This is a genomic window from uncultured Halopseudomonas sp., from assembly GCF_963977355.1.
Taxonomy (GTDB): domain Bacteria; phylum Pseudomonadota; class Gammaproteobacteria; order Pseudomonadales; family Pseudomonadaceae; genus Halopseudomonas.
In genome coordinates this window covers 1-57671 of sequence record NZ_CAXBOV010000016.1, presented here as the reverse complement: position 1 = coordinate 57671, position 57671 = coordinate 1, and the positions used below count along the sequence as shown (strand labels likewise).

The 57671-nt window shown below is 55.9% G+C and carries 51 protein-coding genes, 1 tRNA gene and 1 other RNA gene (1 of these 53 running past the window's edge); 13 read left to right on the top strand and 40 right to left on the bottom strand.

What is annotated here, in order from left to right:
- Positions 1–1149, bottom strand: partial view of an acetyl-CoA C-acetyltransferase gene (locus tag AAC076_RS10560; protein ID WP_339845331.1) — the 5' portion only. 57 nt of this gene lie to the left of the window's left edge; only the first 1149 of its 1206 coding nucleotides appear in the window; the start codon lies at positions 1147–1149; the stop codon falls past the left edge of the window.
- A 533-nt stretch (positions 1150–1682) separates the two neighbouring features.
- Between AAC076_RS10560 and mnmC the strand changes: the two genes are divergently transcribed.
- Positions 1683–3668 (top strand): bifunctional tRNA (5-methylaminomethyl-2-thiouridine)(34)-methyltransferase MnmD/FAD-dependent 5-carboxymethylaminomethyl-2-thiouridine(34) oxidoreductase MnmC, encoded by a 1986-nt coding sequence (gene mnmC / locus AAC076_RS10555; protein ID WP_339845328.1) that lies wholly within the window; start codon positions 1683–1685, stop codon positions 3666–3668.
- Positions 3669–3797: 129 nt separating this feature from the next.
- Positions 3798–6584, top strand: a complete 2787-nt coding sequence (locus AAC076_RS10550; protein ID WP_339845325.1) for a 7TM diverse intracellular signaling domain-containing protein — start codon at positions 3798–3800, stop codon at positions 6582–6584.
- Here the strand turns inward: AAC076_RS10550 and AAC076_RS10545 are convergent.
- Positions 6562–7320 carry a sulfite exporter TauE/SafE family protein gene (locus tag AAC076_RS10545; RefSeq protein ID WP_339845322.1) on the bottom strand — a complete coding sequence of 253 codons (759 nt, stop codon included), beginning with the start codon at positions 7318–7320 and terminating at the stop codon, positions 6562–6564. The two genes, AAC076_RS10550 and AAC076_RS10545, sit on opposite strands and share 23 nt — an antisense overlap.
- A 72-nt stretch (positions 7321–7392) precedes the next feature.
- On the opposite strand from AAC076_RS10545, the gene AAC076_RS10540 reads away from it, so the two are divergent.
- Positions 7393–7632: a YheU family protein gene (locus AAC076_RS10540; RefSeq protein ID WP_339845320.1), complete on the top strand. Its 240-nt coding sequence runs from the start codon at positions 7393–7395 to the stop codon at positions 7630–7632.
- Here the strand turns inward: AAC076_RS10540 and AAC076_RS10535 are convergent.
- Both AAC076_RS10535 and AAC076_RS10530 read right to left on the bottom strand, forming a co-directional pair.
- Positions 7629–8924, bottom strand: a complete 1296-nt coding sequence (locus AAC076_RS10535; protein WP_339845318.1) for a serine hydrolase — start codon at positions 8922–8924, stop codon at positions 7629–7631. The two genes, AAC076_RS10540 and AAC076_RS10535, sit on opposite strands and share 4 nt — an antisense overlap.
- Positions 8925–9065: 141 nt before the next feature.
- On the bottom strand, positions 9066–9800 hold the full coding sequence (locus tag AAC076_RS10530) for an ABC transporter substrate-binding protein (protein WP_339845316.1): 735 nt from the start codon (positions 9798–9800) through the stop codon (positions 9066–9068).
- Positions 9801–9999: 199 nt separating this feature from the next.
- On the opposite strand from AAC076_RS10530, the gene AAC076_RS10525 reads away from it, so the two are divergent.
- Both AAC076_RS10525 and AAC076_RS10520 read left to right on the top strand, forming a co-directional pair.
- Positions 10000–10278: a hypothetical protein gene (locus AAC076_RS10525; protein ID WP_339845314.1), complete on the top strand. Its 279-nt coding sequence runs from the start codon at positions 10000–10002 to the stop codon at positions 10276–10278.
- Positions 10279–10466: 188 nt separating this feature from the next.
- Entirely contained in the window at positions 10467–11336 is an 870-nt protein-coding gene (locus tag AAC076_RS10520; protein WP_339845312.1) for a pirin family protein, read from the top strand.
- A 23-nt stretch (positions 11337–11359) separates the two neighbouring features.
- Here the strand turns inward: AAC076_RS10520 and recR are convergent, their stop codons facing one another.
- From recR to AAC076_RS10480, 8 genes are all read right to left on the bottom strand, one after another.
- A complete protein-coding gene (gene recR, locus AAC076_RS10515; protein ID WP_339845308.1) occupies positions 11360–11959 on the bottom strand; it encodes a recombination mediator RecR in 600 nt (199 codons plus the stop codon).
- Between the two features lie 30 nt (positions 11960–11989).
- Positions 11990–12316, bottom strand: a complete 327-nt coding sequence (locus AAC076_RS10510) for a YbaB/EbfC family nucleoid-associated protein (RefSeq protein WP_339845306.1) — start codon at positions 12314–12316, stop codon at positions 11990–11992.
- 14 nt (positions 12317–12330) lie between these two features.
- Positions 12331–14427 carry a DNA polymerase III subunit gamma/tau gene (gene dnaX, locus AAC076_RS10505; protein ID WP_339845303.1) on the bottom strand — a complete coding sequence of 699 codons (2097 nt, stop codon included), beginning with the start codon at positions 14425–14427 and terminating at the stop codon, positions 12331–12333.
- 134 nt (positions 14428–14561) lie between these two features.
- Positions 14562–14658, bottom strand: an RNA gene (gene ffs / locus AAC076_RS10500) — signal recognition particle sRNA small type.
- A gap of 118 nt (positions 14659–14776) precedes the next feature.
- Positions 14777–16420, bottom strand: coding sequence for a methyl-accepting chemotaxis protein (locus AAC076_RS10495; protein ID WP_339845300.1), 1644 nt, complete (start codon positions 16418–16420; stop codon positions 14777–14779).
- A 311-nt stretch (positions 16421–16731) separates the two neighbouring features.
- Positions 16732–17010 carry a hypothetical protein gene (locus AAC076_RS10490; protein WP_339845299.1) on the bottom strand — a complete coding sequence of 93 codons (279 nt, stop codon included), beginning with the start codon at positions 17008–17010 and terminating at the stop codon, positions 16732–16734.
- 317 nt (positions 17011–17327) lie between these two features.
- Positions 17328–17624: a hypothetical protein gene (locus AAC076_RS10485; protein ID WP_339845298.1), complete on the bottom strand. Its 297-nt coding sequence runs from the start codon at positions 17622–17624 to the stop codon at positions 17328–17330.
- A 92-nt stretch (positions 17625–17716) separates the two neighbouring features.
- A complete protein-coding gene (locus AAC076_RS10480) occupies positions 17717–18370 on the bottom strand; it encodes a thiopurine S-methyltransferase (protein WP_339845295.1) in 654 nt (217 codons plus the stop codon).
- 110 nt (positions 18371–18480) lie between these two features.
- Between AAC076_RS10480 and AAC076_RS10475 the strand changes: the two genes are divergently transcribed.
- Positions 18481–20226 carry a potassium/proton antiporter gene (locus AAC076_RS10475; protein ID WP_339845292.1) on the top strand — a complete coding sequence of 582 codons (1746 nt, stop codon included), beginning with the start codon at positions 18481–18483 and terminating at the stop codon, positions 20224–20226.
- A gap of 15 nt (positions 20227–20241) precedes the next feature.
- Here AAC076_RS10475 and flgL read toward each other — a convergent pair whose 3' ends face one another.
- The 13 genes from flgL to AAC076_RS10410 all read right to left on the bottom strand — a co-directional run bounded on the left by flgL (position 20242) and on the right by AAC076_RS10410 (position 33253).
- Complete coding sequence (gene flgL, locus AAC076_RS10470) at positions 20242–21504, bottom strand: flagellar hook-associated protein FlgL (protein WP_339845290.1); 1263 nt, start codon at positions 21502–21504, stop codon at positions 20242–20244.
- Between the two features lie 13 nt (positions 21505–21517).
- Entirely contained in the window at positions 21518–23497 is a 1980-nt protein-coding gene (flgK, locus tag AAC076_RS10465; protein WP_339845288.1) for a flagellar hook-associated protein FlgK, read from the bottom strand.
- Between the two features lie 2 nt (positions 23498–23499).
- Positions 23500–24654 carry a flagellar assembly peptidoglycan hydrolase FlgJ gene (gene flgJ / locus AAC076_RS10460; RefSeq protein WP_339845285.1) on the bottom strand — a complete coding sequence of 385 codons (1155 nt, stop codon included), beginning with the start codon at positions 24652–24654 and terminating at the stop codon, positions 23500–23502.
- A gap of 14 nt (positions 24655–24668) precedes the next feature.
- Positions 24669–25769 carry a flagellar basal body P-ring protein FlgI gene (locus AAC076_RS10455; RefSeq protein WP_339845283.1) on the bottom strand — a complete coding sequence of 367 codons (1101 nt, stop codon included), beginning with the start codon at positions 25767–25769 and terminating at the stop codon, positions 24669–24671.
- An 11-nt stretch (positions 25770–25780) separates the two neighbouring features.
- Positions 25781–26458: a flagellar basal body L-ring protein FlgH gene (gene flgH / locus AAC076_RS10450; protein ID WP_339845281.1), complete on the bottom strand. Its 678-nt coding sequence runs from the start codon at positions 26456–26458 to the stop codon at positions 25781–25783.
- 14 nt (positions 26459–26472) lie between these two features.
- Entirely contained in the window at positions 26473–27258 is a 786-nt protein-coding gene (gene flgG, locus AAC076_RS10445; RefSeq protein WP_150277453.1) for a flagellar basal-body rod protein FlgG, read from the bottom strand.
- Positions 27259–27305: 47 nt separating this feature from the next.
- Positions 27306–28046 (bottom strand): flagellar basal-body rod protein FlgF, encoded by a 741-nt coding sequence (flgF, locus tag AAC076_RS10440; protein ID WP_339845272.1) that lies wholly within the window; start codon positions 28044–28046, stop codon positions 27306–27308.
- 200 nt (positions 28047–28246) lie between these two features.
- Entirely contained in the window at positions 28247–29602 is a 1356-nt protein-coding gene (gene flgE / locus AAC076_RS10435) for a flagellar hook protein FlgE (RefSeq protein ID WP_339845270.1), read from the bottom strand.
- A gap of 35 nt (positions 29603–29637) precedes the next feature.
- Entirely contained in the window at positions 29638–30324 is a 687-nt protein-coding gene (gene flgD, locus AAC076_RS10430; RefSeq protein WP_339845268.1) for a flagellar hook assembly protein FlgD, read from the bottom strand.
- A 16-nt stretch (positions 30325–30340) separates the two neighbouring features.
- Positions 30341–30784 carry a flagellar basal body rod protein FlgC gene (gene flgC, locus AAC076_RS10425; protein ID WP_339845267.1) on the bottom strand — a complete coding sequence of 148 codons (444 nt, stop codon included), beginning with the start codon at positions 30782–30784 and terminating at the stop codon, positions 30341–30343.
- A gap of 3 nt (positions 30785–30787) precedes the next feature.
- Positions 30788–31192, bottom strand: a complete 405-nt coding sequence (flgB, locus tag AAC076_RS10420; protein WP_339845264.1) for a flagellar basal body rod protein FlgB — start codon at positions 31190–31192, stop codon at positions 30788–30790.
- 261 nt (positions 31193–31453) lie between these two features.
- On the bottom strand, positions 31454–32281 hold the full coding sequence (locus AAC076_RS10415) for a protein-glutamate O-methyltransferase CheR (protein WP_339845263.1): 828 nt from the start codon (positions 32279–32281) through the stop codon (positions 31454–31456).
- 45 nt (positions 32282–32326) lie between these two features.
- Complete coding sequence (locus AAC076_RS10410; protein WP_339845261.1) at positions 32327–33253, bottom strand: chemotaxis protein CheV; 927 nt, start codon at positions 33251–33253, stop codon at positions 32327–32329.
- A gap of 118 nt (positions 33254–33371) precedes the next feature.
- Between AAC076_RS10410 and flgA the strand changes: the two genes are divergently transcribed.
- The 4 genes from flgA to AAC076_RS10390 all read left to right on the top strand — a co-directional run bounded on the left by flgA (position 33372) and on the right by AAC076_RS10390 (position 35870).
- A complete protein-coding gene (flgA, locus tag AAC076_RS10405; RefSeq protein WP_339845259.1) occupies positions 33372–34082 on the top strand; it encodes a flagellar basal body P-ring formation chaperone FlgA in 711 nt (236 codons plus the stop codon).
- A gap of 143 nt (positions 34083–34225) precedes the next feature.
- Positions 34226–34537, top strand: coding sequence for a flagellar biosynthesis anti-sigma factor FlgM (gene flgM / locus AAC076_RS10400; protein ID WP_339845258.1), 312 nt, complete (start codon positions 34226–34228; stop codon positions 34535–34537).
- 56 nt (positions 34538–34593) lie between these two features.
- A complete protein-coding gene (locus AAC076_RS10395) occupies positions 34594–35055 on the top strand; it encodes a flagellar protein FlgN (RefSeq protein WP_339845257.1) in 462 nt (153 codons plus the stop codon).
- Between the two features lie 65 nt (positions 35056–35120).
- Positions 35121–35870 carry a flagellar regulator YcgR PilZN domain-containing protein gene (locus AAC076_RS10390; RefSeq protein WP_339845254.1) on the top strand — a complete coding sequence of 250 codons (750 nt, stop codon included), beginning with the start codon at positions 35121–35123 and terminating at the stop codon, positions 35868–35870.
- 9 nt (positions 35871–35879) lie between these two features.
- Here AAC076_RS10390 and AAC076_RS10385 read toward each other — a convergent pair whose 3' ends face one another.
- Entirely contained in the window at positions 35880–37199 is a 1320-nt protein-coding gene (locus AAC076_RS10385) for an MFS transporter (protein ID WP_339845251.1), read from the bottom strand.
- A gap of 321 nt (positions 37200–37520) precedes the next feature.
- Between AAC076_RS10385 and AAC076_RS10380 the strand changes: the two genes are divergently transcribed.
- Complete coding sequence (locus tag AAC076_RS10380) at positions 37521–38249, top strand: ROK family protein (protein WP_339845248.1); 729 nt, start codon at positions 37521–37523, stop codon at positions 38247–38249.
- A 69-nt stretch (positions 38250–38318) separates the two neighbouring features.
- Positions 38319–39164, top strand: a complete 846-nt coding sequence (locus AAC076_RS10375; RefSeq protein WP_339845246.1) for an inositol monophosphatase family protein — start codon at positions 38319–38321, stop codon at positions 39162–39164.
- On the opposite strand, the gene AAC076_RS10370 is transcribed toward AAC076_RS10375, so the two are convergent.
- The 10 genes from AAC076_RS10370 to AAC076_RS10325 form a co-directional block, all read right to left on the bottom strand.
- Complete coding sequence (locus tag AAC076_RS10370; RefSeq protein ID WP_339845243.1) at positions 39155–40663, bottom strand: efflux transporter outer membrane subunit; 1509 nt, start codon at positions 40661–40663, stop codon at positions 39155–39157. The two genes, AAC076_RS10375 and AAC076_RS10370, sit on opposite strands and share 10 nt — an antisense overlap.
- Positions 40656–43832, bottom strand: coding sequence for a multidrug efflux RND transporter permease subunit (locus tag AAC076_RS10365; RefSeq protein WP_339845241.1), 3177 nt, complete (start codon positions 43830–43832; stop codon positions 40656–40658). Before AAC076_RS10365 ends, AAC076_RS10370 begins: the two co-directional genes overlap by 8 nt.
- Positions 43829–44986: an efflux RND transporter periplasmic adaptor subunit gene (locus AAC076_RS10360; protein WP_339845238.1), complete on the bottom strand. Its 1158-nt coding sequence runs from the start codon at positions 44984–44986 to the stop codon at positions 43829–43831. The genes AAC076_RS10365 and AAC076_RS10360 overlap by 4 nt, the downstream gene beginning before the upstream one ends.
- A 90-nt stretch (positions 44987–45076) precedes the next feature.
- Positions 45077–45664, bottom strand: coding sequence for a VTT domain-containing protein (locus AAC076_RS10355; RefSeq protein WP_339845235.1), 588 nt, complete (start codon positions 45662–45664; stop codon positions 45077–45079).
- A gap of 106 nt (positions 45665–45770) precedes the next feature.
- Positions 45771–46820, bottom strand: a complete 1050-nt coding sequence (locus AAC076_RS10350) for a diguanylate cyclase (RefSeq protein ID WP_339845232.1) — start codon at positions 46818–46820, stop codon at positions 45771–45773.
- Positions 46821–47046: 226 nt separating this feature from the next.
- Positions 47047–47811 (bottom strand): amino acid ABC transporter ATP-binding protein, encoded by a 765-nt coding sequence (locus tag AAC076_RS10345; RefSeq protein WP_339845230.1) that lies wholly within the window; start codon positions 47809–47811, stop codon positions 47047–47049.
- Between the two features lie 10 nt (positions 47812–47821).
- Positions 47822–48916: an amino acid ABC transporter permease gene (locus AAC076_RS10340; protein ID WP_339845227.1), complete on the bottom strand. Its 1095-nt coding sequence runs from the start codon at positions 48914–48916 to the stop codon at positions 47822–47824.
- A 9-nt stretch (positions 48917–48925) separates the two neighbouring features.
- The gene (locus AAC076_RS10335) at positions 48926–50110 is read right to left on the bottom strand and encodes an amino acid ABC transporter permease (protein WP_339845225.1); all 1185 of its coding nucleotides are present in this window, start codon (positions 50108–50110) and stop codon (positions 48926–48928) included.
- 96 nt (positions 50111–50206) lie between these two features.
- Positions 50207–51235, bottom strand: a complete 1029-nt coding sequence (locus AAC076_RS10330; protein WP_339845223.1) for an amino acid ABC transporter substrate-binding protein — start codon at positions 51233–51235, stop codon at positions 50207–50209.
- Between the two features lie 510 nt (positions 51236–51745).
- Positions 51746–51822, bottom strand: a tRNA-Arg gene (locus AAC076_RS10325).
- Between the two features lie 338 nt (positions 51823–52160).
- Between AAC076_RS10325 and AAC076_RS10320 the strand changes: the two genes are divergently transcribed.
- Positions 52161–52484, top strand: coding sequence for an Arc family DNA-binding protein (locus AAC076_RS10320; RefSeq protein ID WP_339845221.1), 324 nt, complete (start codon positions 52161–52163; stop codon positions 52482–52484).
- A gap of 118 nt (positions 52485–52602) precedes the next feature.
- On the opposite strand, the gene AAC076_RS10315 is transcribed toward AAC076_RS10320, so the two are convergent.
- From AAC076_RS10315 to mgtE, 4 genes are all read right to left on the bottom strand, one after another.
- Complete coding sequence (locus tag AAC076_RS10315; RefSeq protein ID WP_339845218.1) at positions 52603–53739, bottom strand: sodium ion-translocating decarboxylase subunit beta; 1137 nt, start codon at positions 53737–53739, stop codon at positions 52603–52605.
- Positions 53740–53749: 10 nt separating this feature from the next.
- Complete coding sequence (gene oadA / locus AAC076_RS10310) at positions 53750–55531, bottom strand: sodium-extruding oxaloacetate decarboxylase subunit alpha (RefSeq protein WP_339845215.1); 1782 nt, start codon at positions 55529–55531, stop codon at positions 53750–53752.
- A gap of 51 nt (positions 55532–55582) precedes the next feature.
- Positions 55583–55837, bottom strand: coding sequence for an OadG family protein (locus tag AAC076_RS10305; RefSeq protein ID WP_339845212.1), 255 nt, complete (start codon positions 55835–55837; stop codon positions 55583–55585).
- Positions 55838–56018: 181 nt separating this feature from the next.
- Positions 56019–57458 carry a magnesium transporter gene (gene mgtE, locus AAC076_RS10300; protein WP_339845209.1) on the bottom strand — a complete coding sequence of 480 codons (1440 nt, stop codon included), beginning with the start codon at positions 57456–57458 and terminating at the stop codon, positions 56019–56021.
- Between the last annotated feature and the right edge of the window lie 213 nt (positions 57459–57671).

The window sequence follows — 57671 nt, the reverse complement described above, 5'->3', positions numbered from 1 at the left end:
CAGGCCGTAGCGCAATGTACGACGCTCGAGCTCGTCGAGGAGCGTTGCCAGGATGATGCAGCCTGTTGCGCCCAGCGGATGCCCCATCGCAATGCTGCCGCCGTTCACGTTGATCTTCTCCTCAGGCACCTGCATCTCACGCATGAATCGCATTACCACGGAGGCAAAGGCTTCGTTGACCTCGAACAGATCGATGTCATCTACGTTCATTCCCGCGCGCGCCAGTACCTTGCGGGTGGCGGGAGCCGGGCCCGTCAGCATGATGGTGGGATCGGTACTGGTAACCGCTGTGGCGACAATGCGCCCGCGCGGCTTGAGTCCCAAGGCCTCTCCCTTGGCCTGGGTACCGATGAGCATGGCAACGGCGCCATCGACAATGCCGGAGCTATTACCCGGAGTGTGTACATGATTGATGCGCTCGACCTGAGGATAGCGTTGCAGAGCTGAAGCATCGAAGCCCATCTGGCCCATCGCTGCGAAACTGGGCTTCAGGGCGCCCAGGCCGGCGAGCGTGCTGTCGGCTCGAATGAACTCATCGTTATCCAACAAAAGAATTCCGTTCTGATCCTTCACCGGCACCAGTGTGCGAACAAAGGCGCCTTCGGTTCTGGCACGGGCTGCTTTTTGCTGAGAGCGCAAAGCGAAGGCATCAACATCCTCACGACTGAAGCCCTCAAGGGTGGCAATAAGATCAGCGCCAATGCCCTGGGGCACAAAACGCGTGTGCATGTTGGTTTCCGGATCCATGGCCCAGGCGCCGCCATCCGAGCCCATGGGGACCCGTGACATGGACTCTACCCCGCCGGCCACGACCAGATCCTCGAATCCGGAGCGGACCTTCATCGCCGCGAGATTGACTGCCTCCAGACCCGAAGCACAAAAACGGTTGATCTGTACCCCGGCAACACAGTCGTCCCAGTCTGCGAGCAGCGCCGCCGTCTTGGCGATGTCAGCACCCTGATCGCCCACCGGCGTCACACAACCCAATACGATATCGTCGACCTGACTGGTGTCCAGGTCATTGCGCTGCTGCAGGGAACGCAATAATCCCGCCATCAGGCTGGTAGGCTTGACGCTATACAAGGAGCCATCCTTTCTGCCCTTACCGCGGGGCGTGCGCACCGCATCAAAAATCATTGCCTCAGTCATTTTGTAGTCTCCATTGTCGGCATGATGTCTACCCTACCCTGCCGACATAGCGGAACAATGACCAAAACGCTCAATTGCCCTGACCAAAGCTCGCGCGCAAAAACATGTCAGTTTGATGGCGTATCCATTCCAGTTCGCGAATTGCGCTGTAACGCATGTAGCCAATTGGTCTAATGCCCTATTGCCGGAGCATCTATCATCAAGTCACAATAGCGTTGCAGACATATGAGCGACGCAAGCAACGACGCAGGATCAGCTCGTACCTGCATACAACAATAATAATGGCGACTATTAGAAGGCGCTTGCGATGAAAAAGCCGATCAGGGCCCGCTTTTCAGCAGTTGGATTGGTATTTGTAGCTACATGGCTACTTCTGATTCTGCCCAATATCAATTGGGGCGGGGCTGCCTGAGACTTCAGGCATAAAACCGAAGGTCAAACTCTGATGTGCGAGCCATGCTCCGCGGCGATGCATCGTGGCAGTCTAGTTCGCGGTACAATGCGCAAGCATCGCTTGTGCCATTGGAGACCATGTGAACCTGCCCCCCCTGCTTGCCGATCTGACTTGGACTGAAGACGGCCGTCCAGTTTCTTTGCTTCACGGCGATATCTATCCCTCAGCCAATCGCGACCTGGAAAAAAGCCGCCAGCTGTATCTGGTGCACAACCAGCTGGAGACGCGCTGGCGGGAACTCAAGCCAGGAGACAGCTTCTGCATTGGCGCGACGGGTTTTGCTACTGGCCTGAATTTTCTCTGCGCCTGGCAGCTCTGGAATCGTGCGGCGCCGGCAGGTGCTCACCTGCATTTCATCAGCACTGAACAATCGCCCTTTTCGGCTAGCAACTTGCGTCGCGCGCAGGCCGCCTGGCCCGAGCTGGCGCCCTTATCTGAACAGCTTTTGGAGCAATACAGCTCGCCGACACCGGGCTGGCACCGCTATGTACTGGATGGTGGCAATGTCACCCTCACACTGCTCATTGGGGACGCGGCGGATACGCTGAAGCATCTCGATGCATCCGTGGATGCCTGGTTTCTGGATGGAGTAGCGCCGCAACTCGATCCGGCCATGTGGCAGCCCGCGTTATACCCTCAGTTGGCCCGTTTGGCACACCTGGGAACAACACTGACTGCGTCGACCAATGCAGAAACCGTATCAACAGAACTTGTACGGGCAGGATTCGCGGTAGAGCAGCTGCAACATGAACAGCAAGACAGCAAAACGCTTGCCGGCAAGATAGACCGTCTAGCGTCAAGGGAATGGAGCCCGCCCTGGTTCAAATCGCCGGCGGTGGACTTCTCGCAGCAGCGCGAAGCGATGGTCATTGGGGCAGGGCTGGCCGGTTGCAGCACCGCTCATGCCCTGGCACAACGGGGCTGGAAGGTTACCGTCATAGAGCGCCATGCCGGCGAAGCCCGCGAAGCTTCAGGCAACCCCCAGGGGATCCTGTACTGCAAACTCTCGCCACATCAGACAGCCCTGTCCCGCTTCGTACAGAGCAGCTATGGCTACAGCGTGCGCCTTCTCCAGCAGCTACTTGCAGAAAATGGCAGTGACTGGTCAGCCTGCGGTGTACTGCAGCTGAGCGACAATGAAAAGGAATCAGCCCGGCTTTGCGCCCTTGCTCAGCAGGGCTATCCGCCCGAGTTTCTGCACGGAGTAACGCCAGACCAGGCAAGCGATATTGCCGGCGTAAGGATTGGCGCCGGGGGCTTGTTTTTTTCCCAGGGAGGCTGGGTAAACCCCCCGGCCCTTTGCCGCGCTTTGCTGCAACATCCGGGTATTACTCTTGTTACCCATCAGGAAGCACTGGACCTGCGCTACAGCGACACGCGCTGGCTCGCCACAGATGCGCAGGAACGGAGTATCTGCAAGGCCCCCGTTGTGGTTATCTGCAGCGCCGGCGACAGCCGCCGCTTTGCACAAACAGCCCATTTGCCCCTCAAGACCATTCGTGGTCAGATCACTCACCTCCCTGCAAGCAGTCAGAGTCTGGCTTTGCGCAGCGTCCTGTGTGGTGAAGGTTACGTCTCTCCAGCACGTGAAAACCAACACTTTGTGGGTGCCAGCTTTCGCTTTGACCGCTCTGACACTAATCCCAGCCAGGAAGAAAATGCCAGTAACCTGGCCCTCCTGGCCAGCCTGTCACCCGAGCTTGATCAGGCAATACGCCGCTCGCCAGACTGGAATCCGGACAAGCTTGAAGCACGGGCCGCACTGCGCTGTACTTCGCCTGACTACCTGCCACTGATTGGTCCTGTCGTGGATGCAAAAAAGTTCAGGGAGGATTACGCCATACTGACCAAGGACGCTTCAAAACGTCCCGACATAGCTGCGCCCTGGCTGCCGGGCCTTTATATCAACGCAGCCCATGGCTCCCGAGGGCTGATCAGTTGCCCTTTAAGTGGCGAGCTGGTCGCTGCCATGCTGGACAATAAACCTTTACCTCTACCCAGCGACCTGGTCCAGGCCGTCCATCCAAGCCGTTTCCTGTTGCGCCAACTGATACGCGGCAAATGATTATCTGGCTTACCAGGCCAGAACACCCTCAGCCCAACCGAGATACCTTTTTGCCACTGCTGTGCTAGCATCAAGCAAGGTCCGCCGATAAAAATCCAAGATCCGGCGCACCCGCAAGGTATGCATCCGATGCTTTCGTCCTGGTGGCTGTCTCTTTGCTGTCTACTCCTGCTGTCGGTATCGGCACACGCTGGTGCGCAAGATATTCCTGCCAGAAACGATGCGATGTTCTTTGACATACCCGTGCTCGAAGACTCTCACCAGCGCATCAATCTGGCCAGGCACGCACTGACACTTGAAGATCCGGATCAACGTTATCAGTTTGCAGATCTGACTGCGGTCCCACAGCAATCCTGGCAAAAAGTACCAGGCACCCATATCAATATGGGCAAGAACGGATCTGCCTGGTGGATAGCAGTTGCACTGGACAACCGCACCGGTGCCAACCTGGAGGGTGTTCTGGAAATCAACTACCCGATCCTTGACCAGGTCGAGTTGTTCCACATTGACCCATTACAAAACCTGTCATACCAGAGCAGCGGTGATCATGTCTTACTTGAGGAGCGGCCCATGCTGGTCCGCAATCCCTGGCTGACCCTGTCCCTGTCGCCTGGTATCAACCGAATCTACCTGCGTGTTGAATCCAGCAGCACGATCTTTGTACCCCTCTACTTTGCCACCTGGCCAGCAGCAGCCACCCAGTTGGAGGTAGCTTCCATGGCCCAGGGATTGTTCTACGGAGTGATGCTGGGCCTATTTGCCTACAATCTGTTTCTGTACATATCGCTACGCGAGACCAGTTATCTCTGGTACCTGGTCTACAACCTGAACATGCTGCTGTTCATGGCTGCCTTTGATGGGCTGCTGTGGAAATGGCTATCAACAGGCATCGCCTTTCAGTCGGTGTCGATTTACAGCCTGATGTTCCTGCACTGTATTGTGGCCACTCAGTTCAGTCGGCACTTCCTGCACACTGCCGAGCAGTTCCCACGAATCGACCGGCTTTTAAAAGTGCTCATACTCCTGGTCGGCATGACGCTGGTGGGTCTTCCCGTTTTGGGTCTGACGCTCTACAACATGCTGGCAAGTCTGTACGTTCTGAGTACCTCGGCCATCCTGCTGACAACCGGTATTCATGTCTGGCGAAAGGGGTTCCGCTACGGCTCGTACTACACTCTGGCCTGGGGCGTATTGCTCTGTTCTCTTATGCTGTCTACAGCAGGATCATTGGGTTATGAGCTGGGAGTGTCTTATGGCACCGCCTGGGTCAAACTGGGGATTTGCATGGAGCTGTTTATTCTTTCCCTTGGCCTTGCCGACCGCATCAACGCCCTCAAGGAGGCACGTTTCAAGGCTGACGAGCAGGCCCGACAGGCCCGCCTTGAATCACGCGCGCAGGGCCGCTTTCTGGCCAAGATGAGTCACGAGATTCGCACACCCCTGAACGGCGTACTGGGCATGGTGGAACTACTGCGTGATACGCCAATGAGTCGTACCCAGCAGTTTTATGTTCGGACCATCAGCAACTCTGGAAAAGCCCTGATGTCAGTCATCAATGCGGTGCTTGACTATGCCCGTATCGAATCCGGACAGGTTCGTCTGGAGCGTATCGAGTTTGATGTCGAAGAGCTTGTGTCCGATACCTGCAGCCTGTTTACCGCCCAGGCGCTGGACAGGAATCTGGAACTGTATTGTAGTCTCGATCCAGCGGTACCACGGCGGGTGATAGGCGACCCTACTCGACTAAAGCAAATACTCCTGAATCTTCTGAGCAATGGCTTGAAGTTCACCCACAGCGGTCACGTGACCCTGCATGTGGATGGCGCAGAGATAGTCCACGCCGCAGGGCAATGCCGTTTGCGATTTGCGATACGCGATACCGGTATAGGTATCGGGATTGAGGCACAGCAGGATCTATTCGACTCCTTTACCCAGGCTGACAGCACGACCACCCGGCGTTACGGCGGCAGCGGTCTCGGGCTGGCAATCAGTCAGGAACTTGCATCTTTAATGGATGCACGAATCGAGGTCCGCAGCGCGCCGGACGAAGGCGCAGAGTTTTCTTTCGACCTCTCCTTCGGCATTCACGAACAACCAAGCAAAGCCGAGCCCGCCCTGCCCTGGGCGAACTGCGCGATGCTCATTGGCTGCGATCAGGCCGCGCTGGATTGCTACAGCGCGCTGCTTTTGCGTCTGGGCCTGGTGGTGCAGATCCGCTCGGTCGACGCAGCGGTAACGGAGATACCTGATGACAGCTTGCTTGTCATCGCGACCGCAGGGATGCATGAACCAGAGCTTGAGCGGTTTGAGAAAATGGTCGCCGAGCGTTACCAACCCTCACTCGTTTTGCGGTCAGTCGGCACTATGGGTGAACGCAATAATATGCTTGGCAACCAGGCGGTCATACTTAATGCGCCGATCACCCCGGCCCATTTGCGAGAGGCGCTGCGGGGCTTGAGCCAACACGCGGGTGTGGGAACGGAGACAGATGTGGGATCTGGTATCGATCTACGCTCACCTGCAGAACTCAGGGTCCTGGTCGCTGAGGACAACCCCGTCAACCAGATGGTCGTCCGGGGCCTATTAGAGCGCTATGGCTGTCAGGTGGTACTGGCCGGCGATGGGGCCGAGGCGATCGCCCTCTACCAGGCGGATCCGAGCCATTACCAGCTGATTCTCATGGATGGGGAGATGCCCCGGGTTGACGGCTTCGAGGCCACACGGCGCATTCGCGACTTCGAAAAAAACGCTCAATTGCCAGCCGTCCCCATAGTCGCCCTCACCGCCCACGCCCTGGATAGCCACCGTGAAGCAGGGGCCAGGGCCGGCATGAACCACTACCTTGCAAAACCGGTAGAAGCCCCTGCGCTTTACGCGGTGCTGGACCGTCAGTTCAACCGGGATACAGCCCGGTAGCCCCCTGATACAACAGCCGCCCACCGGTCAAAAACAGGAATATGTAACACAACTGGTAGATCAGCTTCTCGTTGCTACGCTGCAAGAGCCAGAAACCCATGCGCACGCCAATAGGTGCCAACGGAAGCAGCACCAGCGCAGTCAGTAAATTGGTCTTGTCGAACTGGCCCAGATAGATATACGCCGGCAGCTTGGCCAGGTTAACGACTGCGAAGAAAACGGCGATCGTGCCCATCAATAGGGTCTTGTCGAGCTTTTGCGGCAGCAGGTACACGTTGATGGGCGGCCCACCGGCATGAATACCAAAGCTGGTAAAGCCCGCAACCATCCCCCAGAAACTGCCTCGCACACGACTTGCCTCGCGCGGCGGCGGCTCACTGCGGCGCAGCCAGATATTCAGGGTAAAGATCAACGCGATGGCACCGATCATCAACTGAATATGGGCATCGCTGAGTACCCGGAACATCAGACCACCCAGTACGACCCCTACCAGTGACGCCGGCAGAATGATGCGCAGATTGGCGCGATCCCAACGGCCGCGAAAAGTCCTCAGGGCCATCAAATCCATTGCAATCAGAATTGGCAGGAGAATGGCGGCAGCCTGTTGGGGTGACATCACCAGCGCCATCAGGGGTACTGAGAGAATGGCGATGTTGCCACCAAAGCCACCCTTTGCAATCCCATAAAGCAGTACTGCGGGAATCGCGCAGAGATAGAAAAGTGGATCAGTAATCATGTCGGACCAGCAACAGTAAAATCGGCTGCGCAGTGTATCATTAGTGACACTGTCATCCGGGAAGTAGACATCATGCTGATACCCCACACTCTGCTGGAGCCCGAAACCCTGGCGCGCCTGCTTGAAGACTTCGTCACGCGTGACGGCACCGATAACGGCTATGAAGCCAGCCTTGAGCAACGTAAGCAGCGGCTACTCAGGCAGCTGGAGAAGGGGGACGTGTTGATCGTTTATCATCCTGACACCGGAGACACCAGCCTTGCCCACCGGCGTGATGTGCCGGCGGACATGCTGGAGCAATACGACACCTAGCGCAACATGTCGGCCAGGGCGGCAAGTGCTGGTCGGGTTGTCGGGAAAGTCGCGGCAGAGGTGGCGACGGGGTGTGAAGAAAGGCGAACCACAACCAGGCCCACTGCGGGATTGACATGAATCATCTGTCCGTGGACCCCAAGCGCTTCATAGGCACCGTCGGGATTGTGACTGATCCACCACTTGTTGCGGTAAGAATAACCCGGCTGAAAATCGCGACCTGATGCCTTGAAAGCCTCGCGATCTGCCCCCTCACGGATAGTCTCTATCACTGAACTGCTGATTATCTGCTGGCCGTTGAATTGTCCGTTGAGGCGCATCATTTCACCAAAACGGCCCAGGTCTCGCAGCGTCGCATTCAAGCCGGCGCCAGCCCATTCTGTGCCCTTGCTGTCGAGTAAAAGATAAGCATCCTGTTCGGCACCCAGTTTACTCCAGATTCGCTCGCTGATCAGTTCGGCCAGATGTTTCCCGGTAGCACGACGGAGCACCCAACCCAGTACTTCGGTATGCACTGTGCGGTAGATAAAACGCTCTCCATGTTCGCCATCGGCGGCAATAGTCGGCAGATAGCTGTAAAGATCGCGTTCGCCGGCAAAATCCTCCGGCGTTGGTAACATCCCCGCCGACATTGCATATCTGGCTACATCCGAATCCTGATCGGCATATACCTCGCTGTAGTCGATATCTGCTGTCATGTTCAGCAATTGCTGAACAGTTGCCCCTCGCCAGCCACTTTTCTCCAGCTCCGGCACATAATCGGTTATCAGCGCATCTGCCTTGAGTGTTCCCTCCTCCAGCAATTGAGTGGCAATAAGCCCGCCGAAAGACTTGGTCACCGACCACAGCATGTGCGGATTCTCTTCTGGCATCCCCTCGTGGTAGGCCTCGTAAATCACCTTGCCGTCTTTCATTATCAAAGTTGCGTCGGCATAGGTGGCAGCAAGATACTCACCGAAGGTAAGGCTTTTATCCTCGGGCCCCACGAAACTCAGGCCATCGATTCTGGCTCGCAGATCCTCACCCGGGGGCAAGGCTACAGAGGCTGACGGGCCACGACGAATATTGCGTGAAGGGAGCAGTTCGCGCATGTGGTGGAATGCCCAGCGAAGATTAGGAAACTGCGTAAGGAAGTTTTGCGCAGTGACCTGCTTGTTTGCGGAAGGCGGAAAACCCTCCATCAACTGCAATTCGTCTAGCCGGACTGTTTCGGGTGCGGGCATCGTCTGGGCCTGTATCTGCTGTGACAGTAATACCGCTAACGTAAGGACGAAGCTACGGGACAGGTTCATGGATATCTCCCACTGTGGATTCGCCTGGCCAGCGATGTTTTTGTTATCAAGATCTTGCACTGCACCAAGATTACCTGATCACAGTCCCGATAGCGGCGCCTGGTAGGCCAGAAATGCCGTCTATTCAGTCACAGCTCCCCCTTAGTAGTCCTCGTACCGCTGAGTGATGGCCTGGTATTGTCCATTGCCCTGGATCGCGATGAGCCCTTCATTGAAACGATCACGGATCGCAGCGTCAACGAATCCCACACGATAGCCAGTAGGGGGAAAAAGGAAGTGTTCTGTTACTGGCTGGCTGACATCGACACGATCGACAATCTCACGGTTGAATGCACGAATGATTCTCCGGTCACCAATCATGACATCCACCCGCCCAGAATAGAGCAACAGGTTACGGGTAATCTGACGAGCCTCTTCACGGTACTGTGGATTGCCCTCAGTCATGGCGCGAAAGACCGGGCCCAGTACGAAGCTTGCCCGTTGAAAAGCACTAATTGAATAACCTTCAAGGTCGTCAATGCTGTCCAATCGAATCTTGCGTTGCTGCAGCGTAACCGCAACGTTTTGATATTCCATATAAACGCCAGAGTAGTGAGCTTCTACACCACTGGTCTGATTCGTACTGGCCATCGCTCCGAGCTCCCGGTATTGCAGCATCCGGTGCAGGCGCTCCAGAGGAGCATAATACGGCTGCATTTCCAGCCCCGCATGTTCGAGGGCCGCTTCGACCAGCTCGTACTCGAGCCCGCGCTCCTCAAGCTCGAACACATAGGGAGGCTTATGGGTGCCAAACCCGACCACAACGGCTTCGGCGAAGCTGCTGGATGGCAGCACAGCCAGTACAAGCTTGCAAAGCATTGGCATAAAGCGGGACATTTGGGACTCGGACGGAAGTAAGGATAGTCATACTTTTTATACCGCAGGCAAACTGATAGCAACTTAAACTCTCTTACCCTCTTTATCGTTTGCAGAGGCTCTGGAGCTCTCCGCGAGGGCTAATTGCCGCACCTGCTTGGACAGGTCACGGAATCTCGCTAACATGAAGGTATAAATAATGTGATAACCGAGGTCCTAGATGAAAATAATTCCCAGCCTGTTAACTGCCAGCTTATTCAGTATTTTTGCTTTGCCAGCCTATGCAGCCTGTACGGTTGAGGACGCTGTGGCCAAGGCAGAAGAAGTGGCTGAAACAGTCCATCGCCTGGCCGACGGTGATCCGGTCAAGGCCAATCAGCTATACGAACAACTCGTAGCATTACAGCTGCGCAATCCAACCACCGACAAGCACGATCCATGTGAAGCCTATGATCGCATCGTTGAAGAGCTTGAAGCAGAAAACGAGTCTGAAGACTAATTCTTCCCCTGCCTGAAGCCGTAACTGCAAAGGCAACTTCCTGGCCGCACCCTCTCCGAGTGCGGCCAAAAATTCCATACCTCACCATATCTCATCGAAATAACAGATAGTTTTACCCTTATTTTTCCGCTTTTTAATCACTATTATTGACAATAGACTGATCCTATTCGCAATACGGGAGGTCTCTGATGTCAACAGTCATTAATCGCGATCTGATTGAACAAATAACTGGTCGCAACGCCTCCGATGGTGACGGCGTAAAACTCAAGCGCGTGTTTGGCGGAACCGGTGCAGAGCGCTTCGACCCTTTTTTAATGCTCGACGAGTTCGGTTCCGATGAGGCTGCAGACTATATCGGGGGATTCCCCTCTCACCCGCATAGGGGTTTTGAAACAGTTACCTATATGCTCGAGGGCCGGATGCTTCATGAGGATCACATGGGCAACCGAGGTTTACTTGAGCCAGGCGGCGTGCAGTGGATGACAGCCGGGCGCGGCATCATTCACTCCGAGATGCCGCAGCAGGATTCAGGTCGGATGCGTGGCTTTCAGCTGTGGGTAAACTTACCCGCTTTGGAAAAGATGCAGCCAGCTAGTTATCAGGACCTGCCGTCGGATGCAATCACTGAACGCCCTTTAGCGGGTGGCGGGCTTGCCAGAGTCATCGCCGGGACTTTGCACTTGGCCGATGAACTCGTGGCCGGTCCGATAATCGGAAAAAGCAGTGACCCTCTTTATGTCGATCTGCATCTGTTGCCCGAGGAGCAATGTGACTTGCCGCTGCCCGCTCAACTGAATGGCATGCTCTATGTGTATGAAGGGACAATAGAACTGATTGGTAGCCAGCAGCGCTCAGGCTTGGGAGCGGGCCACCTGGGGCGACTCGGGGAAGGTAATGGCATCTCGATTCAGGCAGGGCCCAATGGTGCGAAGGTGCTACTGATTGCGGGTAAACCCTTACGCGAGCCCATAGTCCAGTATGGGCCCTTCGTCATGAACAGCCGCGAGGAAATCGAACAGGCTCTACATGATTTTCGCAGCGGTCAGCTCGCTTCCTAATCCATTAACGCAAGCCAGGCGACTCAGTTAATCGGAGTACGCCCGGCGAGCGCATGGGCCAAGGTACCACCATCGATATATTCCAGTTCGCCGCCTAGGGGAACACCGTGAGCGATGCGTGACACCTTGATCCCGCGAGGTTTCAGCGTGCTGGCAATATAATGAGCAGTCGCCTCACCTTCCACCGTGGGGTTGGTCGCCAGTATCACCTCAGCAACATCACTGCGCTCTACCGCCTCCAGTAGCGACGGTATCCCGATCTCCTCCGGTCCCATGCCGTCGATTGGCGATAGCTGTCCCTTGAGAACGAAATAGCGACCACTAAAGCCTCCCGCCTGCTCAACCGCCCAAACGTCAGCCGGGCTCTGCAGTACACACAGTAGCGTTGCATCCCTGCGCGGGTCGGAGCAGATAGCACAAATATCGTTCTCGCTGAGCGTTCTGCAGCGGCTGCAGTAGCCTACCCCGTCCATGGCAGTAGCCAGGGCACCGGCAAGATGCCGCGCGACATCTCGATCACGCTCAAGCAAATGCAACGCCATACGCTGGGCTGTCTTGGGTCCGACACCGGGTAATCCGCGCAGTGCATCGATCAAATGGCGAATCAGGGGACTGAAGCTCATGGCACCGCCTGAAATAGAGGTAAATAGACTTTAAAAAGGCATCTTGAAACCATCGGGCAGATTCATGCCCTTGGTCATGCCCGACATCTTTTCCTGATTGTTTTTTTCGATCTTGCGCACGGCGTCGTTGAACGCAGCTGCAACCAGATCTTCCAGAATTTCCTTTTCTTCAGTCATCAGACTGTCATCAATGGACACACGCTTCACGTCGTGGCGCCCAGTCATGATTACAGAAACCAAGCCTGCCCCGGACTGGCCGGTAACCTCTGCGTTAGCCAGCTCCTCCTGCATCTTTGCCATTTTTTCCTGCATTTCCTGCGCCTGCTTCATCAGCCCGGCCATTCCACCTTTCATCATGCTCTTGTCCTCACTCAATGGGTCGTCGTATCAATAGGGCGGATACTACCTTCACAGATTTGTGCCGCAAATTCGCGCATCAGTCCCAGGACCAGCGGATCTTGCTGAATACTGGTCTCCGCTTCCTGTTGTCGCTTGCGCTTGCGGCGTGCCGCCGCGACTGCGGGTGTTTCCTGATCCGGAGCGGCAACACGCACCTCCAGATCGACCGGTACACCAATATGCTCCACTAACGCCTGCTGCACACGCAAGCGATGATTCTCGTTATAGAGCGCGCTGTGGCCCGGGTCCAGATGCAGAGTCCAGGCGCTGTCGTTTTTGTCCACAAGCTGGCAGTGGGCCGCAATACTTTGCGTCAACCCGCTAAGACCCAACTGCAAGAATATCTCCAGCCATTCGGCGGCCAGACCTGTTGCGGGCGGCAGATCACCGAGCCCCACGCTTGCATCCAGGCTATCCTCTGCGGCTGTAGTCACTGCCGCTACCGCATCAACAGTTTGCCAGTCACCCAAGTACTGGCCCAGATCGAGATTCTCTTCCTCGTCTCCATCGCGGTCATCAAACTCCTGACCATCTGAACCGCTGGCCTGCAACCACCCCGAAGGCGGTTCATCCTGGGGCGGCTTGACCGGCGCGGAGGTTTTCAGCGGCTGCCCAGAAGCCGGCTGGCGCCGAGATTCGTTGCTCGTAACAGGCACCTCAAAATCGGCGACTTTATCCGCCGGTTCGGCGGCGGCGAACTCATCGGAATCAATCGACTGGGGATTCGCGGGAACCACTACGGGCTTTGCGGTCTCAGCGTCCGTTAGCCCAATGGGCGGGACCATTGCCTCTTCCGGCGCTGCCAACCCAGGTGACTGAGCCTCGGAACCGGATTTAGCGGCAAAAGCAGCAGCGGAATTGGCCTCCTGAGGGATGGCTGCCGGAGTTGGCCTTGGCGTTCCGGATTCAGCCCTGGCCTGGCTGAGCCCCACTGGCTTTCCCGGCGAGTCGCCAGGCGGCTCGGCGAGAGCATCCTGCTCCAGAGTACCCGGTCTGAATGCCAGCATGCGCAACATGGCCATTTCAAAGCCGCCGCGCGGTTCCGGCGCCAGGGGCAGGTCTCGACGGCCGTGGAGGCCCAATTGATAGAAAAGCTGTACATCTTCTGCACTGATCTGACCCGCCAGCGCCAGCACGCGCTCCTGATCTCCCAGGCTATTATCTACCGCCTGGGGTAGAACCTGGGCAATAGCTATTCTCTGCAGCACCGAGAGCAACTCAGCCAGTACCCCGGTAAAATCTGCACCCTGCTCCGCCAACTCGGCAACCGCAGCCAGCAACGCCTTGGCGTCGCCAACACCCAACGCCTCCAGCAAACCGAATACTTGGCCATGATCAATAGTTCCGAGCATGCTGCGAACGTCACTGACCTGCAGGGCGCCATTGCCGAATGCAATCGCCTGATCGGTCAGACTCAATGCATCTCGCATCGAGCCATCGGCTGCCCGGCCAAGCAGCCATAGCGATTCCTCGTCAAACCGGATCAGCTCTTCGCCGAGAACATGGCGTAGATGATCAACGATTTTCTCGGGTTGCATATTCTTCAATGAGAACTGCAGACAGCGCGAGAGGATGGTGACCGGGAGTTTTTGCGGATCGGTAGTAGCAAGCAGAAATTTAACGTGCTCGGGTGGCTCCTCAAGCGTTTTCAGCAGCGCATTGAAGCTGTGGCTTGATAGCATGTGCACTTCGTCGATCAGGTAGACCTTGTAACGTCCGCGAGATGGCGCGTATTGCACGTTATCAAGCAGCTCGCGGGTGTCCTCGACCTTGGTTCTGCTGGCCGCGTCAACCTCGATCAGATCAACGAAGCGCCCTTCATCAATCTCGCGACACGCCGAACAGGTTCCGCAGGGCTCGGAGCTCACTCCTGTCTCACAATTCAGGCATTTGGCCAGAATACGCGCAATAGTGGTTTTACCAACTCCCCGGGTGCCGGTGAAAAGGTAGGCATGGTGCAGCCGATCATGGTCAAGCGCGTTGATCAACGCCTGGAGCACATGGGTCTGACCGACCATTTCACGGAACAGGCGCGGACGCCATTTGCGGGCAAGTACCTGATAACTCATTGGATGTGTGCTGTCCGGTAGGATCTGAAAGGCGAGCGGGTACTGTAACCAAAGCAGACGGACTTTGCGAGATGTGCTGCTTGGCTTGGGGGATATCGGGGGTGCTGAATACGAGAGGACGTCATGGGTGGCGACCCTACCAGCCACACCCCGGCACACGATGTAACCGCTGTGGCTGCTCCCTTCCGGGCCTGACCAGGTTAACGGCGAATCATTGCGAGGGGACCGGCAGGGCCACCATAACGAACCTGTGCTGGACAGGCCGCGCTATTGTAACGGCTTGGCGTCAAGTTACAACCCATTGTTGGGCGCTTCTTGGAGCCTGGCTTTATATAAACTGAAGCGCCCTTCAGGTCCTGAAACGACCTACCTGCTGCTGCAGTCCTGCAGCCAGTCTGGCCATGGACTCACTAGCCTGACGACTCTCACTGGAATTCTGCGCTGCCTGATCAGAAAGATCCCTGATGCCACTGATGTTACGGGCAATCTCTTCCGTGGTCTGGGTCTGCTCTTCACAGGCCGAGGCAATCTGTGCGGCCATATCGTTGATTCGCACAACCGATTGTGCGGTATCGTTAAGCGATCTTTCCGCGCCCTCTGCCTGTTCGACACTCTCGGCAGCCAGGGAAGCGCCGCGCTGCATGACTGTTACCGCCTGAGTGCTTCCGGTTTGCAGGCTCTGGATCATTTCCTGAATATCGCGGGTGGAATCCTGGGTGCGAGCCGCCAGCGTTCTGACCTCGTCCGCTACCACGGCAAAACCCCGGCCCTGCTCACCTGCGCGTGCAGCTTCGATGGCGGCGTTGAGGGCCAGCAAATTGGTTTGCTCTGCGATCGCCTGAATAACACTCAGCACGCCACCAATCTTGTCACTATCCTGCTCAAGACGGTTGATCACGCCTGCAGCCTCAGCTACATCCTTGGCCAGCCTGCGTAAGGCGTTCATCGTCTGACCAACGACTTCGGATGTCGACTTACCCTGCTGGTCCGCCTGGCGGGCAGCTTCGGCAGTGCTGTGAGCGTTATCGGCTACTTCGTGAATAGCGGCGGTCATTTCGGTTGCCGCTGTACTGACCTGATCAATGGCCAGGTGCTGATCCGTCACCAGTTGATCCTGGTTGGCCGCTATGGCGCTCATTTGCTCGGAGGCCGATGCCACCAGGAGTGTCGATTCGGCGACTTCCCGGATCAGGAGTTGTAGCTGATCAAGGAACTCGTTAAAGCTCGCACCAAGCTGGCCCACCTCATCCGCTGAGTTGACATCAACCCGCTTTGTAAGGTCACCACCACCGCCAGCTATATCGCGAATGCGCGCTAGAATATTCTCGATTGGCCGGACAATAAGACCGGGGAGAAAGGCAATGGTCAACACACAGACAACAAGCCCGAGAATGACCACCAAAGACATATTGCGCGCGTTTGCTGAAGTGGCCTGCTCCGCTTCCTGAAGCTCCGTGGCAGCCGAGGCATCAACCAACTGGGTCATTTGATCTATCAAGTCACGAGCGCGGCCAAATAGTTCGGCGGACTCACCAAAACTGAGCTGATTGGCCTCACCCTTGTCCTGAAACGCTTCGCTTTGTGAGAGTCGCACTACTTCCAGGCTGACCTTCTTCCATGCGTCAAAAACCTGCACGAACTCCTGGCCAAGGGCTTTGCTCTGCGGAGATACCGCTAACGACGTGGATACCTTGACCCGATCCAGTGCCTGCTGGAGGTTATCGGAATGGGCAACGACCAGATCATTACGCTCATCGCGCGCTGAACCTTGAACCAGTGCACGCTCTGCGACCAGCGCCTGATACATGTCCCGGTCTGCTTCCAAAAGGTTAGTCGCCTGCGGCAACAAACCACTGGAAAATCGCTCCATCCGGGAGGATAGATCGCTAATACCTATATAGGCAACAGCGCCCAGCAGACAAAACGCGCCGGCCAGAAACACCATGGGAAGGGTCAATTTCCAGCGAAAGCCCAGGTTACGAAAAGAAGCCATTAGCATATTCCCCATCTTATTCGTGGCCTCGGCTCGAACGCGGAAGGCCCTTTCTTATCAGGAAGAAGATCTTTCTGACATAGTAGCTTCCATATCGGCCATACAGCGAACAACATTAGGAAAATGTGCAACTGAGCGTTCCGGATTAAGCGCAGCCAACCAGTGAACGTAATGATAAAGAGGGGAAACAATAGCGAATCGTGCATTATGCAATACATGCACAAGGACAGGCCGAGTGCATGGGCATTCAACTAGCCGCTAATAGCGAGGAGAGAAACCTCGCAGAGAGGGATGTGTGCGGCTCTATTTCTCTAGAAAACCCAACTGCGCTGCTGACCAGATTGCTCCAACGCCACAGCAATGGAATCCGGCGCACCAGAATCCTTGATACTGGCTGTATTGGACATATTCATCTGACGCGCTAGCGTCCGGGAATTGGCGTTTTCATCTATCCAACTACGAATCTCGATTTGTTGGGGGGCTTGGCGGGCTGTCGTATCCAGATCCGTTTCGCCGGTGGAAAGCAGAAATGCCGCGCCGAGTAGAACCCCTTGAATACTCATGAAAAAAGCAACGTCTCGACCTTTCATTCTGAAATTCCTCCCTATTTCCAGCAGAGCGCTTGGCTCTGTTGATGATGACGACGCAATCGCCTTTACAGGGAGTATTGCAGGGGTCGTGCCAGTATTTTCATATATTTAAATCAATAAAAATCAATTACTTACATATCTTCAAATTGTACGCCCATTGCATTTTGCATGACCTGATCATTTTTTATCAGGCAGGATGCATGCAGGCACATGGCTGTCAGATCGGCGGTATCACCAGGGAGACCATAAACGGTATGTAGACCAACGCAAATGTCGTACTCAGTAGTGTTGTACCTGCTACTTGTCGCGGCTCGGTATCAAGCAGCGTGGCTGTAACCACTGTATTGGCTGCGATTGGCGTGATGGAGATAAGAAAGATCGCCTTGTAAACGCTGGGATCGTAAATAGACAGCTAAAAATGGCAGCATGATGACGCTGGCTGACAAGGGCGCGCTCATCACACCCGGGAACACAACCGAGGGGGTAACGATGCACAGCATGATCCCGGCAATATGGCTGCCGCTAGCCTTCAGAAAACGCCCCGCGAGCCATCCAAGCCCAACGGTTATGTAAAGGGGGAAGAGCTTGAACAGCAGGGCAAGGGCGGCCGCCATGACAACTCCGGGCAGAAAACAGACCTGGTATTAAGATTTTACGGCCGCCCTGGTTGGCGGCCGGGAGTAACCCGACAAACATAACTGTACGATCATTTGTCTTCGATGAGATACACCCTTTCGATCAGGCTGGTCATGCCCTGATCACGGAACACGGCATGCTCCTCAAGCACCTGGGCCTCTTGTAAAACCGACACGGAACAACCGGAAAAAAGTGTCCTTACTTCCGTATCCGGCACGCTGAATGGCGGGCCCGGCCGCTCGGACTGACGGTAATCCAGCGTGATCAGCAGCATTTTCCAGCCAGCCTGGAGTTGTTCACGCAGGTGCGAGACATACTGCTGACGCATGGGCGGCGGCAGTGCGATAAGCGCAGCTCGGTCGTATACCGCATTCACCGTCCCCAAATGCGTCGCCCCCAGCGCAAAAAAATCGCCGCAATAGAGCGTCAGTTCAGAACACGCGGCCACATCGAAACCATCGCTGTCTTGCCATTTGCACGACAGCCCGTTTTCTTCAATAAAGCTATCCAGGGCCTGCCGCGATAACTCGGCACCAACGACCGCCGATCCTTGCTCACGCAACCAGAGCATATCAAGGGTTTTGCCGCACAGCGGGACCAGCACCGTAGCCCCTGGTTTCATTGCCAGCGCGGACCACCAGCGCACTAGCAGAGGGTTAGCACGCGATTTGTGGAAACCGATTTCACCCAGCTGCCAGCGCTCGCGCCAGAATTCCGCGTCCATCACACCCCCCCTTTCGCAATTGACTGAGATTACAGCAATTTTCGCCCCACAATCACTATCAGCCTATATAGTGAAGGTAGACACGATACCCGATTGAGTTGCTCTGCAGCATGGACTATATCAATACGCTTTTCCTCATTGGCGCAATGCTGTTATGCGCCAGCATTCTCGCCAGCTCCCTGTCCTCGAGGCTGGGGATACCTCTGTTGCTGATCTTCCTGATTATCGGAATGCTTGCAGGGGAAGACGGTTTCGGCGGTATCGCGTTCGACAATACCGGGATTGCCTTCATGATTGGCAGTCTGGCACTGGCGATCATTCTGCTTGATGGCGGAATGAGAACCCGCGTCGAAAACTTTCGCGTTGGCCTCTGGCCGGCTGTATCCCTTGCCAGTCTAGGCGTCGTGCTATGTGCAGGCCTGACCGGCATGGTCACCGCCTGGCTGCTTGACCTGCATTGGCTACAGGGAATGCTCCTGGGCGCCATTGTTGGCTCTACCGATGCCGCGGCAGTATTTTCCTTGCTTCAGGGCAAAGGGCTCAACCTGAAGCAGCGGGTGGGCGCCACGCTGGAAATCGAATCGGGCTCCAACGACCCGATGGCCATCTTTCTGACGATTACATTGGTGGAAATAATCGCCTCGGGTGAGCAAAGCGTCAGTTGGGAAATTATTGGCGTTTTTGTGCAGCAGTTTGGTATCGGAGGTATCTGCGGTCTGGCTGGAGGCGTGCTGCTGGCGAGCCTGGTGAATAGGGTCAAGCTGGCAACCGGCCTTTACCCACTTTTGATTACCAGCGGCGCGATACTGGTGTTTGCGTTTGCCAATACCATTGGCGGCAGCGGGTTCCTGGCGATTTACCTAACCGGTGTGGTGTTGGGAAATAGACGCGTGCACAACTTGCAAAATATTCTCCACGTACAGGACGGCATGGCCTGGCTGAGCCAGATCGGCATGTTCCTGATGCTCGGGTTACTGGTCACTCCTAGCGAAATGATGCCTATCGCCGGGCCAGCCATCGCTATAGCTTTGTTCCTGATATTTATTGCTCGGCCGGTGGCGGTGTTGATATGCCTGGCGCCGTTTGTCTTCTCCTGGCGCGAGCGTCTGTTCATTTCCTGGGTCGGGCTACGTGGGGCAGTTCCTATAATCCTGGCAATTTTTCCCTTACTAGCCGGACTGGAGCAGGCGCAGCTATTGTTCAACGTGGCCTTCGTGGTCGTGTTGGTATCGCTTCTGCTGCAGGGTTCGAGCCTACCTTTTGCCGCCCGCCTTTGCAGAGTCGAGATCCCCCCTCAGCCAGAACCATTACAACGAACGAGCCTGGATGTCGCTGTGGATGGCGCTTATGAGGTCATGATCTACCAATTGGAAAATGCCAATTGGTGTGTCGGCGTCAGTCTGCGTGAACTCGCCATGCCCAACAATTCACGCATCGCGGCGGTGTTCCGCGGAAGTGAGCTATTGCATCCGCGCGGCAGCACCACCCTGGCACTGAACGATGTGCTGTGCATTATCGGCAGGCAAAGGGACCTTCCAGCCCTATCGAAGTTATTCAGCAAGCCGCATGCTGCGAGTTACCTGGAGAATCGACGCTTCTTCGGTGACTTTATTCTTGAGGGCGACGCTGAACTGGGTGCAGTAGGTCGTTTCTATGGATTCGCCGTGCCAGATGAGCTCCGCGAACTGACCCTTGCGGTTTTTTTGGGAAAGCGCTTTGGTGGCCATCCCGTCGTGGGCGACAAGCTGGAATGGGAGGGTCATACCTGGGTTGTCGCCGCCGTGGACAATGACACCATACTCAAGGTGGGTCTCAAGCTGGGCGGCGACAAGCCGCGAATACCGCTCGGATTCTAAGCCCGAAAGCCATACTTAACGCAGCAGATTGAACAGGCTCAAGCCACTGATCTTCACGTAGCTTTGCTGTGCTGCCTGCAAGACTACAGACTCGAGACTCAGGCGACTGAGCGCTTCCGCATAATCAAGCTCCGACAATTCCGCTTGAACCTTGGTATTGATCAGGGACACTTCAGCATTCTCGTTGCCCGTGGACTCGATAACGTTGAGTCGGGCGCCAATACTGGTCTGTACACTGAGCACGCTGTTCATGGCGTTATCGATGTTTTCCAGACTGATCGCCAGCTTGTCGCGACGTATCAATTTGTCTTCGGGTGAGTTACCCGGATCCTCCAGTGTCTCGCGCAAAAAGGCAATGTTCTGCAAAATGCTGCGTTTTTCACCGGTATCAGCCGTATTGCCACGGTCAATGGAAAATTCCTCGCCGCCGGCCAGCTCACCGTCTATGGTGACAACCACACCGGCAATACGAACCTGCAGACTGTTGTCTTCATTCGGCTCGATTGGCCCGGATGCCAGCACGTTGGCGGTGTTTGCCGTTTCAAACACCTCATAGCTGCTTCCGTCGGGAGCAATTCTCACCGTTACAGGTGCATTTGGATAAAAATCAGCGTCGTAGGCAGTCTTGTCTTCTACAACTCCCAGTGAAATGCGCGGAAAAGGTGTCGCGGGATCTGCAACAGGTACGGTTCGATCAGTGACCACCCGATTGACATTGCCTACGTCAACAAACAGATCCTTGCCGTTATCATTGATCGCCAACTGCTTGGAGCCTGCGATCTGAATTGAACGCTGCCCCTGATCGCCTTCGTAGGTATAGGTGCCGTCTGGCTCCCGAACGAAGGGCGGGGTCTGACTCTGAAAACCACCGAACAGATATTCGCCACGGGCGTTGCGGCTATTGAACAGACCAAAAAGCTCTTCCTCACGCTCGCTCAGTTCCTGGGCAAGTGCCTGACGGTCAGAAGCGTCTAGCGCACCATTACCACCCTGCAGGGTAATTTCGCGTACCCGCTGCAAAATATTGGTCACCGAGTTAAGTGTCGCTTCCTCCTGGTTCAGGCTGTTGGTCGCGGCACTCATATTGGATTTGAATTGCTCCAGGCGGCCTGCTTCCTGGTCGAGCTGTAACAAGCGTACTGTCGCTACGGGATCATCAGCCGGCGACAACAGACGCTTTCCCGAACTGACCTGCTCCTGGGTACGCGTGACCTTGGCGTAGTTATCCTGGATACCCTGATTGCCATTATTGAATGTCTGTATTGTCGAAATACGCATGGCCTGTCACCTGTCAGCGAATGCTGCTTATCAGAGTATCAAACAAGGATCTTGCTACCTGCAGTACCTGCGCCGAAGCGTTGTAATACTGCTCGAACTTGATCAGATTCGCGGCTTCCTCGTCCAGGTTGACCGCCGATACCGAGTCGCGATTATTGGTCGCCTGCTTGAGTACCGCCCCACTTGAATCACTGTCGGAGCGCGCCTGCGCGGTAAAGGTAGCAACGCGCTGGACCAGATCTCCGTAACCATCAACAAAGGAGAAACCGCTGCGACCACCGGCCTGTCCGAGAACAGCCTTGGTCTGAAGTTCCGACAACACCAATGCATTACGGTTGTCGGACTTACCTTCATTGAAGTTGATATTGAAGGTATCACCATCCAGAGGTGTGCCAGTCATTTTCATGCTGAAACTGTAGCCGTCCACTTCCCACGCCAGAGTGTTGGTCTGCCCCGGGTTGATAGCGAAGGACGCTGGTGTGAGTGTCGCACCGGAGGCGCTGGTCAGGCTCAACGTACCTGCCGCCTGATCATAGAGCATCTCGATAGGCAGGTAGGCCTGCATCGCCGCTGGATCAATCGGTTCAGGACCATTCACAAGCGAAGGCTGGGTAATCTTGGCTGTACCCCGGTTGGCCAGGCTGGTATCAGCGCTGGCCGGCGCTGCGAAGCCCAGCTCTTCGGGCTGCTGCATCACCGATTCCATGCCGCCAGAGCCGTAGCGAGTGGGAGTGACAAGAAAACGGTCACCGGCTACAACGCTACCACCGGCAGGCAAGGTCATTTGAAAGCCATCCACCTCGGTTGGCGGCGCCGCAGTGATATCAATCGGCCCGGTTACCTGATTATCGCTCACCCGCCGGATACTGTACTGGGTAGCACTGCTGAAAAGCACCTCATAGTCGGAGGTACTCAGCTGAGTGGTATCAGAGATAAACACATTCAGCTTGGTATTAGGATCGCTGTTGGTCGGACGAGCCTGGCTGCGCAAATCGAGCTGGTCAGGACTGTTGATATCCTTGAAGAGCTGCGCACCGGCCTGACCATTAATGTCCAGACCCTGCCCCAACTGACTATTGACCTCATCGGCAATCGACAATGCGAGACGGCCAACGGAGTTAAGCGCCTGATCAAGCACATCCTGACGATAGCGAATCAAGCCACCCAGCTGACCACCACTGACCAGGCTGGTAATGCCCTGGGCGGAGTTTCCGCTGATCAACTGTACTTCTGCACGCGACGGATCGGCGGTGCCACGCACCACCTGAAGGCTGGATGCTTCCTTACCAACCACCAGGGGCTGCCCGGAACCAATGAACAGGTTGATGCTGCTATTGTCCTGCGGCACTACCGTCACACCGATCAGCTCACTGAGTTGGCGAACGGCTTCATCACGCGCGTCGAACAGGTCATTGGGCTCGGAACCGTTTGCGACGGCGCGCCCGATGGAGTCATTGTATTGTGCAACCGACTCAGCCAGACGGCTGACCTGACCGGTCAGTGTGCCCATCTGCTGGCCAATGAATTCAGTCTGGGTCGACAGACGTGTTTGCACGGTATTGAAGCGCGAGGCCAGGCCTTCGGATTCGGACAAAAAAAGCTGGCGGGCAGGCAAGCTGGCCGGATCCTCGACCGAGGTCTGCAACGCGTCAAAGAAGTTCTGCAAGCCCGGGGTGATACCTGTAGCTGTTCCAGACAGCAGCGTATTTAGCTCTTCCATCTGTGTCTGAAACGCAGTGACTTCGGAATTGATCGCCGTACTGCTGCGCACCTGATTGGTCAGAAACTCGTTATAGACGCGCTGCACATCGACAATGCTGGTGCCGTTGCCAATATAGCCTGCACCCGTAAAGCTCGGATCGCGGGCTGCTTGAACGGCTGTCTGGCGGCTGTAACCGGGAGTATTTACGTTGGAAATATTCTGCCCGGTAACCGACAAATTGGTCTGACTGGCCTTGAGGCCGCTAAGTCCAATCCCGAAAAGGTCAGCCATGTTTATGCCCTGCCTGTGCTGGAGTCAGCACCAGTCTGAGCGACCTGCTGATTGCCGGAGTCGCTCAGCAGTTGCCGCGCTATCTGTGACACTTTGCGGGCATACTGTGGATCGGTGGCGTAACCGGCCTGTTGCAGTTCGCGGAAGAAAGTATCCGGGTTCTCGGTGCGTGCCAGCGCTTGCTTGTAGCGGCCATTGCCCTCGAGGAAGTTCACATAATCGTCAAAACTCTGCTCGAAAGATGCATAGCTGCGAAAGCTCGCGCGCTCCTGGCCTTTTACACCATCACGATACTCATGGGTCATCACACTGGCCGACTCTCCCTGCCAGCCGCCATGGGCCTTGATCCCGAACAGGTTATGGCTGTTGCTGCCGTCAGGCTGCTTGATAATCGACTTTCCCCAACCGGTCTCGAGGGCAGCTTGCGCCACCAGATAATGCGGATCCACGCCCAAGCGCGCTGCCGCCTTTTCAGCCATCGGCAGCATTGCCTGTACAAATTCACTGGAATTGGCAAAACGCGTTGGGCCCGGGCCAGCTGGTGCAGCCTGGGCAATGGCTTCAGCGGTCGTGGGCTGATTGCGCGCTACACCCTGGATGGCGCGCAATGGTTGCCAGCTCTGCGATGGCTCAGTCTGCATGGGTGTAGCAGCTGGTGCGGAAGCAGGTCCGCCAGCGTTGCCAGCCAGAGCTGTCTGTGAGGCCGCATTACCCAGTGAGAAGCCGAGTCGACGTTTGGCCAGCAGAGCTGAATGATCAGGCAAGCCACCAGCCATGTTGGTGTTTTGCGCAGCAGCAGACAGATCAGATTTCAATGCTGGCCGCTCCAGTGCTCCACCGGAAGCTGCCGGCGTTTTCTCTGGGGACAGCTGGCGCATCATCACGTCGGCCAAACCCAGACCTTGCTTTTCAGACAGATGAACCGACATCTGGTTGTCGTACATATCCTGATAGAACTTGGTCTGCGGCGTGTTCAGCGGGTTGCCTTCAGCAAAGGCCTGATTGGCATCGCGCATGCTCTTGACCATCATGTTCATGAACAGGGACTCGAACTGTTCAGCGACGCGCTGCATGTTTTCCGGGCTGTTAGCCTTGGAACCGGCTTTCAACTCGCTCATGGAGTTGATATCGGTATAGCTGATGCCATTCGGGCTCATGATCGCGTCCTCGCTCAGATGACAACAAGTTCGGCGTTAAGCGCGCCGGCTTGTCTCAAGGCTTCAAGAATGGCCATCAGGTCGCCCGGAGCGGCTCCTACCTGATTGACCGCGCGCACTATCTCATCCAGCGACACACCCGGATTGAACACGAACATGCGGCTGTCGCCCTCTTCGATATTGATCTGAGAGCTAGGCGTGACGACTGTCTGACCATCGGTAAAGGGCGCATCAGGCTGACTGACCTGAAAGTTCTCGCTTATCGTCACGGTCAGACCGCCGTGGGTAACGGCGGCTGGCTGCACCCGCACATCCTGTCCAATGACAATGGTGCCAGTGCGCGAATTGATCACAATCTTTGCTGCCGCATTACCCTGGTCCACCTGCAGGTTCTCGACCATGGACATGTAGTCCACACGCTGGTTGGGGTCCAAGGGAGCACGCACGGTAATTGAGCCGGCATCCTGCGCCTGGGCAACGCCCGCACCAAAGGTGTTGTTGATCTGGTCAACAACGCGCTTTGCGGTAGTGAAATCCGGTCGATTAAGGTTGAACACCAGATGATCGCCACTGGCAAAAGGACTGATGACGGCGCGCTCGACAGTAGCACCGGCCGGGATACGACCCACGCTTGGCACGTTAACCGTTATGCGCGAACCATCTGCGCCCTCGGCACCGAAGCCACCAACCACCAGATTACCCTGGGCAATCGCATAAACCTGGCCATCGATACCCTTGAGAGGGGTCATCAGCAGGCTGCCACCACGCAGGCTCTTGGCATTACCAATCGACGAAACGGTAATATCGATAGTCTGACCAGGCCGTGCGAAGGGAGGCAACTCGGCATGAATCGCCACAGCTGCAACGTTTTTGGTCTGGATCCGGGTTCCCGGCGGCACGGTGATACCGAACTCGGTCAGCATGTTATTGAAGGTTTGCACGGTGAATGGTGTCTGGCTGGTCTGATCCCCGGAGCCGACCAGACCCACCACCAGACCGTAGCCGATCAACTGGTTGGTGCGCACGCCGGCCACACTGGCGATATCCTTCAACCGCTCGGCATGGGCCAGGGGGGCAGCAAGCACTAAACACAGGCACAACAGCAGCTTACGCATGCTCACTACTCCTAGAAGGGCCACAGTGGGCTCAGGAAGAACTGGCTCAGCCAGCCAGGCTGACTTGCGTTGGCAAAAGCGCCGGTGCCCGAGTAAGCGATCCGAGCGTCGGCAATACGCGTCGAAGGCACGGTATTATCCGGGCCGATATCTTCGCTGCGTACCAGACCGGAAACGCGAATCAACTCGTCCCCGTTGTTAAGGGTGATCCATTTCTCACCGCGCACGCGCATCACACCATTGGGCAGAACTTCAAAGATTGTTGCGGTGATGGAGCCGTTCAGGCTGTTGGTCTGGTTAGCCTCGGAATCGCCAGCGAAAGTACGATTACCGGAAATATCTACTCCCAGGTTCAAGCCTTTGGCGCCCACTACATTGCCCAGCAGGGTTGGATTGGCGATCTGCGTAGAACTGTTCTTGCTGATCTCGTTGTCTGCGCTCTTGCGTGCAGCAGTGCGTTCCTGCAGCGTGATGGTGATGATGTCACCGACCCGATTGGCCTTGCGATCGTCATACAGATTGGTTTCGAAGCCGGCCTGATAAATAGCACCGTTGTTGAGCTCCGCAGGTATCGGTGTGCGCGGCATTATCGGTGCATAGGACGGATCATTGGGTGCTGGCGGCATCTGCATGCAGGCCGCCAGGCTCCCAAGGATCATCACAACCAGTGCAAGGCGCAGGGATTTCATTTTAGTCATTCCTCTTAGAGGTTCTGGCTGACGTACTGCAACATCTGATCGGCCGTCGAGATCACCTTGGAATTCATTTCGTAGGCGCGCTGGGTCGTGATCATGTTGACCAGTTCCTCGACCACGCTGACGTTGGAATTCTCCAGGGTATTCTGCAACACAGTACCGAGACCGTTCTGCCCTGGATTGCCAGCCTGCGGTGCTCCGCTGGCGGCGGTTTCCAGGAACAGGTTATTACCGATCGACTGAAGCCCGGCCGGGTTGACAAAATTGGCAGTCTGCAGGATGCCCAACTGTTGGGCTGCAGGGTCACCGAATACGGAAATACTTACAGTGCCATCTTCACCGACGGTGAAAGACTGCACATCGTCGGGCAGCTGAATTGCCGGCTCAAGTGGGAAGCCACTGGAGGTTACAATCTGGCCATCAGCATCCAGGTGAAAGCTGCCATCACGGGTGTAGCCAATATTTCCGTCGGGCATCAGAATCTGGAAAAAACCCTTTCCGTTAATCGCCAGGTCCAGCGGTTGTTCGGTTGTCTGCAGGGTGCCTTCAGTGAAGATCTTCTGTGTCCCGGCAACGCGTACACCGGTACCCAGCTGTAGACCCGACGGCAACTGTGTGTCCTGCGTAGTCTGACCACCGGGTTGACGCTTGATCTGATACAACAGATCCTCGAACTCAGGGCGGTCGCGTTTGAAACCCGTAGTCGCCACGTTCGCCAGGTTGTTGGAAATGGTGGTCAACATGGTGTCCTGTGCGGACAGACCAGTCTTGCTTACCCAAAGTGCTGCGTGCATGTTCTTCTCCTAGCGCGTCACTGACTGCGTGAGGCGGCTGCTCAGGTTCAACTGATTTGCAGAATCTTGTTGGTGACCTGGCTGTTCTCTTCGGCGGTGCGCATCATCTTGATGTGCAGCTCGAATTGACGGGCCAGGGAAAGCATTGCCGTCATTTCCGCCACGGCATTGACGTTGCTGCTTTCGAGAAAACCCGACGCCACACGCACTGCCGCGTCAGCGGGTTGTTCAACAGCGTTCTCCACTCGCATCAAGCCATCCTCACCCTTGCGAATGGTCGCCGGGTCGGGATTGACCAACTTTATTCGATCCACTTCAGCCAACACATTCGGGGCCTCACCTTCAGCTCGAATGCTGATGGTGCCGTCCTGGCCAATTTCTACCTTGTCAGCCGGGGGTAATGCGATCGGTCCAGCGTTACCCAGCACAGGCATGCCGCTAGCGGTCCGTAGCAAACCAAAAGCGTCAATTTTCAGGCTGCCGGCACGGGTATAGGCCTCAGTACCGTCAGGAGCCTGAACGGCAATCCAGCCTTGTCCTTCCACGGCAATATCGAGGTCGCGGCCAGTTTCCTGCATGCTGCCGGAGGCTAGATCGGTGCCTGGCCTCTCGGTCATTGCATAGGCTCGTGTTGGCAGGGCTTGGCCATAAACAGGCATCGAACGGGCCTGCTCGAAATCCCGACGAAAGCCTGTAGTGCTGACGTTTGCCAGGTTATTGGCATGCGCCTGCTGAGCCAGCATGTTCTGGCTGGCGCCGGTCATGGAAATGAAAAGTGATTTGTCCACGCTCTACTCCCGTTGCGACAAGGAATTGCCGCTTTGCTGCTATCACAGGAAGATAAAGCACGGTTCATGCCATAAATTAATTTAATACTTTTTTGGCATATAAAACAGATAGATAGCTTTATAAAAAAACAGGGCGGCAATACAGACGGGATAGACCCGCCGGAATTGCCGCCCTGCTATTGCCGGACTATTGCCGGAGCTTACCTGAGGTTGATGATAGTCTGGGTTACCGCATCAGCAGTCTGAATTGTCTTCGCGTTAGCCTGATAGTTACGCTGGGAAATGATCAAGTTGATCAGCTGCTCGGATAGATCAACGTTGGACTGTTCGAGCGCACCGGACTGGATAGAGCCCTGGGTGCCCGTCCCGGGCGCACCAACCACTGGCTCACCAGAAGCAGAAGATTGTGCCCAGGCAGTTTTACCCAGCGGAGTCAGACCCTGCTGGTTGGCGAAGTTGGCCAACACCACCTGTCCCTGAGTACGAGTCTGCCCGTTGGTATAGCGCGCCACCAGTAATCCTGCATCGTCGATTTCCAGGCCCGCCAGATCACCCGTCGTGAATCCATCCTGGACTACAGCGGTGACGGCGAAGCTGGCTGCAAACTGGGTACTACCCGCCAGGTCGATAGCGAACGCAGCTGGCGAGTCGGCGCCGGTTTCGCGTCCGGCACTATCTAGTGGTACCCAGTTCTGGATACTGCCCACTGGCTGCGGCGTGGTTAGCTCGCCAACGGTATTGAAGGTCAGTTGAGTAGGCTCTGGGCCGAAGGCTGCATCAGTCGGCAAGGCATTATTGGTCGCAGGATCATTGGTGACCTGACGGCCGTCAATCATGGTGAACATGTCCCACTGATTGCCGTCGGTCTTTACGAAGTACTTGGTCAGGGTATGCGCATTACCCAGGCTATCGAAGATATTGACCGAGGTGGAGCTGTTGTAGGTGGCCGAATTGGTGGGATCGAAGGTGTCCCTGGCAGCTGCCAAAGCATCGGCTGGGGTACCGCCTGCAGCAATCTCGGTATCATAGGCCTGCTGCCAGATAGCCGGACGCACGTCGGTAGAATTCAGGTTCAGAGTAGAGTCAACCTCGGAAGTTGCTCTGGGATTGGCCGAACGGGTATCCACGCGCAGGTCGGTCTGAACGCCCTGGTTAATCTGGCCAGTAACCGGATTCACGCCAAAGCCCTGCAGGCGTTCGCCGAAGTTGTTGGAAATAAAACCTTCGCGATCGGTACCGAAGTAGCCGGCTCGCGTATAACTGAGCGCACCACCGTTACTGGTAACAAAGAAGCCGTTGCCATTGATGGCCAGATCGAGACTGTTTTCGGTGAAGTTGATGTTGCCCTGGGTAAACTGCTGGGCCACGTCGGCAAGCAATACACCGCTGCCCTGGGCATTGCTGCCCGAGCCGAGAATGGAGGCTGCATAAACATCGGAAAATTCCGCGCGCGAGCCCTTGAAGCCCACTGTGCCGGCGTTGGCGATGTTGTTACCGGTAATATCCAGATCGGATGACGCCGCCCGGATACCACTCAGACCGATATTGAAAGACATGGTTACTCTCCTAGCCGATGTAGATCGGACGACTGTTACTGACCAATAGAAACGATATTAGAAAGACTGATACTGCCGAGGCCTGCGACGTTAAGCATCATTCCGCCCCCGTTGCCGTTGCCCAGGGACACGCTGTCCACGTTGGCCGGCAGTAACGTTGCAAGCTGCTTGTTGGCTCCTTCGATAGTAGCCTGAGCCTCAAACTTGTATTTTCCGGGCGGCATCAGATTGCCGCTGCTGTCTTTTCCATCCCAAACGAAGTCATGCATGCCGCTCGCCTGGCTGCCCAGGTTAAGTCGCGTGACGACGGAACCAGCCGCATCGGTGACATTCACGTAAACGTTATCACTGGGGACAGGCAGAGCCAGTTGTCCCTTGATACCCTTGGCAGTGTCCACCATGGCCTGATCAGCCGGCACAATGACGGTACGACCCACCAATGACGAAGCCTGCAAGGCCTGTGAAGACTGGTAGCCATTGACCAGTGACTCCATCGAGGTATTGAGTGTTTCAATGCCCTCAACCGTACTGAACTGAGCCAGCTGAGCAATGAACTCTCCATTTTCCTGGGGTGACAGCGGATCCTGGTTGTTCATCTGTGTCACCAGCAGTTTCAAGAATTCATTCTTGCCGAGTTCGCCGCCCTTGGCATCCCGGGTCTGGTCCACCTTGTACTGATCCAGAACGCTTTCACCTACGCTCAGTGCACTAGAAATACTCATGGTCTTGAAGCTCCTGTCACTGACCCAGTGTGAGAACGCGTTGCAACATAGTCTTGGTTGCGTTCATGATTTCGACGTTGGTTTGATATGCCCGCGAAGCAGCCATCATGTTGGCCATTTCCTCGACAATGTTGACGTTGGGATAGAAAACATAACCCTGCTCATCCGCCATCGGATGGTCAGGCTCATAACGCGATTGCAACTCGGCATCCGACTCCACGACACCCAGGACCTCAACACCCTGCCCGGCCTGCTCCTGGGAGGCAAACAGCGATTGACCCATGCCCTGCTGCTGTTCGCTAAACATGGTTGCAAAAACCGGATGTCTGGCGCGGTAGGTCTCGCCTGTGCTGCTGGACACGGTCTCGGCGTTGGCGATGTTGCTGGCCGTTGTATTCAGGCGCAGAGACTGTGCGCTCATACCGGAACCGGCGATATTGAATACGTCATTGAGGGACATGGCTTATTCTCCGCGCAGGGCTGACATCAACCCTTTGAACTTGCTGTTGAGAAAGGTAAAGCTGGCCTGCAGCTCGATGGCGTTCTCGGCAAAAGCGCTTTGCTCGACCTCAGCGTCAACGGTGTTGCCATCCAGGGATGCCTGCAAGGGCGTACGGAAGCGCAGCCCGGCGGCCTGGTCGAGCAGACTTTCGGTATTGATGTGCCGAGCATGCGTGGTGCTGGCAGCAAAGCCCTTGTCACCGCCGCTCTGCTGAGCAGCCAGAACAGTGGAAAAATCCAGATCGCGGGCCTTGTAATTGGGCGTTTCGGCGTTGGCAACATTGTTGGCCAGAACAGCCGCTCGCTGGCCACGGAAAGTCAGTGCTTTCTCGTGAATACCAAGGGCGTTATCGAAATTGATCGTCATTTGCGCGTTCCTCTTGTGGCAAGAATTAGCCACATGGTTCTCTCTGCGCAATAACAAAGCAGTTTCCATGCCAAGAAAATATGTCACTATTATTCAAAGACTTAACACGTACCCATGGAAAAGCGGCAACGGTAAACTGTCAGGCGGCAATCGCCTGGGCGGCAAGGATGAGGGCGATGGGACTTTCGGGGAGAGCGGGCGAACATAAAACCTGCGTCAGGGCGACACAGGTCTTTTCTTGGGCATCAGTCAATCTGATCGCTATTTTGCCTTATAGACAATACCGGGACTGCATTGGACCATCTGATAGAGATCAGGCAGACCGTTCAACGCCTCGGATGCCCCAAGCATCAGGTAACCACCGGGCTTCAGGGTGCCATGAATGCGTTTGAGAATGTCCTTCTTGAGATCGGCAGAAAAATAGATGAGGACATTGCGGCAAAAAACGATATCGAACTTGCCGAGCATCGAGTAACTGTCGAGCAGATTCATTGCGCGAAACTCAACGCGACTGCGAATCGGCTGCTTGACTGTCCAGCGGCCCGGCGTGGTCTGATCGAAATAACGGGTCAGCCGTTCAGTTGAAAGCCCACGGGCAATAGACAGGCTGTCGTACTCCGCAGACTTGGCCGCAGTAAGAATGCCACCTGACAGGTCTGTGGCAATAATTTGCCCGCCCCCGCGTAACTGTCCGGGGTTGCTGCGCTCGAACTCGTCAATGGACATGCTCAATGAATAGGGCTCCTGGCCCGAAGAACATGCCGCAGACCAGATACGCGGACGCTGGCCGGGATTAGCCTTGATGAACTCGGGCAGAAGCCGATTCTTCAGCACCTCGAAGGGATAGACATCCCGGAACCAAAGAGTCTCGTTAGTCGTCATCGCATCGACAACCAGTTCACGAAGACCACTACGCGGCTGCGTCTGGATACGCGTAACCAGCTCGCCCAGGCTCTTGATGCCCTGTTGCTCTAGAAGCCGATTAAGGCGACTTGCGACCAGATACTGTTTATTGTCGCCCAGCACGATGCCGCACGCTTTTTCCAGAAATTCCCTGAACACATGAAAATCTTGGTTTGCCGAGGTCACGCAGTCCATCCCGTCGTCAATTGAATTGCTTCCCCACGCGGTGATCTACTCACGCAGCGCGTGCAGTCGATCAATCACCCTTTGTGCCAGCTCATCCGGCTTGAACTTGGCAAGGAAGTCGTCGGCTCCCACCTTTTTCACCATAGCCTGGTTGAACACCCCCGAAAGCGAGGTATGCAACAGGATATGCAAGCCCGTCATACGCGAATCGCCTCGTACTTCCGCGGTCAGCGTATAGCCATCCATTTCCGGCATCTCGATATCCGACACCATCATCAACAGATCGGATACACCATTGCCGTTTTCGACCAGATCCCGAAGCCAATTCAGTGCCTGGCGACCATCGTTAAGGGCAACCACCTCCACTCCCACTTCCTGCAGACAGCGTGCAACCTGCTTGCGAGCAACCGAGGAGTCGTCAACGATCAATACCTTGCGTGCCAGGGCCTCCGTGTGGGTAACCTCATCGATCACGCCTGCAGTGATGGTTTCCACGGTTGGCACTACCTCGGCAAGAATCTTCTCGACGTCGATAATTTCAACCATTTTATCATCCACACGCGTAACGGCCGTCAGATAATGATCGCGACCAGTACCCCTTGGCGGCGGGTGGATGTCGGACCAGTTCATATTGACGATCCGCTCAACCGAGCGCACCAGAAAACCCTGAACCCGATAGTTGTATTCGGTAATGATCACGAATGCTGTGCTCAAATCATCGAGTCCCGGTCCACCAGTGGCCTTGTTGAGATCAATGATAGGCAGAGTACCACCGCGAATGTGCGCAACGCCCCGGACGACCGGATTCAAGCGCGGCAGGATAGTGAGCTTTGGACATTGCAGCACTTCCTTGACCTTGAACACATTGATGCCGTAGAGCTGCGGCCCGGAAAGTCGAAACAACAAGAGTTCAAGACGGTTCTGCCCGACCAACTGCGTACGTTGGTTGACCGAATCCATTACGCCAGCCATGGGCAACTCCTCAAATATCTCGAATGAAACGGCATGCATCTTGCTGCACTGTTTGGGTAGTACTTGTTACGGCGTTTTTTTGACATTCGCCAACCCACTCGTCATCAGGGTTCATTGTATGCGTTTTCTCACAGGGTGCGCGGTATTGCCGCTATTTTTTTGCGCAGGCGTTTCTGCCAATCCACTGATTGATCAACTTATCGGCGCGACTACCTCTTTTCTTGAGCAGGAAATCGAAAGTCATCTGCAGCGCAGTGCTCGGGATGCTCGCTATGAAGTGCAAGTCAATCGGCTAGACAACCGGCTGAGACTGCCATTGTGCCCTGAAGGAGCCCTGGAAGCCGAGCTGGAAAGCCCCGCCGAACCTGTGGGCCGTGTCACCGTGCGACTCAGTTGTGAGAGCGAAGTGCGCTGGCGGCTGTTCGTCCCTGCCCAGGTAAGCCTTTACCAACCTGTACTTGTGACCACCCGACCACTTTCTCGCCATGCCGTCATTGGCAAACAGGATGTCACCCTCCTGGAGCGGGACGTCGGACTCTTGAATAATGCCTATCTGACCGATCTGGATCAGGTAGCGGGTTTACGCCTCAGGCGTCAGGTAGCAGCTGATACGGTTTTGGCCCCCAATCAGCTGGAACAGCAAGAAGTGGTCAAACGGGGCGACAAGGTAGTGATCAGCGCGGCGAACAGTCATGTGTCTGTTCGCATGCCAGGGGAGGCGCTGGAAAACGGTAACATGGGCAGTCAGATACGAGTGCGCAACATCAGGTCCGGACGCACCGTCAAGGCCAGAATTACCGGCCCCGGACAAGTTGAAGTGGCGATGTGACCTTATCGCCCAATTACTCTATAATCTCAACATGAAAATTGGTGTGAAAAACGTGACCAGATTCACACTAATCTTTCCTAAAGTTTTGACTGCATCGGCCGTTACAGGTGTTAGTAAAGCATTTAGGTTCTGAGGAAAACAGAATGGTTATTGACTTCAACGCATCAAACAGTGCCAATCGGGGTGCCCAGACAGGCGCTACTGTGGGCAAGCGCGATGCCGCGGCCGAAGGCACCCGTCCTGCCGCGCAAGGAAACGCGCAAAACACCACTGTGGAAGAGGGGCAGGTGAAACTCAGCCCACAGGCTCAACAATTACAGGCGGTTGAAGAACGTCTACGTGACTTGCCGGTGGTCGACAGCGAACGCGTGGACCAGATTCGGCAGGCTATCAGTGACGGCACTTACAACGTCGACAGTGGCCGTATTGCGGACAAGCTGCTGGCTCTGGAATAACTCCTCGGGAGAATGTCCGGCCACCTTGTCTGCACAGCGGTTAGCGGAGAAAGCAAATGGAACATCTGGAGAAAGTCTTTTTACAGGCACAACCGGACTGTGAAGCTTTTGCTGAGCTCCTGGATCTTGAACAACAGGCGCTTGTAGATCGAGACATGGCTGAATTGGAGAAGCTTCTAGCGGCCAAGACTCCCCTGATCGAAGCACTTGCACGGCACGATCTTGCGATCCGCACTTGCTGTACACAAATTGGCGTCGCCCCCGGCGACGGCCTTGAAGCTCACATCAAATCCCTTGGCGCACCCACACTGCTGGAAAGATATTCCGCATTTCAGGATACGTTACAGCGTTGCCAGGCTGGCAATTTACGTAATGCGCGATTGGTTAGACATAACCAGCAGGCCACCGGCAATCTACTTGATCTCCTGCGTAACCAGGGTGAGACAAGCCAGAGCGTATATGATCGCCAGGGCATCGCCAGCCGTTCCGGCAACCAGCGCAACCTGACCAAGGCCTGAACAGCGTGTCAGATAGCCAGCATACTGTAGTAGTATGTTTGTCCATTTGAACTAGAGAGCCCTCAGTGTCTAGCCTATTCAATCAGGAAGTCGGCCCGCAGCCTCCACGGGATGTCCACTCTCCAGTAGAGATACTTTCGTTGCTGAAAAATATTCAGCAGCACCGCGATCATCTGCGCGTTACCTTTGTTGATCGCCCGCAAAAGTTCCAGAGCTTTATTGTGGAGATTGATAGCGCCACCAAGACTCTCTGGATCGACGAGATGATGCCACGCGACGGCGATCGGTTTGCTGTTGCGGGAGAAGCGTTCCGCGTGGATGCCTGGCATGAGGGCGTGCACATGCGTTGGCACTGTCCTGGCGTACAACGGCTGATGCTGGACGGAGTACCCACCTACTGCGCACCCTTGCCAGAGGAAATGGTTTACCACCAGAAGCGTGGCGCTTTCAGGGCTGCAGTGCGACGCAGCATGGAGCTGGCTGTTCACCTGGGTCACGCGAAGCGCGATACGGCTCTGGACGGCACACTGATGGATATCTCTGCAACAGGCTGCAAAGCCCGCTTTTCCGGGGACTGCACACACCAACTACCCCCAGGCGACTTGTTCGAGAGTTGCTCACTGGAGCTCCCTGAAACCGGACGACTCAACCTGAGTATAGAAATACGCCACGCCCAGTACGATTCAGGCAGCAATGAAACTCAGGTCGGTCTGGCCTTTCGTCAGATTCCGGCCACCGCCCAGCGTCAGATCGACCGGTTCGTCAACTATCTCCAGCGCGAGGCACGCCGGCTGGAGAAGGAAGACCTTTTCTAGCAAACGCCCCTAACCGGGGCGGTGATCGGCCTGATCTTCGTCCTTATCAAAGCCGGAACCAGGCACAACATCCTCACGCATCTGCTCTTCGACCTGCTGTTCGTCTACCCGTGGATCCATTGCTGCCGACAATGAGGACGTAACAAGGTTACCCCCGGCCGGCAGAAAGTGCATCGGCGCATCAAGCGACAGATTTTCTCCGGTAACGCGCTCAGGCCTGACCCTAATCACCAGAACCAGGGTGCAAAGCGCCATGAACACGTAAAGCATATTAGGCCCAAGAAATTTCATCATTACGGAACCCAGCAGGGGTCCGAAGCTGGCCCCCAGACCAAAGGTGACCAGCAGCATGGCCGAGAGTGCTACGCGATCATCAGGGTCGATATGGTCATTTGCCAGGGCGACTGCGATGGGATAGAGGGTAAAGGCCAATATGCCGAACATGCTGGTCAGGACCAACAACCCGAAGGGCGGCAAAGGTACCAGTGCAATAATCAGGACCACGCCGGTCAGGACAATGGCATTTATCTGAATCATCCGACTCCGGTCCAGGCGGTCGGAAAGCCAGCCAGCAGGCCACTGGGCAAATAGTCCAGCTCCAATGGTGACCGCCATGAAAATACCAACCTCTGAGGTCACCAGGCCAACGCCAGTGGCGAACACAGGTGCCATGCCGTAAAAGGAACCAAGCAACAGACCTGATACTGCCACCGTTGTCAGCGCAAGAGGGATACGATTGAGGAACACTCGCACTTTCATGGGCGCCGGGTGCAGGGGCGCAGGGTGAATCCGATTGGTCACCGCGACCGGCACCAGGCACAGTGAAAAGCACATTGAGACGATCAGCAGATGACTCAGGTTGAGCTCTGGCATCACAGTCAGAATCCCCTGCCCCATTGCCAGACCCAGAAAAGTTACTGACATGTAGCTGGCGAAGACCATGCCACGCTGGTGGGGCTCAGCCTGTTCGTTCAGCCAGCTTTCCAGCACCATGTACTGACACATCATCGCAACACCGACAACAAGCCTGAGTACAAACCAGACTTGCACGTCTGCGGTCAGGGCATGCCCGAGAACCGAGGCAGTGACTACCCCCGCGCTAGCTACAAAGGCACGGATATGACCTACCTTGGCAATAAGCCGGTGACCAACAGAGGCGCCAGCGACCAGCCCCACGTAATAGCCGGTCATCAACAGACCGATCCATATTTCACTTACCCCTTCGGCGGCCAGCCGCAAACCCAGATAGGTGCCGAGCAAGCCGCTACCAACGAGCATCAGAAAGGTAGCGAAATACAATGATGAAAAGGCCATGATACTTCTGGGCATTCAAACTCCGATGTGACAAGGGATGCAGTGCGCAGTCTAGGACAACACTGAAAAAAACAGGAAAAGCTCGGGGTTTACGGAACCGGTCGAGCTCCTGCAGGCGCGCATACTAGCAGCATGGAGGGAGGCTTCCCATCTGCGTCTGACGAATTGCACAAACGGAGCGACTGCAGGAGACTGAAGCTTGCACGAAGCTGCTAGAGCCCCTGACAATTGACCTACAAACAACGAAGCAATGGTCAATGTATTGGCTTTGTCTGCTGACTATCGGAAAATAAAATCCAGCGTGCTTTAGAAAAAAACTGAACAGAGGGGTTGGCCATGATCGCTGGTATTCTCGCCGTCGATATCGGCGGCATCAGTATCAAAGCCGCGGTGCTGGATGATCAGGGCCGGATGCTCACCGACCGTCTGAGCATCGCAACACCTGCCCCATGCCCCCCTGCTCGACTGATCGACCTCGTGGCCGATCTCGTGCAGGACATGCCCACCTTTAACCGTATCTCGGTCGGATTTCCAGGCGTGGTGCGTCAGGGCTGCGTACTCACCGCAGTCAATTTACAAAGCGAAGAATGGGCTGGTTTCGATCTGGCCAGGGCATTGTCAGAGCGCCTTGGCAACTATCCCACGCGCGTCATCAACGACGCCGACATGATCGGTTTCGCTTTTACAAGCGGGACTGGGCTCGAAGTGATGGTCACGCTTGGCACTGGATTCGGCACTGCCATTTTCCGCAATGGTGAGCTGATGCCGCATATGGAACTTGCACACCACCCTATCGCTGAGGGTCGAACCTACGACCAATATCTGGGTGATGCCGAATTAAAGCGTGTTGGCGGTCAGATATGGAATGATCGACTGAACCTGGCCCTTGGCCTGATCAATACACTTTTTCATCCCGATCAGATTTTACTGGGTGGCGGAAACGCGCGTTGCATCAGCACAGATCTGCCAGCCAATGTCCAGATAATGCCAGAGGTAAGGGGTATGTCAGGTGGCGCGGCACTATGGCGCGAAGATTTGAGCCTAACCGGTCAGTTTTCTGGCTAGTTCTGTCTCCTGGACAGACTGGGCGTGCGAGCCAGACAATTCAAGCAATCCAACAGGCCGGACCACCCTATGCATGCAGCTACCAATACGCAGGCCACCGCACCCGACGTAAGCGGTATCGATATCGATGCGCGCTACAAACTGGCTCGGGAGCTAGCTTCCCAGGCGGCAAAGGAAGGTATGAGCCGCTATCTAGAGCGCAACAGGCTGACCGTGGAGCATAAAGGTAACGATCAGCAGGATGTGGTCAGCGAAGTCGACCGGCAACTGGAAGACCTGATTCGGCGTACGCTTAGTGAGCATTTTCCCGAGGACGGCTTTGTCGGCGAAGAGAGCGGCGTTGCGCAGCTGAGTGCGCGCTGCGTGTGGGTGGTTGACCCGATCGATGGGACGGCGTGCTTCGTCAACGGCCTGCATTCATGGTGCGTATCTATCGGCATGATGGTGGACGGCGAGCCCTTTCTGGGTGTTATTGCCGACCCGAATCACAAGGAGTTGTTTCACGGCTGCACGGGGCGCGGCGCCTTCGTCAATGAAACGCTCCTGGGAGTAAGCGAGGCGTGCGAGATAAGTGAGGGTCTGACAGGCGTAGGTACTTTCCATCCCAGGGGCAAGGAACACTTTTTGCCCTTCCTGGAAAAACTGCTCGCCGGTGGCGGCATGTTTACTCGCAATGGATCGGGCGCACTGACAACGGCCTACGTCGCTGCTGGACGATTGATTGGCTACTACGAGACCCATCTCAAGAGCTGGGACTGTATGGCGGGCCTGGTTCTGGTGGCCGAGGCCGGGGGAAGACGAAACAATTTTCTGCGTGGCGACGGCCTACTGCAGGGCAACCCTTTCCTGGTTGCTGCGCCGGGAGTATACGAGCAGCTGGCTAACATGGTCGGAGCGTCGCTGGATCAGGATTGAGGGGACTGACCGCCAACCAAAACGTCATCAGGCTTGCGACTCTTTCCAACAGCCGCTCCCTCTCCGTCGGTTTCCGCTGCGCTGGCTCCCCCGCCCAGGGCAATATACAGATTAACTAGATTCTCCATCTTCGCTCGCTGAATCTGCACAAGTCCCTGCTCTGCCTCAAACAACGTCCGTTCGGCGTCCAGCACCTGCAGAAAACTGACTACGCCCTCGTCATATCGGTCCCGGGCAAGCTCCGCTATGTTGCCCAACGTGAAAACATTCTCTTTTTGCAAGGCAAGCTGTTCCGCCAGGTAACGCCGTCCCGCCAAGGTATCCGCCACCTCCCGAAATGCCACTTGCACTGCCCGTTCATACTCAGCAATAGCAATATTTTCGCGGGCCTCGGCCACCGTCAGATTCGCTTCGCGACCGCCAAAATCGAATAGCGGTAGCGTGATACTCGGTCCTATGCTCCAGAATTCGTTATCGCTACTGATCAGACCACTGAGCTCGCCGGAGGCGTAGCCGGCGTTACCCGTCAGGGAGATACTCGGAAAGAAGGCTGCACGCGCGACGCCAATGTTGGCGCGCGCTGAACGCAAACGTTCCTCCGCGGCAATAATGTCTGGCCGGCTATAGAGCAACTCTGAGGGCAGGCCCGCAGCCAGCGCAGTGTCGGGGAGCTGGCGGTCAAGAGTCAGCGGCTCAGGCAACGGATCTGCGGGGGATGCACCCGTTAGCAACCCCAGATAATTCTGCTGTTGAGCGAGTGTCAGCCGCAGCTCTGCCAATCGGGTTTGAGCCTGCAACAGCAGTGACTGGGCCTGATTGAATTCCAGAGCCGAGGCAATTCCTGCGTCCAGACGAACCCTGGAAATACGGACTTCATCGCGTCGATTCTCAACTGTCGACTCGGCCAGCTGGATACGCTGAACAGCGCTCCTGATTGACATATAGGTCGCAGCCACGTCGCCAAGCAGCGAAAGCCTGAATGCCTCCTGCGCCTCTACTGTCGCTAGATATTGCGCACGCGCTGATTCGGTGAGATTGCGTACCCTGCCCCAGAAATCCAGCTCAAAGGACGATACTCCCACCTGAACGGAGAAGCGTTCCGTCACACCCACACCGGACAAACCGCCTGCAGCGCCGCTGCTTCCCGCGGCACCAGCAGGAATAGCAGAGCGACTGCGGGCCGCACTCGCCCCGAGAGCGAGGGTGGGATACCGGTCGGCGTTGCGCACACGGAATTGACCCCGCGCCTCCTCTATCCGCGTAACGGCTATCTGCATATCACGATTGTTTTGCAGCGCTGTTTCGATAAGTACTCGCAGCCGTGGGTCGAGAAAAAACGTGTTCCAGCTGGTTTCTCTGGCTACTACTGTCCCCTGCTGCGACTGCAAAACCGCCGGGTACTGCGAATTCGTGGGCAGCATGGGCCGTTGGTGTTCTGGTGCAAGCTGACAACCTCCAATAGCGAGCACAACTACAGGTAGCAGAAAACGCTTATGCATCGCCAGCTCCCTTTCTCGCGTCATTATCACTTGCCGTATCGTCAGCCTCTTCGTGATGCCTGCTTGGTGGTCTGCGTTTGCTCAGCCAACGTCTTACACTTAGATAAAACAACGGAATATAGAATAGCCCGAATACAGTTGCTGCCAGCATGCCGCCGACCACGCCGGTACCAACCGCAGCGCGGCTGGCCGACCCCGCACCGCTGGAGAGAAGCAGTGGCAACATACCAAAGACGAATGTCAGCGAGGTCATCAGTACCGGCCGAAAGCGCATGCGTACAGCGCTCATGATCGCGTCATGGATCGATTTACCTCGACCTTCCTCTTCGATCGCAAACTCGACAATCAGGATGGCGTTTTTAGCCGAAAGACCGATGATCGCGACCAGGCCCACATTGAAATACACATCGGCGGGCATGCCGCGCATCATCGCGAAGGCAATGGCCCCCAGGGCACCCAACGGAACAACAAGCAGCACGGCGATGGGCATTACCCAACTCTCGTAGAGCGCGGCCAGCACCATGAGCACCACCAGCATCGAAAGCCCCAGCAACAAACCCACCTGACCTGATGCCTGTTGTTCTTCATACGAGGCACCCGACCATTCGAAGGCAAAGCCGCGCGGCAGATCTTGCGCAAGGCGAGCCATTTCATCCATCGCTTCGCCACTGGTGTAGCCAGAAGCCGCGCTACCGGACAGGGTCATAGCCGGATATCCATTGTATCGCTGCAATTGAATGGGACCCTGGGTCCACTCAACTGTCGAGAAGGCCCCAAAGGGCACGTTGTTGCCCGCCCCGTTGGGAATCTCAAGTTGCATGACATCCTGGGGTGTCATCCGGTAGGGGGAATCAGCCTGCAGCAAAACCCGAAGCACTTCGCCGTCCATATTGAAATCGTTCACATAAGCGCTACCGAAGGTCGTGCTCAGGGCGGCATTGACCTCTGCAATCGACAACCCGAGCGCCCGGGCCCGGATGCGATCAATATCTACCCTGAGCTTGGGGGCCTGATCGGCGCCTTCTGGTCGCACACTGTCCAGAATGTCACTCTGGCTGGCGGCGCCGAGTAATTGGTCGCGCGCCTGAAGCAACGCGTCGTAGCCGTTGTTGCCGCGATCCTCGAGCTTGAAGGTAAAGCCACCCGCTACCCCCAAAGCCGGAATCGAAGGAGGGTTGAGGGCGAAGACCCTGGCTTCACGTATTTGCGAAAAAGCCCCGGAGGCTTCGTTAACCAGAGCAGGTGCACGTTGCTCGCGCTCCTCCCAGGGAAGCAGCCTGACAAAGGCCATACCATGGGCCTGGCCCTGACCAAAAAAACTGAAGCCATATACCGCCAGGGTATGTTCTACGGCAGCATTGTCCGCGTAAAAAGCCTTCACCTGATCCATTGCAGCGTTGGTGCTGTTGATCGTCGATCCAGGTGGCGCTTGCACCACAGTCATGACCGAGCCCTGATCCTCCTGTGGGAGAAAAGCAGTGGGCATACGCAGATACAGAAATGCCACCAGGGCCAGCAATGCGGCAAAACCGAGCAGGAACCACAGGGGGTGGCCGAGTACATAGCCGACTGCGCTGTGATAACGCGCGGTGGTCCGCTCCATACCGCGATTGAAGGGCCGAAAAATCCGCTGACTCCAGCGCTGCTTGTCCTCATCATCCTCCTTGCGCGGCTGCAACAGCGTGGCGCACAGGGCGGGCGTCAGGGTTAGTGCCAGAAAGGTCGAGATCGCTACGGCAATGGACAGTGTGACCGCGAACTGACGATAGATGCCGCCGCTGGATCCGGGGAAGAAAGCCAGGGGCACAAATACGGCAATCAGTGCCAACGTTGTGCCTATGATCGCGGCACTCACCTGTCCCATGGCCTGGACTGTCGCGTCGTAGGGAGACATGCCCTCTTCATCAATTAGCCGTTTGACGTTCTCTGTCACAACAATCGCATCGTCCACCAGCGTGCCGATCGCCAGCACCATGCCGAACAGGCTCAACAAGTTGATGGAAAATCCCACCAGCCAGAGCCCCAGGCAGGTCCCTACCAGGGCAATGGGAATCACGATGGTAGGAATAACAACGGTGCGCCAGTTCTGCAAGAACAGCAGCATGACCAACACCACCAGACCAACCGCCTGGGCCAGGGTCAACAGAACCCGTTCGATGGAGCTGGATATAAAGGGGGTGGAGTCATAAGGCACCATCCACTTGATATCTGCCGGAAACGCCTCCGCCAGCTCCTTCATGCGTTGTTTTATCCCCGCGGCGGTATCCAGCGCATTCGCGCCCGGCGCCAATTGCACGGCCAGGCCGGCATTGGGCTGATCATCCAGCTCACTACGTGAAGCATAATTCTGAGCGCCCAGCTCTACCCGTGCGACATCCCGCAAACGTACGACCGCGCCATCGGCGTCAGCGCGCAGTATGATCTCACCAAACTCCTGCGGTGAACTCAGGCGCCCACGCGTTTCCAAGGGCGCCTGGATCTCGATACCTTCGCTAAGCGGCAGGTCTCCCAGCGAGCCGCCAGCGGCCTGGCTATTTTGCGAACGCACTGCCTCTAGCACATCACTTGGGGTCATACCAAAGCTCGCCAGCCGATCGGGGTTAAACCAGATCCGCATGGCATAGGGCGTGTAGAACTCCCGGATATCACCGACCCCGGGCACCCGCCTCAGTTCGTTGACGATATTGGTAGTCGCGTAATGCCCAAGCTCCAGACTACTCATATCCCCGGATTCGGAGAGAATCGAGATGATCAGCAGAAAATTCGAGGATGCCTGAAACACCCTGATGCCCTGACGCCGAACCTCCTCCGGCAACCTCGGCTCGACCCGACTCAACAGGTTCTGCACTTCCATTTGCGCAATATCGATATCGGTACCCGGCTGCAACACCAGCTCGATTGATGCGGTACCATTGGAGCGACTGGTCGAGTCCATGTACAGGTAGCCGTCGACCCCGTTAAGCTCCTCTTCAATCACCTGCGTGACGTTGGACTCAAGAACCGAAGCGTCTGCCCCAGGGTAAGTAACATTGATGTTCAATGAGGGCGGCGCGATGGTTGGATATTGCTCTACTGGCAAACCACGCAATGCGATCAGCCCACCAAGCAGCAGACCCAGGGCCAATACCCAGGCAAAAACCGGTCGGCGTATGAAAAATGAGGATGTCACGGTTGATCACCGCCTCTTGCATCCTTTTGTTGACTGGCCCCCGGCTGAACTACTTGCACCTGGGTACCCCCGCGCAGATCCTGCCAACCACTAACGATCACTTGCTCGCCGGGCTCAAGGCCGTCAAGAACCACCCAGTTCCCCTCGCGCATACTGCCAACCTGGATATCCCGGGATATGGCCTTACGGTCCTCGCCGACTACCATCACAGAGGCTCCCTGACCCTTCATGATCACAGCGCCTTGGGGAATGATCAGAGCGTCCGGGCGGACACCGGCGGTAACCTGTGCCTGAACGAACATACCAGGCAGCAACAATTCATCCGGATTAGGCACTTGAGCCCTCGCCTGCACGGTGCCAGTCGATCGGTCGATGGACATAGCCCGAAAATCGACATAGCCCTTGTGCGGGTATACGGAGCCATTCTCCAAGGTGAGCTCTACCGGGAATTTTTCGTCCTCGGGCAAGTCAATATCGCCGGCAGCAATCCGGGCACGTAAAGCCAGCAGATCGGAACTCGATTGAGAGAAGTTCACGTATACCGGATTCAGCTGCTCTACCCGGGTCAACAACGTTCCGTCTGCCGCCCGGACAAGTGCCCCAACGGTTATCGCGGCGCGACCTGCAATACCATCAATCGGCGCCACCACTCTCGTGTATTCGAGATCCAGCTCAGCCGATTGGACCTGCGCCTCAGCCAGTTCTACATCCGCCCGTGCCGTACGCAGTTGCGCGAGAGCTGTATCGAACTCCTGCTGACTGATCGCCTGCTTCTCGACCAACCCGCGGTAGCGTTCGACGTCCTGTGCGGCGTTTCTGGCAGTGGCGAGCGCGCGCTTAAGACGTGCCTGAGCAGCGTTCAGCATCGCCTGCATTTCTCGCGGATCAATCTGAAACAACTGATCCCCTGCCTCTACGGCAGTGCCTTCTTCATACAGACGCTCTTCGATAATGCCGTTGACCCGGGCACGAACCTCGGCAATGCGTATAGCCTGAACCCGACCCGCAAGCTCGATGATGTTGGGAACGGTCTGCGCCTCAGGCGTTATCACCTCGACAGTAGGAGTTGGACGGGCTTTCTGCTGTTGCTGCTCTTCGCAACCCATCAGCAAAAAAAGGGCGGCCAATACAAGAGCTAGGTGGGGGTGGGCCATCAACGGGTCCTTTTCGGCTTCGACGGCGGCTGCCTCTTGCAACCGTACCTGTCCTCTTCGAGACAGCCTGGGACTCCACCGGTTCCCGGGTCAACTGAAAGCAAACCAAAACCAGACCCCGGCCAACACCAGGAGCAGCGCACCAATCTGCCTGGAATATCGCTTCCAGAGCCCCAGTGCCGCGCTCCCAGCGAAATGCACGAGCAGCGCCAATCCGAAATAACGTATTGATCGCGACAATGTAACAGCGAGTAAAAACAGGAGGAACGGATAGCCGACAACACCCGCAGCCAGCATCGCAATCTGCAGAGGCGTTGGCGTAATACCCACCGCCAATATTGCGAGAAAGCCGTTCTGGCGTACCTGGGCGGTGAAACTATCGAAGGTTTGCGGGTTACCAGCCAACTCAAGCAAAGTGTCACCCCACTGGCCCCACGCCAACACACCCAGCCAGTAACCAACGGCAGCCGCAGTGATGTTTCCCGCAAGCGCCACGGAGGCGATAGTCCAACGGCGCCGGGGTTGACTCAGCATCCAGGGAATCAGGATGGTTTCTATGGGTATGGGGACTATAAGTGTTTCCGCCATAGACAACGCGAAGAGCAAAGGCAGTGCATAGGGCGATCTGTCCAATCGGTTCAGCCAGGCGCTTGCAGAAAGATTACCGGATTGAAACATCGCTACAAGGCGCTCCTGTTGACTGGACGCCACCCGGTGATGAAGCATGCAGCGTACTTGACTACATGCAGACAGGTTTCAGGCCAAAGAATTCCGATTAGTTCAGCTAGGTTATGCTGACTTCGACCCTGTTACGCCCCCTACGCTTACCCTCATACAGCGCCTGATCAGCCCGCGCGATAACCAAGCTCAGACTTTCACCCGCGCAATATTGGCTCACACCCACGCTGATGGTCACAAAGACTTCCAGATCAGCGAAGACCCATGAATGACTTTCAACAGCACAACGGATACGTTCAGCCGTCTGGGTTGCCTGTTCCAGAGCTGCGCCAGGCAGCACCACCAGGAATTCCTCGCCTCCCCAGCGGCCAATAAAATCCTGCTCCCTCAGAGTCTGACCCAACACCATGCTCACGCGCTCGAGTATGCGATCACCCGTGTCATGCCCATGCTCATCATTGAACTGTTTGAAATGATCGATATCCAGCAGAAGGAAACTCAGATCTTCCGGATTTCGAGCATGGCGCGCAATTTCCTTGTCGGCAAGGTCCGACAAATGCCTACGGTTGAACAGCCCAGTCAACGAGTCGATTGTAGCCATACGACGCAAGGCCCGCTGGGTTGTCGAAACTGTCGAGATATAGAACAGGGTGAGATAACTGAACATGCAGAAAACGACAGTCAAATTGAAAAGGAACACGCCTAGCAGCGGGCCAGAAGATATCGGCTGAAGCGGATCAACAAACCACATCAGCGCATAGAGTCCGACATAGAACGCCCAGAGCCCGCCTACCGCTAGCCAGGCGTTTCTTCGCCGCATACCTGCGAAAAGGGCGGGGATGAACATCAACAGAAAATAATGGAAGCCGCTATCCCAGCCAATCAGTAATGTGCCCAGGAAGGCATGAATGATCACTTCTATCCAGATCAGAATAATCGCTGGCTGGTTCAAGCGCTTGCCAAGCAGCCAAAAGGCGAGCAGGTAAAGGCCCACACTAATGACATTGATCCACGCCAGAACAGGCGATCCCAGAATATGGAAAAGGAAGAAGAAAGCGACATCAACTGAAGCGGCAAGCTGACAACACCGCCGGGCCAATTGCCAGAACTGGGGTCTGCCACTTTCGTGCCGGCCCGGAGCATTTACTCTGTCCATCGACAAACATACTCCTTCCGTGGGGTCTGCTGCCCAGGCTCAGCCCGGATACTCAGCGGTGACAATGTCAAAAGTATAACTCAAATATGACCCACGGGCAGTGGACCTCAAGAGCGCATTGACATTATCAATCAGGCTAAGTGGGAACCACTGATTTAAGGAGCAGGAAGAATCACCAGCAGACTGAACAACGTCTGTTTATCCGGGGACTCTTCCAGGTACCGCCTCAATGCAGAATCTGGCTGAGAAACAGTTTGGTTCGCTCGTTTACCGGGCTGGTGAAGAAGGTATTCGGTTCAGCCTCCTCCACAATCTCGCCCCGATCCATGAAGATCACCCGATCAGCCACGGTGCGCGCAAAACCCATCTCATGGGTCACACAGAGCATGGTCATACCGTCCTCGGCCAGGCCTATCATGGTATCAAGCACTTCCTTGACCATTTCCGGGTCCAGTGAGGAGGTCGGTTCATCGAACAGCATGATTTTTGGCTGCATGCAAAGTGCCCGAGCAATAGCGACGCGCTGCTGCTGACCGCCAGAAAGCTGGCCAGGATACTTGTGCGCCTGCTCGGGTATCTTGACTCGCTCGAGATAATGCATCGCCAGCTCATGGGCCTTGCGCTTGGGCATACGGCGCACCCACATCGGTGAAAGAGTGCAGTTCTGCAACACTGTCAGATGGGGAAAAAGATTGAAATGCTGGAACACCATGCCCACTTCCCGACGCACTGCCTCAATCTGCTTGAGATCATGGGTCAGCTCAGTTCCATCAACAACAATACGACCCTGCTGATGCTCTTCCAGGCGATTGATGCAGCGGATGGTCGTGGACTTACCCGACCCGGAAGGTCCGCAGATGACAATACGCTCCCCCTGGCGAACGTTCAGGTTGATGTCCTTGAGTACGTGAAAGGTCCCGTACCACTTGTTGACCCCGGCCATCTCGATCATCCGGTCATTGATGACGGGTTCCACTTTTGCTTCGCTCATGTTCTTGCTCCTAATGCTTGTGGCCGGTATCCAGCTTGCGCTCCAGATGCATGGAGTAGCGGGACATGCCGAAACAGAAAATCCAGAAAACCAGGGCCGCAAACACATACCCCTCCGTGGCCATCCCCAGCCAGGCCGGGTCGGTGGTAGCCTGCTTGATGCTGTTGAGCAGATCGAAGAGGCCGATGATGATCACCAGGCTGGTGTCCTTGAACAGGGAGATAAACGTATTGACGATCCCCGGAATCACCATTTTCAGTGCCTGGGGCAAAATCACCAGCCCCATCATGCGCCAATAGCCCAGGCCCATTGCTTCGGCCGCTTCATACTGGCCCTTGGGGATCGCCTGCAGACCGCCCCGCACCACCTCGGCGATATAGGCTGACTGGAACAGGATCACACCTATCAATGCGCGGATCAGTTTGTCAAAGCTCATGCCCTCCGGCAGAAACAGCGGCAGCATGACCGATGACATGAACAGCACGGTAATCAGCGGTACGCCCCGCCAGAATTCGATGAAAGTGACGCAGATAACCCGGATGGTCGGCATGTCGGAGCGGCGGCCCAGAGCAAGCGCAATCCCCAGCGGCAATGCCCCGGCAATACCCACTGCGGCAATAACCAGCGTCAGCATCAATCCGCCCCACTGGCTGGTGCGTACCACCTCCAGGCCCATACCGCCATGCAACAGCCAGTAGGCCAGCAGCGGATAGACAATCAGAAAACCCACACCATAGAACGCCTTGCGTGGCATCCTGGCGACGAACAGCGGGGCTGCGCCGAGAATCGCCAGAATCAGCGTCAGGTTTACCCGCCAGCGAAGCTCTGCCGGATAGAACCCGTACATGAACTGTCCGAAGCGTTCCTTGATGAAGACCCAGCAAGCGCCCTCGCTGGTGCAGTCAGCGCGCGTCTGGCCAACCCAGTCGGCATCCAGAAAGGCCCACTGCAGCAGGGGCGGAATGATCAGCCAGATAAGATAGAGCGCAACCAGGGTCAACAACCCATTGAACCAACTGGAAAACAGGTTATTGCGTAACCAGGCAACCGCTCCGATGCTCTGGCGTGGCGGCGGAAGATCAGGTTTGAAATGATGAGTCTGCATGGGCTGTCCTTACCGCTCGATCAGCGCAATGCGCTTGTTGTACCAGTTCATCAACATGGAGATGCTGATGCTGATGGCCAGATAAACGCTCATGGTAATGGCGATGACTTCGATGGCCTGACCGGTCTGATTGAGCACCGTTCCAGCAAACAGCGAGACCATTTCCGGATAGCCGATTGCAGCCGCCAAGGATGAGTTCTTCGCAAGGTTGAGGTACTGGCTGGTCAGCGGTGGAATAATGACCCGCATGGCCTGGGGGATAACCACCAGGCGTAATATCCTCCCCGGAGGCAAACCCAGCGAACTGGCCGCTTCGGTCTGGCCGTGACTGACCGACTGAATTCCCGCGCGAACAATTTCTGCAATAAACGCTGCGGTATACATGGTGAGGGCCAACGTCAGAGCTATGAGCTCGGGAATCAGCACCCAGCCACCGGTAAAATTGAAGCCGGTAAGCTTCGGTGCGGTCCATTCCAGAGGGCTGCCGGCAATCACCACTGCCAGCCCTGGCACCACGAGCAAGATAGCTAGTGATGCCAGAGTCACGGGGAAAATCTGGCCGGTTGCCTCGCGGCGCGCCCGCGCCCAACGCGCGAGCACGATGATCGCCGCAATGGAAACCGCCAGGGCAGCAAGGAAAAGCCCGAAGATCTCCGACAGGCTCGGTGCCGGGACATAAAGCCCACGGCTATTAAGATAAAAGTTCTCGAAGATGCCCAGGCTCTGCCGAGGCCCAGGTAGCGACAGCATCACTGCGAAATACCAGAATAGAATTTGCAGCAACGGCGGTATATTACGGAACGTCTCTATGTACACCGTAGCGAGCCGACTGATCAGCCAGTTGGGTGCCAGGCGGGCAATACCCAGAATAAAGCCCAGCAATGTTGCCATCACGATGCCGATCACAGAGACCAGCAAGGTGTTAAGCAAGCCGATGAGAAAAACCCGGCCATAGCTGTCTGTTTCGGTGTAATCGATCAGATGTTGAGCGATACCGAAACCAGCAGTGTTGTTAAGAAAAGCGAAGCCGGTGGTAATACCGCGCTTTTCCAGATTGATCATGGTGTTGCTATACAGAAACCAGCCCAGGGCCACGACAACAACAATGGCAACAAGCTGAAAAATCCAGGCCCTCGCCTTTGGATCTGTCCAGACTGAACCCTTCGGGCGTGGCGCTTTTGCAGCAGTTTGCATGGATACCCTCTCGCGAGCCCCGCCCGCCACGCAGGCGGGGAACTCACATCAGCGAAACAATACGATCAACCCCGAAGGGGCTGATCGCCCGGAGTATCAGCGCACCGGAGGTGCGTACTGAAGGCCACCGTTGTTCCACAGAGCGTTGAGACCACGCTCGATTTCCAACTCGCTTCCTGCACCAACGTTACGGCTGAAGCTTTCACCGTAGTTACCGACCTGCTTGACGATCTGGACTGCCCAGTCCTTGGGCAGATTGAGTTCCTTGCCGTACTCGCCTTCAACCCCGAGCAACCGTGCAACATCCGGATTTTTGGGTGTTTTTACCATTTCATCGACGTTGGCCGAGGTAACGCCCATTTCCTCTGCGTTTACCATGGCAAAGAGCGACCACTTGACGATGTCGAACCACTCGTCGTCCCCATGACGTACGACCGGACCGAGGGGCTCCTTGGATATGACTTCAGGAAGCACCACGTAATCGCCGGGGGCACCTAGCTTGATACGCTGTGCATATAGCTGGGACTGGTCAGAGGTCAACACGTCGCAACGGCCTGACTCCAGAGACTTGGCGCTCTCGTCAGACGTATCATAGGTAATCGGGGTGAAGCTCATACCGTTGGCTCGGAAATAGTCAGCCGCGTTAAGCTCGGTCGTGGTGCCCGCCTGGATACAGACAGTCGCACCGTCGAGCTGTTTGGCACTGGTAACACCGAGTTTTTTGTTAACCAGGAAGCCCTGGCCGTCGTAATAATTGACGCCCGCGAAGTTCAGTCCAAGGCTGGCATCCCGGGAGCTGGTCCAGGTGGTGTTGCGGGAAAGCACGTCCACTTCGCCCGACTGCAACGCGGTGAAGCGCTCTTTGGCAGTCAGGGGGCTGTAGCGCACTTTGCTGGCATCGCCAAACAACGCAGCCGCCATCGCACGGCACACATCCACGTCCAGTCCCAGATAGTTGCCCTTATCGTCCGCATAGGAAAAACCCGGAAGACCATCGCTGATTCCACACTGTACAAAGCCCTTTTTCTTGACCGCATCCAGTGTAGCGCCTGCCTGCACAAAACTGCTTGCGCCCAGGGCGGCTGCGGTCGCAAATACTGCGAGGGTAGTTTTCACCGTCTTCATTGAAAATCTCCAGATTGGAATAATTATTATGGAGTCTCACTCTCCCTGTCGGGCCCGTACCGAGCCGAGACACAATGACAGTAAAACAGTCATGCAGGAAAGGAGAACATCTCACGAACCACGCGAGACAGCTGGCATACCGCCAGTCCACAGTCCCTCAAGCCATTGCAAGGCCTGTACCAGTACAGTTAAGTGCATAAGCGCGGCTTTTTCCCGCGAATACGGTCTTAATTGCGACATTTACGTGAATCGATAGTCCAATTGACACATTTTTCCGCACGGAATCGGGCATTCTTTTCAGTCAAGCGCACCAAAGATGCACCCTCATGACTGACAACTTCAATAAGCAGTGTCGGTAGCCGTCCGGGTCTGACCGCAGACACATTGCCCCTTGATCAGAAGAACTTCAGAGGCTGGATCGGGCTTGGAGCAAACTGAGAAAACAATACTGTTCTTGAGCGGACTACTGCCGAGGTGGGCTATCGAAAGACGGCCGGGGAGACTTGAATATGGTGCGCGAGCCCGGATTCGAACCGGGGACCTACCGCTTAGGAGGCGGTCGCTCTATCCAGCTGAGCTACAAGCGCACTGAAGGGCATTACTGGTGTAAAGCCAGGCGACTGAACCTCCTCAGCACCCGACGCGGCGCATATTACCTGATCGATCAGGGGCTTGGCCAGCAAACCCAGCGAGTCGCTCGTACTCGCACAAGGCCATTAGTCGGAAATACGTCACAAAATAGAGGCATTTTTTTGGCATAAGCTGACAGCACCCGTCGAAAGCGGTTATAAAGAAGCCTGAAATGTAAGCGGTGCAGTCAGTAGTACCTTATGGGTGCGAGATTCGCGCTATACTGACTCAGGCAATCTGGCATAGTAATTTTGACCAGTAGCGTTCATTCTCCCAGACGATTAATGTTGCCCATATGAAAACAGCAGCCCAACATTACACCAGCCGCACCGCAGACAAGTTTGTTGTTCGCTTACCTGATGGCATGCGTGAACATATTGCCGAGGTCGCAAGGCAACATCATCGGAGCATGAACTCCGAGATCATTGCCAGACTTGAACACAGCCTGCTTGATTTGCCTACCCTGCCCGAGCAACCTACCAGGCAGATGCTCAATGACACCCAGCTTGAAAATCTAAGCCATCCGGAACGAGATTTACTTTTGCGTTTCAGGGAAATGAGCAGACGTCAGCAAAACGCACTACTGGCGTTACTGCCCGGCGAAGAAATCGCCTCCTGATCATTCCGCTTGAGTCCGGCAAATTGGGCTCAAGTATGTAGCGACTGGTACCAATCCAGACGAAAAAAAACCGCTCTCAGCCGAGAGCGGTTTTTTTATGGGCGCCTGTTAGGCAGGATCAGCTCACAAAGGTGAGCAGAATACCCGCTGCAACAGCTGAACCGATCACACCTGCCACGTTCGGACCCATAGCGTGCATCAGCAGGAAGTTCTGAGGATTGGCCTCCAGTCCGACCTTGTTCGACACACGGGCCGCCATGGGAACTGCGGAAACCCCAGCGGAACCGATCAGCGGATTGATCGCCTGCTTGCTGACCGCATTCATCAGCTTGGCCATCAACACACCTGACGCGGTACCAACACAAAACGCCGCCATGCCCAGCACCAGAATGCCAAGAGTGGTCAATTGCAGGAAAGATTCTGCTGACAACTTGGAACCCACTGCCAGACCCAAGCCCAGAGTCACGATGTTGATCAGCGCGTTACGGGCGGTATCAGCCAGACGCTCGACCACACCGCTTTCGCGCATCAGATTACCGAAACACAGCATACCCACCAGCGGCGCGGCCGATGGCAGCAGCAAGGCAACCAGCAACAGCAGAGCAATCGGGAAGATGATCTTCTCGGCCTTGCTTACCGGGCGTAGCTGGGTCATTACGATAGCGCGCTCTTTTTCGTTGGTCAGCGCACGCATGATCGGCGGCTGGATCATCGGCACCAGCGCCATGTAGGCGTAAGCCGCCACTGCAATCGGGCCTAGCAACTGAGGCGCCAACTGAGATGTCACGAAAATAGAGGTCGGACCATCCGCACCACCGATGATCGCAATCGAGGCAGCTTCCTTGAGCGAGAACTCAAATCCGGGAATACCCCAGGAAGTCAGAGCCAACGCGCCGAGAAGCGTACCAAAGATACCAAACTGCGCGGCAGCGCCGAGCAACAGGGTACGCGGATTGGCAAGCATGGGACCGAAGTCGGTCATCGCACCCACACCCATGAAGATCAGAAGCGGGAATATCGTGGTCGGCAGGCCTACCTGATAAATCAGATACAACAGACCACCTGGATCGCCCATTGCCGCAACCGGGAGATTGACCAGGATGCCGCCAAAACCGATCGGAATCAGCAACAAAGGTTCAAAACCCTTGCGAATAGCCAGATAAATCATGCCCAGGCAGACCAGGATCATGATCAGCTGACCCGGCTCCATCTTGAAGATACCCGTGCTTTGCCAGAGCAGAAGAAGATTATCCATTCAATTCTCCTCAGCCGATGGTCAGCAAGGTATCGCCGACGCTTACCGCATCACCGACCTTGACGTTGATGTTGCCCACAGTGCCGGCTTTGAAAGCTTGCACTTCAGTTTCCATCTTCATGGCCTCGAGGATCATGATGACATCACCCTCTTCCACATGGTCACCAGCATCTACCAGCACCTTGAAGATATTGCCGGCCAGTGGCGCTTTCTGCGGATCTCCGCCGCCAGCTGCGGGTGCAGGTGAAGCAGATGCGGACGCATCCTCGCCACCAATCGGCTTGATGCCGGTGATGTCGCCACCATCGGCAACCTGGACGACATAGTCCTTACCGTTGACCGTGACTGTGTAAGCCTCAGGTTCACCTGGCTTGGCCGCCACGGTTTCCTTGCCTGTGGGAACAGGCTCGAAGGCATCCGGATTACCACGATTCTCGAGGAACTTGAGGCCGATCTGGGGGAACAGGGCGTAAGTCAGAACATCATCAATCTCGTCAGATGCCAGCTTGATGCCTTTCTCCTGTGCGATACCCTTGAGCTCGGCGGTCAGCTTGTCCATTTCCGGCTCAAGGAGATCGGCCGGGCGACAGGTAACAGGCTCGGCACCATCCAGAACGCGGTCCTGCAAGGCCTTGTTGAACGGAGCAGGCGCTGAACCATACTCACCTTTGAGAATACCCGCTGTCTCTTTGGTGATCGACTTGTAGCGCTCGCCAGTCAGTACGTTAATGACTGCCTGGGTGCCAACAATCTGGGACGTTGGTGTGACCAAGGGGATAAAGCCCAGATCTTCACGTACGCGCGGGATTTCGGCCAATACCTCGTCGAACTTGTCACCGGCGCCCTGCTCCTTGAGCTGGCCTTCCATATTGGTGAGCATCCCGCCCGGAACCTGGGCAACCAGGATGCGGGAGTCGACGCCCTTGAGGTTACCCTCGAACTTGGCGTACTTCTTCCTGACTTCACGGAAGTACGCGGCGCACTCTTCCAGCAACAGCAGGTCCAGACCTGTATCACGCGGGGTGTTCTGGAAGATGGCAACCACAGACTCGGTCGGCGAGTGTCCGTAGGTCATGGAGAGGGAAGAAATCGCGGTATCAACGTTGTCGATGCCCGCTTCAGCTGCCTTGAGGATAGCTGCAGTGGAAAGGCCCGCGGTCGCGTGACACTGCATGTGCACGGGAATGCTCAGGGTCTTCTTCAGGCGGCTGACAAGGTCAAAGCCCACGTAGGGATTGAGAATGCCGGCCATGTCCTTGATCGCGATTGAGTCAGCACCCATATCTTCGATCTTCTTGGCCAGGTCCACCCACATCTCAATGGTGTGCACCGGGCTCGTGGTGTAGGAAATGGTGCCCTGGGCATGTTTACCCTGAGCCTTCACGGCTTTCAACGCTGTTTCCAGGTTGCGTGGATCGTTCATTGCATCGAATACGCGGAAAACATCGACACCGTTGACTGCAGCCCGCTCTACAAACTTCTCGACCACGTCATCGGCGTAGTGACGGTAGCCCAGCAGGTTCTGACCGCGCAGCAACATCTGCTGACGCGTGTTGGGCATCGCTTTTTTCAATTCGCGGATACGCTCCCAGGGATCTTCACCGAGATAGCGGATGCAGGCATCAAAGGTAGCGCCGCCCCAGGACTCCACAGACCAGAAACCGACCTGATCGAGTTTGCCGGCAATCGGAAGCATGTCGTCGAGACGCATGCGGGTAGCCAGAATGGATTGATGGGCGTCTCGCAGGATGACATCCGTTATGCCCAAGGGCTGCTGCTTGGTATCGGTCATAGCGTTATGGCCTTTGTAGTTTTGAGTAGAAAAATGCGCAAAATGGGTGTGTCAGCCTCGACGGCTGCGATGCTGCTTGATTGCTGCCCCGATCACCGCGACAACTTCTGGATCAACAGCGGCGCCAGCAGTGGGTCGAACGCGCTTTGGCGCCTTGGCAACGGGCAACGCTTCGGGGAAATAACGGGTAAGAATTGCAGACATGGCAGTAGTTACCGCCACAAGAAGTATGAGGAATATAAATACCGAGCCCATGCCCAGTACCATCAATTCCAAACCTTCCGTTACCAGTTCGGATGAATTCATTTTCTCTCCTGCATCATTATGTACGGTGCATCCGGGACGCCCTTCGGCAAGATTGGCTGGGCGGTTACACCGCAAGCCGCACAGAATGGATAATCTGCTACCGGCAAACTATCCATTCTGCTCGCAAAACCGGGCTAATGTAGCCTGATGTGACATTTTTGGCAAACCATGCGACATCACGCTAGAGCAGAAATATGGTAGCCAACCCAAGGAAAATAAAGAAACCACCGCTATCTGTGATTGCCGTAATCAGCACGCTGGAGCCCAGGGCTGGGTCACCTCCCATGCGCACACGCAGCAATGGAATCACTACACCCATGAATGCGGCCAACATCATGTTCAGTACCATTGCAGACATCAGCACCGCTGATAAAGCCACATTGGAGTACAGCAACCAGGCGATCACAGCCAGCACTGCACCCCATACCAGGCCGTTGATCAGCGCTACGCCGGCTTCCTTGCGCAGGAGCCGCTCACCGTGCGCAATCTGTACCTGACCCGTGGCGATACCTCTGACGATCAACGTGATCGTCTGGTTACCAGAGTTGCCACCCACTCCTGCGACGATAGGCATCAGCGCCGCCAACGCCACCAGTTGCTCTATGGAGTTTTCGAACAATCCTATGACTCGGGATGCGATCAGCGCAGTGCACAAGTTAACCGCCAGCCAGGCCCAGCGATTGCGAACCGACTTCCACACCGAGGCAAAAATATCCTCTTCCTCGACAAGACCCGCCGCATTCAGAGCGTCGGTCTCATTTTCCTCGCGAATATAGTCGAGCATCTGGTCAATGGTCAGACGTCCTTGTAGCTTGCCCTTATGGTCAACAACCGGGGCAGATACCAGGTTGTAACGCTCAAACGCCTGTACGGCCTCTCCCGCGTCATCATGGGGGTCAAAAATGACCGGGTCGGTTGTCATCACGTCGACCACCAGCTGATCGTCAGACGTCACCAGGAGCTTCTTGACCGACAACACCCCCTTGAGTACGCCCTGCAGGTCAACCACAAACAATTTGTCAGTATGGTCGGGCAGCGTCTCGAAACGCCTCAGATACCGACTGACGACCTCCAGCGTGACATCATCACGAATGGTCACCATATCGAAATCCATCAGAGCACCGACCTCATCACTATCAAACGACAGGGCCGACTTCAGTCTCTCGCGCTGCTGAGCATCCAGCGCATCCATCAGCTCGCGGACGACATCCCTGGGCAAATCGGGAGCAAGATCGGCTAGCTCGTCGGCGTCCAGATTGGTAGCAGCCGCAATGATCTCGTGATCGTCCATATCGGCGATCAGCGTTTCCCTGACGGCGTCCGATACTTCCAGGAGAATTTCGCCGTCGCGCTCGGAACGCACCAACTGCCAAACGGCCAGGCGCTCCTCGAATGGCAGGGACTCGAGGATGAAGGCAACATCAGCCGGGTGCAGCTCATCGAGCTTGCGCTGCAGCTCTACCATGTTCTGTTTGTGCACCAACTGCTCAACCAGATCCTGGTGCGCGCCCTCCTGTTTATGCACCAGGTTTTCAACCAGGCGATGCTTGCGTAGCAGAGCCGTCACCTGATCCAGGCGGTCCGTCAGACTTTCGGGGGATTTTCTATTGGGAACTGGCATAGCGTAATGTCCCTGAAAGACGCAATGGGGGAACCACACAATGAGCAGGAGGCTCATGTAGCGAAGAAACCGGAACCAACATACAAAAGCACTGAGAGCCTAGCAGGCTTTCATTTCAGGCAAAAAAAAACCCACCGGATAACCAGTGGGTTTCTTAAATGGTGCACTCGGGAGGATTCGAACCTCCGACCGCTCGGTTCGTAGCCGAGTACT

What these genes read in the sequence shown, in the direction of transcription:
- AAC076_RS10550 (WP_339845325.1), top strand. Translation starts at nt 3,798, where the DNA reads ATGCTTTCGTCCTGGTGGCTGTCTCTTTGCTGTCTACTCCTGCTGTCG.
- AAC076_RS10545 (WP_339845322.1), bottom strand. Translation starts at nt 7,320, where the DNA reads ATGATTACTGATCCACTTTTCTATCTCTGCGCGATTCCCGCAGTACTG.
- AAC076_RS10540 (WP_339845320.1), top strand. Translation starts at nt 7,393, where the DNA reads ATGCTGATACCCCACACTCTGCTGGAGCCCGAAACCCTGGCGCGCCTG.
- AAC076_RS10535 (WP_339845318.1), bottom strand. Translation starts at nt 8,924, where the DNA reads ATGAACCTGTCCCGTAGCTTCGTCCTTACGTTAGCGGTATTACTGTCA.
- AAC076_RS10530 (WP_339845316.1), bottom strand. Translation starts at nt 9,800, where the DNA reads ATGTCCCGCTTTATGCCAATGCTTTGCAAGCTTGTACTGGCTGTGCTG.
- AAC076_RS10525 (WP_339845314.1), top strand. Translation starts at nt 10,000, where the DNA reads ATGAAAATAATTCCCAGCCTGTTAACTGCCAGCTTATTCAGTATTTTT.
- AAC076_RS10520 (WP_339845312.1), top strand. Translation starts at nt 10,467, where the DNA reads ATGTCAACAGTCATTAATCGCGATCTGATTGAACAAATAACTGGTCGC.
- recR (WP_339845308.1), bottom strand. Translation starts at nt 11,959, where the DNA reads ATGAGCTTCAGTCCCCTGATTCGCCATTTGATCGATGCACTGCGCGGA.
- AAC076_RS10510 (WP_339845306.1), bottom strand. Translation starts at nt 12,316, where the DNA reads ATGATGAAAGGTGGAATGGCCGGGCTGATGAAGCAGGCGCAGGAAATG.
- dnaX (WP_339845303.1), bottom strand. Translation starts at nt 14,427, where the DNA reads ATGAGTTATCAGGTACTTGCCCGCAAATGGCGTCCGCGCCTGTTCCGT.
- AAC076_RS10495 (WP_339845300.1), bottom strand. Translation starts at nt 16,420, where the DNA reads ATGGCTTCTTTTCGTAACCTGGGCTTTCGCTGGAAATTGACCCTTCCC.
- AAC076_RS10490 (WP_339845299.1), bottom strand. Translation starts at nt 17,010, where the DNA reads ATGAAAGGTCGAGACGTTGCTTTTTTCATGAGTATTCAAGGGGTTCTA.
- AAC076_RS10485 (WP_339845298.1), bottom strand. Translation starts at nt 17,624, where the DNA reads ATGGCGGCCGCCCTTGCCCTGCTGTTCAAGCTCTTCCCCCTTTACATA.
- AAC076_RS10480 (WP_339845295.1), bottom strand. Translation starts at nt 18,370, where the DNA reads ATGGACGCGGAATTCTGGCGCGAGCGCTGGCAGCTGGGTGAAATCGGT.
- AAC076_RS10475 (WP_339845292.1), top strand. Translation starts at nt 18,481, where the DNA reads ATGGACTATATCAATACGCTTTTCCTCATTGGCGCAATGCTGTTATGC.
- flgL (WP_339845290.1), bottom strand. Translation starts at nt 21,504, where the DNA reads ATGCGTATTTCGACAATACAGACATTCAATAATGGCAATCAGGGTATC.
- flgK (WP_339845288.1), bottom strand. Translation starts at nt 23,497, where the DNA reads ATGGCTGACCTTTTCGGGATTGGACTTAGCGGCCTCAAGGCCAGTCAG.
- flgJ (WP_339845285.1), bottom strand. Translation starts at nt 24,654, where the DNA reads ATGAGCCCGAATGGCATCAGCTATACCGATATCAACTCCATGAGCGAG.
- AAC076_RS10455 (WP_339845283.1), bottom strand. Translation starts at nt 25,769, where the DNA reads ATGCGTAAGCTGCTGTTGTGCCTGTGTTTAGTGCTTGCTGCCCCCCTG.
- flgH (WP_339845281.1), bottom strand. Translation starts at nt 26,458, where the DNA reads ATGAAATCCCTGCGCCTTGCACTGGTTGTGATGATCCTTGGGAGCCTG.
- flgG (WP_150277453.1), bottom strand. Translation starts at nt 27,258, where the DNA reads ATGCACGCAGCACTTTGGGTAAGCAAGACTGGTCTGTCCGCACAGGAC.
- flgE (WP_339845270.1), bottom strand. Translation starts at nt 29,602, where the DNA reads ATGTCTTTCAATATCGGTCTGAGTGGTATCCGGGCGGCGTCATCCGAT.
- flgD (WP_339845268.1), bottom strand. Translation starts at nt 30,324, where the DNA reads ATGAGTATTTCTAGTGCACTGAGCGTAGGTGAAAGCGTTCTGGATCAG.
- flgC (WP_339845267.1), bottom strand. Translation starts at nt 30,784, where the DNA reads ATGTCCCTCAATGACGTATTCAATATCGCCGGTTCCGGTATGAGCGCA.
- flgB (WP_339845264.1), bottom strand. Translation starts at nt 31,192, where the DNA reads ATGACGATCAATTTCGATAACGCCCTTGGTATTCACGAGAAAGCACTG.
- AAC076_RS10410 (WP_339845261.1), bottom strand. Translation starts at nt 33,253, where the DNA reads ATGGCTGGCGTAATGGATTCGGTCAACCAACGTACGCAGTTGGTCGGG.
- flgA (WP_339845259.1), top strand. Translation starts at nt 33,372, where the DNA reads ATGCGTTTTCTCACAGGGTGCGCGGTATTGCCGCTATTTTTTTGCGCA.
- flgM (WP_339845258.1), top strand. Translation starts at nt 34,226, where the DNA reads ATGGTTATTGACTTCAACGCATCAAACAGTGCCAATCGGGGTGCCCAG.
- AAC076_RS10395 (WP_339845257.1), top strand. Translation starts at nt 34,594, where the DNA reads ATGGAACATCTGGAGAAAGTCTTTTTACAGGCACAACCGGACTGTGAA.
- AAC076_RS10385 (WP_339845251.1), bottom strand. Translation starts at nt 37,199, where the DNA reads ATGCCCAGAAGTATCATGGCCTTTTCATCATTGTATTTCGCTACCTTT.
- AAC076_RS10380 (WP_339845248.1), top strand. Translation starts at nt 37,521, where the DNA reads ATGATCGCTGGTATTCTCGCCGTCGATATCGGCGGCATCAGTATCAAA.
- AAC076_RS10375 (WP_339845246.1), top strand. Translation starts at nt 38,319, where the DNA reads ATGCATGCAGCTACCAATACGCAGGCCACCGCACCCGACGTAAGCGGT.
- AAC076_RS10370 (WP_339845243.1), bottom strand. Translation starts at nt 40,663, where the DNA reads ATGCATAAGCGTTTTCTGCTACCTGTAGTTGTGCTCGCTATTGGAGGT.
- AAC076_RS10360 (WP_339845238.1), bottom strand. Translation starts at nt 44,986, where the DNA reads ATGGCCCACCCCCACCTAGCTCTTGTATTGGCCGCCCTTTTTTTGCTG.
- AAC076_RS10355 (WP_339845235.1), bottom strand. Translation starts at nt 45,664, where the DNA reads ATGTTTCAATCCGGTAATCTTTCTGCAAGCGCCTGGCTGAACCGATTG.
- AAC076_RS10350 (WP_339845232.1), bottom strand. Translation starts at nt 46,820, where the DNA reads ATGGACAGAGTAAATGCTCCGGGCCGGCACGAAAGTGGCAGACCCCAG.
- AAC076_RS10345 (WP_339845230.1), bottom strand. Translation starts at nt 47,811, where the DNA reads ATGAGCGAAGCAAAAGTGGAACCCGTCATCAATGACCGGATGATCGAG.
- AAC076_RS10340 (WP_339845227.1), bottom strand. Translation starts at nt 48,916, where the DNA reads ATGCAGACTCATCATTTCAAACCTGATCTTCCGCCGCCACGCCAGAGC.
- AAC076_RS10335 (WP_339845225.1), bottom strand. Translation starts at nt 50,110, where the DNA reads ATGCAAACTGCTGCAAAAGCGCCACGCCCGAAGGGTTCAGTCTGGACA.
- AAC076_RS10330 (WP_339845223.1), bottom strand. Translation starts at nt 51,235, where the DNA reads ATGAAGACGGTGAAAACTACCCTCGCAGTATTTGCGACCGCAGCCGCC.
- AAC076_RS10320 (WP_339845221.1), top strand. Translation starts at nt 52,161, where the DNA reads ATGAAAACAGCAGCCCAACATTACACCAGCCGCACCGCAGACAAGTTT.
- AAC076_RS10315 (WP_339845218.1), bottom strand. Translation starts at nt 53,739, where the DNA reads ATGGATAATCTTCTTCTGCTCTGGCAAAGCACGGGTATCTTCAAGATG.
- oadA (WP_339845215.1), bottom strand. Translation starts at nt 55,531, where the DNA reads ATGACCGATACCAAGCAGCAGCCCTTGGGCATAACGGATGTCATCCTG.
- AAC076_RS10305 (WP_339845212.1), bottom strand. Translation starts at nt 55,837, where the DNA reads ATGAATTCATCCGAACTGGTAACGGAAGGTTTGGAATTGATGGTACTG.
- mgtE (WP_339845209.1), bottom strand. Translation starts at nt 57,458, where the DNA reads ATGCCAGTTCCCAATAGAAAATCCCCCGAAAGTCTGACGGACCGCCTG.